A 57,671-nucleotide genomic window follows, 5' to 3' on the forward strand; every position below is an offset into this window, starting at 1 on the left:
AAATACTGCCGTTCATTGAAATTACCTCCTATTTGGTTTGAGTTTGATATTTTTTTAGTTTTTCATGATGCTCTGAATTTAGATTTTCTAAAGTGGTGTATGTAATACCAATGATGAGTCCAAATAAAATTAATGCTGCAACTGCAAGTTTCATAAATTGGACTAAGGAGTTTCCCATTACATCTCTCCTATGGGTTAAAAATATCATGATTTTTTTGATCTTCTACAATACCTTTATATGCATCAGTCTCATCGTCTATCATTTTGTAGCCAACCATAAACAGACAAGCAACAATCACTGTGACAGTAAGGGCAATTTTCATAAAGGTTGCTAATGAAGTAGACAAAGTATCACCCCCCTTAAAGAAACTGGTTTAAATTCTTCCATAAGCTACCAACCTTTCATTTGTAGTGCTAGATGAGGTTTCTATATACTCTGCAACATCGTCGGCTATTTCACCCATCATGGGAGCTAGCTTGTTGTACAATAGAGCCACAATAACCACAGCAACTAAGGCAATCTTCATAAAAACTGATAAACTCTCATTCAATGATTCTCACTCCTTACAACGAAAACCTAGATTCACTCATGATAAAGGAAACCATATACACGATAACAACAACAAAATTTAGCAGGATTAAGAAATGTGTCGTTTTTATAGGTAATTTTCCTAAATCCAGGAATAACTTTCTTCTTCTTCGGTAGTTTTCGATTTGAGAATTAATGAAAGTGTCTTCCATTCCCTTAAGGGAGGTTAATATAGTTTCACGTTGATTTTCGTCAAATGTCTTTAGTATGGTAACCAGGGACTTTGCTTCGTTTGTATCAAGCTCTGAGGCAAATTGATCTAAAGCTAGAGATGGTCCTTGGTCAGAATTCCAATTAATCAATAGCTTGTTTAGATCCTTTTTTATCTCTGAAAAGTATGGGGTGAGCCCCTTCAGCAGATTGTAGACGTTAATTCTTGTTGTATTCATCATCTGTATTTCACTTATGAGCATATCGTACAGAGAAAATAATTCTGCGTTCCGCTTGGCTTTCTTGTACTCCGTCCACCGATTCAAGAAAAATCTTGTTATGGAGAAGGGAAAAGTCGGAGATATCGCGGCCATTACGAAAAAAATCATAAGAATACTAATTAGTGAATAATCACCTTTAAACATTATCGGATAGACTAGATAATTCAAAATTAGAAGAATCAACAGGCTATTTTTAAGCACCATCCATCTGATAGCGGTTATGCCCAATGGGTAACCGGCTTCTCTAAATACCGTTTCTACTTTGCTTTCTACTGCCTTTTCTTTCATTTGAGATTGTTGCTCTTGAATAGCCTGCTTGAATCGTAACCGAAATTGAAGGCGCTCTTTACGAGAAGAGAGTCCAGAATATACAAGTACCCCTGATACCAAAGCAAAGACTACAGCAACTATATAGATCAAGTAAGGTAATACTTTAAACAACATGACTGTATCTTCTATGGATACCGCCTCCTTTACAGGTCATTTTTAGGTTTTCTCAGCAGCAAGGAAACCATGATGGAGAAGATAGTAAAAATCAAAGCAACGATGAAGATAAAGAGTGACCATGTCTGCCCAAACTGCAATTTGAACCAATCCTGGGGACCGGTAACATAGTAAGCTAAAAAGATGGAAGCGGGAAATACAGCAATAGGAAGAAATCCATCATATACCGCATCCATTGAAATTGACTTTTCCTGTTCTATCATTTTTTCTGTATTAAAAATCTGCGCCTGCAGCGTAAGTAAAGTATTGGAGACATTTTCATCAAATACATATGCTTTAAAGATGATGTTTCCCAATCGCTTACTCCAACTGTTACCGCATGTGTATATGAATAGGTCGATGGAAGTCCGAAGCTCTTCATCAGTACGGGCAGTTTGCAAATCATTAATTAAGCGGGAAAATACTCTTTTCAGTTCGGGCTCCTGTATATTTACATGAGTATGATTTAATGCCTCATACATGTTATATCCTGTTGCACTATAGGCATGAACCAATGTTTCTGTAATATTACTAATTTGATTACCTACCGTATTCCGAGTACTTCTAAGTTTAATTTGAAGTAACATATAAGGAATAATACTGACCAAAACACCGAAGATTAAGCCGATTACCAGGTCGTTAAATTTCCATAAGGAAAAGCTTGTAACAACTATCAACTTTAGCAAGGTAATAAAAATGAAGTTATTTACCTGGGTAGAATTATTCTTTTCATTACTTGCTTTTAAAAGAAAATAAATATGTCGGAATAGGGTGTTTCTCTCATCTAACGGCTTCTCTATATGAGTGATTCGTGTCTTCTTTAACTTGGAGCGATATCTGATTTGGGAAAGCTTATCTTTAATCGGAAAATTGATAATGACATATACCGTCCAAATCATGATACCTAAGAGAATGATGTAAAGAATATAATCAAGAAATAAAGTAACATTCATTCTATAGAGGTAATCTTTAAGCTTATCCATTTATACCAACACTTTCGTTAATGAAGTCTTCAACAGACAATTCATTTTCGTAATCACTCATAGGGCTTTCCTTTTCCCTTGCAACTAACAGCCGAAGAAGCGTCTTTGTTTCTTCCAAATCTTCTTCGGCCAGCAGTCGGAGTAAACGTTTAGAGATTTTAGAAGAGTAGTAGTATTTCTTAGAGAGCTTGGAGTACCTTATCAAATCGACTGTTTCGTGTTTACCGGTTTTTGTGTCAAAAACTACTTCTGTTACCCCGGTAACTCTCTTTTTCCTTCTGTCACGATCTGTTTCCATGCTTATGATAATATCTAGATTTTTTGCAATCCGTTGTACTTCTATTTCAAACCTTCTTGTAGGGAATTCATCAAGGGTATGTCTCGCAAGTTGCTCTACTACATCCTGGACTTCTGTTAAGTGATAAGTACCGAACGCTCCCCTTTCTCCTCTCTCTGTAGCGATGTTAAAGGCTTCTATTTCTAGAGAACGAATCTCACCAATAACGATGTAATCATGCTCCATTCTTAGAAGTCGGGGAATGGCTTTATGCAGATCCCCTTCCTTCGCTTGTATTTCAAAGAATAAGCGGTCTGGAAAATGCTTTGATAAAGCTAATTCAAAATGTTTTTCCAGACAAGCCCCCACATAGACCGGATTTCTTTCCCCAATCAAGGTTTTCATAAAAGTGGATTTCGCTGATCGTACACGTCCTGCTACGATTATGTTTGGCATGGTTCTGCTAATCGCGCGGTAAATGGGAATATCCTCATAGGGGATGGTATCGTATTTTGCTTGATCTTCCAGCGTGAATTTATCTACTGTAAAGCGACGAAGCATGATGTAATTTTCCTTACTTCTAGGAGGCTGTATCATGGTAATTCGGCTGCCATCTTCTTTTTCCAGCTCGACTTCAGGGTTTTCCCTGTTCATGACAGTATCCGAGGAGCGTATTTTAAATGCACGCTTGATTCGCTCAACCCGGCTTTCACTTTCAAATTCTTCTTCCTGCTTTACAAACTGTCCGTCTATATCTATCCAGAGTTGGGTTCCTCTTATACAGCACGCTTCGCTCTCCGGGTAGATATCCCACTTAGCAAGTACACTTAAGCCCCATACCTCATGGAATATAGCATTACTTAACGTAGTGAAATAGGAAGGGAAGTCAGTGGAAGTGATATTTTTGTTCCGTAGAACCTTCTCAATTTCAGCTAAAAAGTAACTTACTGAAGCAGCTTCCCCGATGGTAGCTTTATGTTGTCTTTCTAAAAATTCGGGGTCGGACTCACTGGTATTGGATTTGTCCAAAACTTCCTTTACAATTGAACAGATCTGTTTAAAATTTTTCTTTTTCTGATAGTTAAAAGAAGAAAGTTCTTGTGATTCATCCACGCGGTTAAACTCTTGGGATACCCAATGAGATACATCAAAAGGAGATTCAAGACTTGGATTCTTAATAACCCTTGTTTCCTCTTTTATTGCTAATCCATTTGCGGACATAGATTACATCACCTTTTTATCTTTGTTTGGAAAAACGAATCCAAAGATACCTTTTCGTCTGTCGTGAGAATCATAATCTTCTCGTAATTTCAATTTTGCTCTTGCCATTATGCTATCGCTGATAGTGGAAATAGCCTGTCTATACTCTCTGGTTGCAATATTGAATAGAAGGTCTTTTCTTGCAATGGCTTGTACCCCAAGCGTTCCTTCATCTGGTATTGATACTAAATGGAACATATCTAACTCTTCAGCAAGATCCTTTTCCGAAATAACGGACATTTCGGATTCGTATTGGTTAATAATGAGCATGTAATCTTCTGACTTCCCTCCAATTGGTTGAATTAATTGGTGGAAAATATGCGGCCAATAGCCTCTATAGCCTTTCGGCTCTTGGGTAGTAATAAGGAACTTCATTTCGCTTTCTACATAGCTTTGTGCATAACAAGCATTATCAAAGTGAGTTCCAGTATCTATCAACACAACATCAAAGGTCTTCTTCGCAATGCTGATAAGATGATTTACTTCTTGTGGGCTAAAATACCTCTGAAGCTTTATGTCACGGTTTCCTGCAAGCATGTAAAAGCCATTTACATTAGTGGTCGCATCCATCAGTTTTTGTTCTGTAAGGTTCTTTGTCTTTAGATCTACCTTAATATCATCCAGGTATTTGCCTGTATAATCGATAAAGTAATCTGCAGGATCCCAAGGATTAAGCGATAGGACCAATACTTTTTCCTCTGTCTTTTCTGCTAAATTTTTTGCAACGTTTAAAGTAGTGGTCGATACCCCACTTCCAGAGTGAGTGCCACTGAAGCTAATTACTCGTTTTCCTTCATCGTAATCTTCTTCAAACAACACTTTCTTAACTTCATTTACTATCTGATGTCCTACCAGATTCTCTTGTACTGTATGGATGTTATAGGCCGTACAAACCGCATGGATATTCTTCGTCAAAGTCTGATTTGTTACCCGGTTCATTTTGTAGAAAATAGGTACGGTAGGACACTGCTCACGAATATATTTAACATCTTTATAATTGACCAATGATCCATCTAAAAATATTGCGTTATGATTAATGGTCGAATCCATACTCTCTCGCTGGACAACCAATGTAATTTGTTCGATAGAACTCAAGGCTTCTTTTAGTCCAGCATCATGTGAAATGCTTAGAATAACGAAACTAGTTCCTTCCCATTTTTCAGCCATATATTAAACTCCTTTAATGATAGGTGATATAAAGCTTGTATCCCTGCTCAATGAAACGCTTCAAGGAGCGGTATTCATCTTCGGTTAAAATTAGCTCCAGGTCTGAAATAGTACCCGTCGAGGTTAATCTTTGTTCCTGAGAAGAGTTTGTGCCGTTTTCTACTTCGTTTCCGCTCCCATCTTTAGCATAGATGATAGGAACACCCACCAGTAATGGAATATCCCCTGCTTCCACAAGTATCCGGAACTCTTCATCTGTAAATTCTTCCTTAGACTTTTCATTAAGAATTGATTCTCTAACCTTTACTTCTACTCCCTTGTCTTCCGAAACCTCTACTTTATTGTCTTCTGCTATTTCTTTTCTTTCTTCTTCGTACTGCTGACTCTCTTCTTGTTGAGCACGGTGTAACTCTTCCAGCTTTTGTACTTGCTGCGGAGATAAACCGCTGATTTCTACATTCGATTTTGATTCATCAGGTGCTTTTTCTTCTTGAAATAAGTAAAGGTCTATCTTGTCGTTTCTTCTGACAGTTGAAGGTTTCGCATATATCCAATCATTAGGGATGGGCCGAATAGCTTCTCCGTGATATGGGTTAGGCTTTAACCCTTCAAAATCAATGGATCTTGCTGAAATTATGGAATTACCAATAAGGTGGTGCTTTGCATAAGAGCCTATAATACTATCCATTTCATTTGGCATGATGACACCCTCAACAATGGAAGTTCGTTTTCGCTTTTCTATCATTAGGTGATTTTTTGAAATGGTTTCGTTTGCTAAGATTTCCATGCCAGGACGAACAATTACTACCTCTACACTATCTATTTGATCTTTGATTTTCACATCCCATATGATGATAAAACCAATTACGCTAGCCGCTAACGTAATACCAGCAGCTATTTTCATCCATGGTTTCATGAACTATTCTCCTTTTTTTCCAATTCGCGAAGCTCTACGCTTCTCCCACTAAAAATTGATTTAAGAAAGGATTCTTCTTTTCCTTTCTTTTTAAGAAACTCTTTTGGTAATAATGTTTGAATAATGGGATTAAACGCTTGATTTAACTGTTTGATAATTTCTCTTGAATCAGGAAGGAACTGCCCTTTAAATTGCATGGAGAATATTTCATTTGCAGGTATATTTGGGATTAAGTGTACCTGGTTATCAAATAACTCTTTTGCAATGTAAGGGGTCATTCTATTCCCTACAAGATGAACCTTCTCTGCTTTGAGCATGCCCCTCAGCTTTTTAATTCCATGTTCCTCACTCGTCTCGAACCTTTCAATTAATGGAATATCCGGCTCAAGGACTAAATAAATGGAGTCTGCCAAACTATAAAGCTCTCGGTAAAGCTCACGGGACCATTCTGTTCCAACATCTATTATGATGAATGGTGTCTTATGTAAGCTTAGTAGCAGCTTCATAAATGCATGTAACGATATGTCATTTTCAACATAGATACTTTCTTTCATGGGATTTGTGGCTAATAATCTTATATTTTCATGTATCCAACAATTTTCGTTCTGATGGGATTCAGTAGTGGCTGTAGGATACAATGAAGGTTCTTCTGATGTTTCTCTTGCCTCCTTTGCAATTTGAGAAAATAGACTAATATATTCTTGGGCATTTTCATGGCCATAAAATCTATCATAGGTATATCCTTGCTGAAAAGGATTTTCGATGTAAGTAACACCTACTCCGGAGTCCCCTAAATATTTTGAAAGAGTATGAGCGAAAAAAGTACTTCCTGTTCTTCTAAAGGGGCTACCCACTAGAATCAGTTTAGGTTCAATTGTCACACCTATTACTTTTTCTACGTTCTTTGTAACGTTTAACTGATATTGCTTTTTAATAACGTTTTTCTGAACGATCTTTTTTTCTACTACTTTGTTGACAACCTGTTTATTAATGACCTTATTAATTACTGGCCGCTCACGATTAACAGGTACTTCAGGGATTGCTTCCTCTGTCTTTACTGGAGCGGTTTTTTCTTCCTGTTGGACCGGTTTTTCATGCCTTAGCTGACTCTCACTGTTTAACAGACTAGGAGTCGTGTCAAGGTTTAGGAATCCAGCAACCGTTTTAAAACGTGGTTTATCCTGTAGTTGCTCTGTAAAAGTTTGTATGTCTATTGCGGGTGTGTTAAAAATGTCTAATACATTTATACTCACCAACTTTGAAAGGAAAGGATCTCCCTTTTCCCTTTCACATAGGAACACTACACGGATCTCATCTTCATACTGAATACGAATCTTTTGCAGGAGATGAAACAGCTCCTGTTCTTTTTCCTCTTGACTAGTTTTTCGACTTTGTAAATAAAAGTCATGGATGATGAGCATGGTCGGTTTTTCAGTTTCTAATATTTCATCAAGGTAATCCCTGTGAAATACTTCATTTTCATTTAAAAGAAACTGTTCGGGGAATTTCTGCAGAGACTTTCTAACTATTTGACTAAATGGCTTATCCCCGATTGCTAATAATACCTTCTCCAGAAACTGTCACCTCCTAATAAAGACATAAAAAAAACCACAAAATACACGATGATAGTAACTTTTAATAAGCACTTATCATGTATTTTGTGGGTTCTTCCCATCAAATATTAAATTAATAGATTAATTGGAACGTACCTAGCAGCGGTACTAGGTACGCAAAAACCTTTTAGAAAAAGTGTTTCATATAACTTAGAGTTAATAATACCATCTTCCTAAAATATGGTCAATAATCCGTTATAAAGAATTTTTTCTTCTAATGGATAAGCTTTTCAAAATGGTCTTCAGATACATAGCACTTCTCAAGACACGACTCTACCTTTCTAACTTCATAATAATAATCCAAGGACAACAACTCTTCTTTATAACGCAAAATCATTCCAAAATACTTCAAGCAGCCTTTTTTCTTTTCTGGCTTATTAGAATTCATATTAATAGACCGTATTACCTTGTCAAGATCACCTATCATACGTTCCATTAACTCGTAATTCATCTTGTTCTTGTTTTCGATTAAGTCTTTTAATAATAGACTCCCAATTTTGATAATGTCAGATACGAGTAAGCCTAATGCTTCATTCGTTAAGGTATCGAGAAAATATTCATATCTTTTCAAATTTGAGTAATCCTGTTCAAGAGGAACAACATCATTTTCTTGTAGAAATTCCGCCTCTAAGGTCTCGATAGACTTACTCATTTCTTCCAAATTGTTTGAAGCAGCAGATACCAGGATCGAACTAACAAGACTCTTCTTTTTAGATATATAGAATGGGCCTGAGTCATTCAAAATTTCACTTAGATGTAACAAGAGTTCTTTTTTCTTTTTCTTTTTCTTAAGTAAAGCGAATACCATACAACCCCACCCTTATTCATTTACTTTACTTTTTTATAAGTCCGTTCCCCATGAATTTAACAAGGTTGTCTGACTGTCCTTGATTTCAATATAACGTTTTCTTAGCTTGCTTTTATCCACCTTTTCTCTGTTAGCCATTTCCATTGAATCCAGAAACAATTGGTGCTGACTATTCAAATAAACTAGGTAGTCTTTGTGGAATCGGTAGATGTTGTTATGGAAATAATCTTGCTTCTCTACTGATTTAATAATTTGAGTGGATTTTGGAATTAGTTCCTTTACAATCAAACCAAATTGGTTTGCATTCATATTCTCCATATACATCGTATCTATCGCAGTATTATATTGATTTAATAAAACGTTTGTTTCATCCATTGTGTTTGTCAGGAAGGTATTATAAGCTAGAATATCCTCTTTGTACTTCTGTTCGTCTTCTTTACTTTGCCCTCCACCTTCTTTACTTGAACACCCTGCCATCAGTAAGATTAAACAGATCAATAGCAAACTAACCTTTTTCATATTCTTCTCCTTTTTCTTTATCAAAATTAACCCCGATAGAAAGAAATTAACCCTATGTAGATACATAAGGTTAATTTTTCTCCAAGAACTCCAGATATAACCTCTTTAAACTTTCTCCTTGAGGGGCATAAAACGACTTTGCCAATCCATCTGCTTCGAAAAATTCCTCTACGCACGTCCATACCGTAAACGGGAAGGTATCAAGCATGATTTGTTTATGAATGTGCTCTGCCATAGCCAGGGTAGAGGTGTAGATAATAAATACTGGTACATTGTCTGGAACATTCGTTAAAGGAAAAGTGGATTCCTGCTCATATACCTTTTTCCATTGATGCAGCTTATCTCTTAGAAAGCCTACAAAATTCTGAGACATTTGAGCCCGCTCCATAATGAAGTTGACGTTTCCTTTTGTAGTTTCCAGTTCAGCAGTGCCTAGCGGCTTCTTTAATCTCCTGTTATGGGCCACTACGCTGTTCCAGTGCCAATTATTGATAGACTTAGATTCTACGAGTAAGCACCTTAATTCATTCATTGCTACATAGCGTTGTAGTGTTTTAATGTTTTGGTTATCCCAGCTGTTCGGATTCATAAAAGGTGTATGAGGGTAGAAATGATTCATTAGCTTAAAGCCCGCTATCCCAAGGGTAAAAGGAGCGGGAGGACGTATTTCATTGTCCGTATCATTTTCTAACCGGCAATGCCAGCGGTCTACAAATCCATTTCTTCTTAATCTATCTAACCTTTTGGAAGTATCAGATCTTGAAATTTTACTAATAAGATATCTTCTTATCTGGTCTTCATTAGCTGCTATGGCATCCCCCAGAACTTTCATGATGGTAAAGTCCATCTCGTCCAAAAAATTCCGTTGGTAGGCATTTATTGCTTGTTCTACGTTTACATAGGGTCGGTAGTTATCAGGGAGCTTCCGGTAACCATTCATGAGGGGATGATCCCAAAATGGGACATCCCCCTCTTTGGATAGGTAATACTGAACTTGTAGTTCCTGTGATTCTACTGAGGTACTCATTTGTCAAAAAGGAAGGATCCTAAATCTTTTCTTTTCTGCTTCCCGCGCGGATACCCTACAATAATAACTTTACCTCTTCTGTTCTTTGCATCAATCTCTCTGATTCTGCAAGAAACAATCTCCCCAGGTAGAGGTTCCTCTAAGCTACGAGGTTTTGTGGCTTTGAGAACAACCCCTTCTTCTATTTGAACGAAAATACCATGAATTTGGCTAACTTCTGTCACACGACCTACCGTAACTTCCATCTCTTTTAGGTTAGCAATCTTCTCGAATGGGTCTTTCAGTGTATGCCTTCTAGAAACTTTGATAAGACCTTGTTCCTTGTCGAACTTTAAGACCTTAACCTGAATTTTCTGCCCACGGTCTATATCTGTACGAACATTGAACTGGCGGCCCCAATCCCAATCGCTTTTGAGCATAAAGCAGTCGGCACCTTCCACTCGGATATGAATTCTGTCATTACTAGGATTTACACCTGAAATGGTACCTTCGAACACCTCATCCTGCAGAGCATTCTTCTTTTCTAGATATTCTATAGTGTTCCAAAAGCTCTCTCGCTTCATCTGATCCGCTTTTTTAACGGAAACGATAGCCATTTTATGATCTAGGTCTAGCCTTTCAATTAAGATATTTTGGATAGTACCAACAAAACCATTTAAGCTTTTGAAATTCCTTTCGCTGAACTCACTCTCAGGGCAATAAGCCTTTACTCCACCCTGCAAACGGAAAATGGCTACTTCCGTTTCTTTCATCACGGTTTTCCCATTTTCTACAACGGGGAAGTTCATAAAACCTACGGACTGTACTATCCCCTCCTGGATTTCTTGATTACGGTGAATACGTGCAAACTCATCTAACTCTTCTCTGGACAACGTTTGTGTGTCTAACATAAATAATATCCTCCTCTACGTTTTTCACGTAATTTTATTCTGAAAACTTATTAGAGAATGCAAAAAACCCCACAACGAGACTAGTGAATAAAGTTCACTAGATTCATTGTGGGGTTGTCCCATCCGGTTATAGAAGTCGTTTAGTTACGACTTTTGTATAAAGTGATTGTAAACGATAATGTAAAATCATGCAATAGTTTCCATTATTCTTCATTCGCAAATTGTACAATACCCTCAAAAAACTCTTTATTTTTGTCTGTGAATTCAGAATTAGGTAACTTGGATTTCTTCTCCTGCTCCTTCTGTTCATTCTCTTCAGCAGCCGCTTCTTCATTTGATGTAAATTTAAGTGTGGCAGACCAATCCACTACCTCTTCTCTTTGATTTGGTGACGGTCTAACTTTTTCATCCGTATCATGTATTGCTCTCGGCACATGAACTGTAGGAGCGGTCTCTTTTAGTACTACCGTAGATTCAGAGACTGTATCTTCATTTGCAAGGGAGACAATCTTTTCTTCCTCCATAACGTCATCTGAAACAACTACTGGAGATTCTACTTCCTTTGGTTCATGATCAGATTCTACCTTATTCCTCTTACTTCTGAGCCTGGATGTTGGTGGAACGTGATTATATACAACAGAATCCTTTGGCATTTCATCATGTTGCTGAGATATAGATTCCTCCAGATCATTCAAGTCTAATTCGGCTGAAGTTCTTTGCTTTACCTCTTCCTCTTTTTCTAAAACCTCTTCCACTTCTTCAATAGGATCTGCCACCAATTCCATCTCTATTGGACCAATAGCAGCTCTTTCTTCTAACCATATTTTTGCAGCTTCATCATTTACAATAACGGCAGCTCTATTAAAATGCTCTTTCGGTACAAAATTAGCCTTTATCCTTCTTACAGGCATTGGCCTATTATTGACCACTATCTTTACAGCACACTCAAATTCACGTTGAAACATAATATCTGCTTCTGTAAAAGCCACTTCCTTTTTCTTTTGGAAGGATGATCCCGCTCTGGTTTGAGGATTATCCTGGAGCGGCGAAACAGACATCTCGGTTGTACTTTCTTCATACTCCCACTTCTCTCCGAACAATCTTGAGAAATACTCTGCATCAAAGGCAGGCAGATCTCCGTAAACATAGCGATTCCTCAACGTTCCAATCAACGTCTCCATATAGTGCTCCCCATATCTATCCGCAAGCTGTGCGACAGTCTGCATGATAATGGTCACAATTACCTTATATTTACGGGACTGTGCTGGAAATTCCCTAAATGGTTGATATAGATAGTCTGGCGCTTCATCCACAAGGATATGATGAAAGGTACTAACATTTGGCGGTCTTCTAAATACTGCATTTTGTAAACTAAGTAACACAATCTTCCCGAGTACATTGGCTAGGTTGGATAATTCTCCTTTGGCAGTGTTTACAAGCAAGACTCCTCCTTTTTCAAGGTGAAGGTCAAAATCAAAATCACTTTTCCCAAAAAGTACTCTACGGATTAATGGGTTGGCCCCCACATCATTTAAAATGTTACGCAAACCTTGTACATGCTCTGCCTTAGCATCATAGTACTTATCCTCTCCGCGGTACTTACCTTCTTGAATCTTTTCTGGCACTTCTCCTTGTCCCGACCTGACCATTTTAGGTAAAAGGTTTTGATCAAACCACTCATCAATCTGTTGTACAATCTTCCAGTGGTTCCGCTCATCCCTATCCTCCATCAAATCGATATCATTAGGAATCGTTGTCTTTAGGATAACGTGCATCCTTCTAACCAATTGGGAGTTATTGTACATATCAAGTAGCATATCAAAGGTTACCTCTTTTTCAGGTTCATGAAGCTTTAATAGATAGACATAATGCTTCAAATGGTTCCTTTGAGATTGTTCAAAATAAAAGTTTCCTCCATCTCCACTTTCATTCAACCCTTCAATCACCATGGCGAAAGCTTCTGCAACTTTATCAACCGGTCCTTTCATCGGATTAATTGCTGGTGTGTTTTTGTCGAGCGGGTTGATATAGGTAATACTCTCTTCCGGAATGCCATGTGCCTTTACCAGCTGATACGACTTCTGACAGAGATCATTAGAAGGCTCGATAATAGAGATTCCGTTAAGGTACATCCCCTTCACTTCCTCAGAATGATAATTCTCAAGTCGAGATATTTTAGGATACGAGTTAATGAATCTTGTTATATGGTGTAAATCTTGGTTGATAATCGGAAGCCCAAGAGCTGCAGTTTTACCTGTACCGATTGAACCAATTATAATACCGTTCAAGGTACGATCTCGACCAGGCTGGACCACGACTTCGTTATTGTTAACATCAGGACCTAATTCCACATCAGGCCATATTTCTTTCTTCTCAATATTGGATATTCTCTGCAACCATCGTCCAGACCACTGATATTCCATAAACGCAGGCACCAATTCCTTTTGCTCTTTAGTGAATAAGCCTCCCATGTAAAGTGTGATTAGACACATAACCAAATACGGCAGAGAAACCAAAAGCCAAAAGAATTGCTCTGTATTCGTAAAAAGAACGTCCATCATTCCTGCTGTTTCCACTTCCGCTTCCGCTAACCTTTCACTCAGGTACGGAATGACGTACTGATAAGTGTTGGAAGTAACATGCCATAAGAACATGGATACAACCCCCAGTATCATCATAAGGAATTGGGTTATTCTCCATCCCTTCTGTTGGAAAACACTGATCCTTGTTGAGAAGAGCCAGCTTATAATAATGACTATGATAAGAAGTACAGATACAAGCTTACCTGGATACAAAGGATCTCCAAATAAGAAAAAATATAAAAGGTCATTATTCACATGGGCCTCTATGAGTAACACTTGGTTAGTGATGGTTTTAATCACCTGAAATACGGTATGAGCAAATAGTAAAGAACTCAACAGGAGTGGCCATTTTCGTTTAATCCACGCATCTTCAGTTATCATATTTCACTATCTCCTTTTTGTACGGAGAAATCTGTTTGTAGAATAAAGGTTCATTGTCTAAGTCATTCCCCCATTTCTCCATACTGCCTAACAGAACGGAATTATAAGCCTTTCCAATCAAATCTCTCTCCAACTCTTCAGATTTTTTATATACCAATAGCAACCTATCCACTTTTTTCTTAAATCTACCGGAGCGGATGAAATGGTGAGTGAAGTCAAGCCTATTTAAGCTATGAACATTCCCCTCTTCCATCAGTAGTACCGCAAGAGTTTCAAATGTGGTATTACTGCTTCCATGAGAAACCTGATATACCCCATCTACCCGGTAATACTCCTCTACATTTGAAGGGTAATACCGCTCCATATCCATCTTAGAAAACTGATAAGGGAAAAAGGAATTCAATTTGTCTAAAGTGAGGATAGCAAGCTCTGTTTCAATTTTCTTCTGAGCCTTGCTATTAGGCGCCTTGGCAGCAATGATATCCAGCAACAAAGGTTTCGAGCGGGCAAATGGTACAACATATACCTCCAAATTAGGCGCTTTATGTCCTAATAGGTCTTTTAACGTATGTTTTAAGTTTGCTATCCTCTTGGTTCTATGGCCGTAAGAATGCCTAGCCGGAAATGAAGAATCCAATACAGAGAAAAATACAACGAAACTTGAAGCAGGATTGCTTTCACATAACTCCAAATACTTCATAGCTTTTTCTTTGATTAACGCATTTGACTCACTCCCTGTATCCAATTCCAGATAAATAGTTTGTTTAGCACTCTTCACTATCCAATCTGGAATTACTGAAGGAGAATCATTTTCTAATGTTTCTACATTGTCAAATGGCGACAAAGCTTGAATGGGCTCTTCAGCATGAACTAGCGCATGGATGATCAATTCCTGAGTCGATAAAAAGTGATCAATATTTTTCACATGCGAAAATCGAGAAATATCGCGTATGATTTTGCCAGGAGATTTTTGATTATCAATGATTATTTCTAATCCCTTGCTGCCGATGCGGTAGTACTTGTAGTAAAAACCTTTCTGTCCAAGTGAATATTCATGCTCTACCACCAATTCCATATTAGCTAATTTCTTCATACGGTTATAAAAGCTTTTATATGTAGTGGTAGCTCTTTGCTTTACCCATGTATGCAATTGCTTGGTAGTTAGTAACCTATGTTTGTATATGAGGGTAAGCATTTCAATTTCATATTGTTGTAAAATAACACCCTTTCTATTTTCCCCCGCCTTAAAGTAATACATTTTCCATGTTCCACCTCCAAAAATGCAAAAAGCCCACAGCAACAAGACAGCTGCTTATTGAGCTATCTCTTTACTGTGGGCTTATCCCAAAATATTAACTTTTTCCATGTCATTATAGCATATCTTGAAAGTAAATCCATTTAATTTTCAGGAAGTACAGAACGTCTGAAATTAAATAAATAGAAATTTCTATAGGTACATATACAAACTTATTGATTACTGCCAATTATCGAGAATGATTGTAGGTGATTGAAGTTAGCCAGAACGTAAATAGTCGGGGTTAAAATGCTCGATTTTTAATAATCTCATCCCTTGACAGTATTGATTTCCTTTTGAATTTAGACATATGCCTCGAAGCACACAGTCAAGGGCATAGGCTTAATATATGCCCTTGACCCTATGCCCTTGACCCTATGCCCTTGGACTTCCAAAATAAAAATAACGAGATCCAATTTTCAGAAATGATATAAACGGAAATTTCATTGGTATTTAGAGTTCTGTTTTTTCATCTAGAAACAGGCGCTTACAAATATGAGGTACTAATTAACAGGTGGAGGTGGATCAGTAATAACATACAGACCATCAATCATTCAGTTTTACAGAAGGACGTTATAGAGTCTATTAAGAGAGTCTTTATTAAAATTTATTTTAGGGAATTCATTTAACCTTATGGTGTGAATAGGTTTAAGTGTAGACTCTATATTAACACTCTAACAAAAATTATTTGTAAAGATTCATGTGAAAAGAGGATTATATAGGCGCTTTTTTTGCATATTGGCAGTAAAATCACCCAAAATGACCAATTTCACAATGAAAAAAAAATGAAATACAGATTAATCTCTTAGAATAGAGTCTAATATTGGTATCTATAAGTAAACGTTGTTATACCAGGGTTAAACGACTATAAATTTGATATTTATTTTGTGAAAAATAATATAGAGTCTTGTAGCAGAGTCTTATATAAGGTAATATATAGTAAAATATAAAAAGGGAGGTATCAGGTTGAACGAATCACTGCAAGCGAAATATCGTGAGCTTTCTTTTCCTCCAGATGTGGCTATTATGTTTGCTGATATTATCGAAAGTGATGAAGCTGCAAAGAAAGTTTGTTTCTTTATAGGGAAAGCCTTGCAGAAGCAAAAAAACGAAGAGCATTCATTTAGTGGTGTCACCATTAGTGAAATAGTGGAAAATGTAAAGCTCGAAAGAAAAACCCGGTCTGGAAAAGGCAAAAACTATACTTATAACACTACGACCACGAATATACATAGAAAAACAGCAGAAAATATTGTAGACAAATTATTAGACATGTCTCTACTACACTATAAGTCTATTAAACCTTACAAATTTATCTTTTTAACAAGAAGAGGCGTTCAAGTGCTTGAAGAACTGCTAAAACGTTCAAAACAATCTAATACAAGGAGTGTTCAATAAATGATGAGTAAATTTACAAGTAATGCACCGGCAATTGATATGACAATGGTTGGATTTGGCCAAGCTGGTAATAGAATGGTAGATTTATTTGCTAAGCTGAAAAAGAAAGACGGAACACCCGTATATAACTGCCTTGCATTAAACAGTAATGACGGGGATCTTGAGGGCCTTCAACATATTTCAAAGAGCAACATGGTCTCTTTAAACTTAGGAGGACTTGGTAAAAACCCAGAAAAGGCAATAAAAATAATCGAAGAAAAACAAGAGGTAAAAGAGAAACTAAAGACATTTATCACAGAGCGGGTTCGCCCTTCCGACGAATTGGTTTTGTTTTTCGCTGGCCTAGGTGGAGGAACAGGTACATCAACAATAATCAAAGCTATTGAAGAGTTTAATGATTATCATAACAAGCCTATCATTAAGGAAGAACTATTGAAGCTGCAAAAAGAAACTGATCCTAAAGAATTTAAGCAAAACCTTAAGAGGTATATGGTTCGAGCTATGAAGAATGCTGAAAACAGAACTGTTAAAATTGGTGTTGTTGCATCTATCCCTGTTCGTGATGATGGTCCTGACGTTCTTAGGCAAGTAAATGAGTTTAGTCAACGGATCTGGAAGCTGGCCAGAGATAAATCAAAGGGTATCTCCTTTGTAATTTTCCCGGATAATCAGAAATTCTCTGATGAATTTGAATCATTAACCGAAAGTGTTAAATCCGGTCTGAAAATAGATAACTATAGAGACTACGCAAACCTTCAAATTAGGGATATTATTCATGAAATAAATACCGCAACTAGTGGTGGTGGTACTTCTGTTACATTTGATAAAGCAGACTTTAAACGCCTTGTGCTTGAACATAACGGTTGTCTAGTATTGAATAAGATAGAGAAAAATGTAAAAGAAGTAACTAATGAACATAGTATTAAAGAAATGTTCATGGAATCCATTGGTTCTAGCTACCTTCACGACTCTATACAACTCATTGAAGAAGACGAAAATGGAAATAAACAAGCTTCTAAAGTACACCATGTTGGGTTATTAGCGGTATTAGCTAAGGATAAGCCGTTCAGCAGCTCGTTTATTGATTCTTCTAAAAAGGCACTAGTAGAACAGCTTCCTATTAACGGAACTGTCTTTTCTGGATATCTTGTTGGCAACAATGACTACCAGGTTAGCGCTTATACTTTCTATAAAACAGAAGCCCTTCCCTCTAGGCTTGCTAAGGGATTAGTAACTGAGTACGAGGAATTCAGAGCAAGACAGCAACAGTTTATTTTCAAAAATTCTGCGATTGCATCTATAGCAGCTACAAGTGAAGAAGATGAATTTGACAGCATGGACATTGACCTCTCCGATTTTGGTATCTCATTAGACAGTCCTGACGAAGAACCGGTAACCGACTCCGAAGAAGAGTTAGATATAGATAGCCTTGACTTTTCAGATATAGAAGAATAATAACCAAGCCTAGAGCAAATAACGCTCTAGGTTTTTTGTTTAATTGAGACTCCCCCTGGTTAAGCATTTTCAAAGACAAAAGGACTACTACCCTCTATTCTTCTAAGAAAACTGAAAGTCTCTTCTCATAAAAAGCAATATCAAATATTTTATTAATGAAAGACCTTAAACTCCTACATTAAAGCGAAGATACTACCCCCATAACAAAATCACACGAAATATCGAATATGATTTTAAAAAATCAAAGAAAATCATCCGAAATTATTATGCAATCAAAGAAAATCACACAACAACGCCAACAAATCACTAGTTGGTAGTATTTTATCAAGAATAATCACGGTATTTTTATTGACCTTGACCGCTCATTATATATTTATCTTTAATTATTAATCAATCATAAATAATAATTAGTAATTATATACAATTGATTGGAATATAAATCATGATTTTTCAAAATCATTTCCGATAATCGCTCTGATTTTACTCAAATCGCCCTCTAAATGATTGAATTCAAAGGTTTTTAAGAGTAATATTTAGACAGATAGCAATATTTGAGGTGGTGTAGCAATGAAGACTCCCGATCTTAGAGAGTTATTAGAGGAAAAGTTTAGCGATGACCCATTATATAAAACTATTCTACGGATGGATTTAAAAGAGCAACTTTTCAGCGGTGATTTTTATAACAATATACATACAGAAGTATCTTATTCGACTAGAGAGGCTACAAATTTACTAGAGCTTGATGGTAGAGACTATCTACTTAGAAATTACATCAAAAGAAACGATTTGAATGTTTATCTTGCAATTCCACGTATTGGGACGCAACTTAGAATGGATTATAAAATCCTATTTAAATTTAAAATGATATTCCTTTTGGTGGAGCATGGGAAAGCTCCACTAGATATAGCCAATATTGTGGGGACTAAAGTAGAGTCTTACACAAGCTCATACAAGCCTTATAATCAATCAAACACGATAAATCCCAATACCATGCCTTCTCAGGAGCCTGGTATTGCAGAAGAGTTTGAAGACCTTAACGATAAATTGGAGAATTTACAAAAACTATTCATTCTCAATCAGATTAATCAACAAAAGAAGGAGTGGTTAGATAAGATAACAGATGCGACTAGAAGAAGAGAGGTATGGGAAAAGGATATCTCAGAAGTCATAGAGAAAATCGAGATTATTGAATGGACAAATCAGCTTCATACCCAGTCCGCTGCAGCTCCATCTATCTCTAAAGAGGTATTAAAACGTATAGATCAAAATAGACCAAAAGAAAGCTTATGGAGTAAACTCTTTGGAGGGAAGAGTGCGGATCCGTTAGATGTGGATGCTTTATACAAAGAAACAGCTGAAACTGTCTACAACAACCTTAAGGGCTCCATGCCTGAAAGTATTGAAGAGAAATATGAAGAGCTTAAGAAAAAGAGGGAACAGCTGGAGAAGATTAAAGAAAAGGTTTATTTGGAAGAAAAAGAAGCAAAGGAAAAGTTTGGTCCATTAGTCAACAAACTCGAATCCAAGAGCACGAATCTACTCGATGCGCTCGATCCGGAGGATAGTACCTTTAAAACAATGATAGATATAACCGAAAGATAAACATATGATTATTGCTTATTTACATTTATTTCTTTTAATGTTATAATCTTCTAAACTAGAATGATTGAACGGGGTGGTTTCATGTTTCTGGCCATGAAGAAAGAAAATATTAAAAAAGTTGATAGAATAATGCTTGGTGTAATAGTTGTTGGTCTAGTAAATGGCATCCTCTTAACTATATATAACTACTCTTAATGATCCGTCGATTAAATCGGCGGTTTTTTTATGCAATAAAAATGAGCAAGCAAAAAGCCCCCAGCTAGAAGCTGAAGGCTATTTGTTTGGGATTAAGAATAGTGTTGTCACTGTTCTTAAATATTTTATAAGGTTGTATAAGTAATATACCACTTTCCTAAAAGGTTATCAAGAAATAATTCCTCGCTAAATTTCGACTATTTAAAAAAAATATTTACAAACTTTTTCCTCTTGTGCTACCATTGAGTTGGGATTAAGTTAGTGGCTAAAAATATAAATAGATACTTTACTATGCTTTCTATCGCTATGGGACGATTCTGCCTATTCGAAGTAGAATGCAAGACTACATGTAGAGTAATTATTTATGATTTTAGACACTGTTTTTGCTATACCCAAATATAGTAGCAAAATCAATAAAAGGACAAAAAAAGAGTTCCAATAGATCCTATGCCCGAAGCACATTATTCTATCAGAACTACCACCACAAAAACGTTTGAATTCAAAAGTAATTTTAACAAATATAAAGAGAATTAGCAATAAGTATATATAAATATAGAGAAAAACGTGGTGGTTTATTCTTGATCTGGTCCCTGGTGGGATAAGTGTGCAGATTTTTAGAAAAATCAGTGCGTTTTTTTGTATTTTTTCTTGAAAATCCACGGCAGACGGCTAAAATCGCTTAGCTGCCTTTTCTTTTGGAAACCCTCTTTTCCTTGGGTACATTTGTACCGAAGGAATGTCCTTGAAAGAAGAAGGAGGGTTAATAAGTGGAGAGTGTAAAGGAAGTACCTGCAATAAGTAAAGAACTTTCGTTCAACAAAGATAGCGTCAATGGGATAATTATGTCTGTAGACTTTTTATATGAAATGTTTAATGTAGAAAAACAATTTAACAAAAGAGAGAAGTTCTTAGCCTCCTTAATCTCTAGGGACAGGCTCCTTCATCATATAACAAAAGCAGACATACTAACTGCTCTAAGTCTGTTCATTAGTTGTAATGCTTCAGGAGTATTATCTGAAATCACCGTTCATCGTTTATATACCGAAAGAGTGAAGAAACTCTTTCCGCTTTCTTTCCAGGAATTTTATACCTCATTGGAGAAGTTCGACAAATTAACTTTAATCAGCAAGAAAAAGAATGAATACACAAACAGAGTAACAATCACTATTAATCATTACATAAATAAGGAGAAGTCCGAAGATGGGAAGCGGCCTGTCCTCAATAGATTTATTGTAATCCATCCATTTGTTTTTGGAGATGGATTTTTAAGCATGTCTGTATCTTCATGGAAATTATATTTATTGCAACTTTGTAGAAGCACAAAACAATACCGCTCATATAATTTTTTCGAAACAAAATTGGAGCAGGAGCAACCCGTTTATAAGACGGATCTCCAAACATTACTTTTAAAAAAGCAAAACAGTGATGTAAAAAAAGTAGTTATTGAATTACTGAAGACTAAGGTATCTGGTGAAGAAACCACATTTTGTCGACCTCTATCAGTTCCTTTGTTTGAGAAAAAGGGGAATTGTTATGTAAGAGCAAACCTAATAATTAATCCAAATCTAGTATTATATAAACAACCAAAAATAAATTATCGGTTTCCGCTGCAACCAGAGGAAACCTACACTCGCCAAGCAAATTTCATTGAAAAGGAAATGTCTCAAGAAGGAATTGGAGAATTGTCCTCTGCCTTATTAAAAGGAAGATATAATGGGAATTTATTTAGAAATCTTGTCTATATTTTAAAAGACCAATCTAGAAATGCCGTTAGACATGCAATTAAGGAAGTATCAGAGTTATGGAAAGAAACTAAGCGCCTTCCATACAACTTAGAAACTTTTGTAGAAAGATCCATTAGGCATAAGAAAGAAATGGATTTCAAGAGGGTGCTAAGAGAAGAAGATATTTATGACTACTTGGTATATGGCCAAGAGACAGCTGTTAAAAGAGAAGAACGTACATTCACTTTTATTAATCATATGTCACACCTTAATATGAGAGAGTTTAGAGCGGTATGCAGAGCCGGCTATAAAAAATTGGTCTCTTATTACTCTTCAGAGTTTTCTACACCTCAATACACTACGAATCCTGACTTAGATTGGATACCTGGTATTGATCTGGTCCGACAGAAAGCAGAACAATTTAAAATAAGTCCAGCAGCTTATGAAAAGTTAGAGTTTGAATATATTGGAAAAATTATTAAGCACACTACAAAGGAAGATGCCTTAACACTTCCGTCTATCATGATGAGACAAATTGGTTCCTTAGAAAGAAAGAGAGTATCACCTAAACCTCCATATGGATTTAAGCTCGAAAAATTACTGCTTGGAGAATATGAAAAGATGCGTTTTAGCTTAACCACATCCAAGTTGTTACAAAATTAGTGCAAATTTCTTAAAAAAGGGTTGTTGCAATCCTTTCTTTCTCTTTAGATAAACTCGTAAAAAAGCAGTAATATTAATGTTGATACTGTTAATTATGTGAAATTAGTGAATATAATGGGGATAATTTTTAATAACCAAGGCTCATTATGGTATAATATGGTTAATTGCAGTGCCATTAATTGCACTCTAGCAGCCAGAAAATATTGTTAAAAAAGTTCCTATTATTCTTCTAGCGTACATACAGTGGGGTTGCGATTTTAATGTTCTAACCATTTTACTCTTATTTTTTTACGAGTATGATAGAAAAAACACTTATAGAAACTGATCTGACTAGATTCTAATAGATAGATCTTTATTAATAGTTTCTTTTTAGAAGTTGTACTATCAGTTAAATAAGTATAAGCAAGTACATAATCCTTTGGAGGGATAAAGCATGCCATATGATTTTCGTAAATATTTAACTGAACAAGGCTATAAAGAACCGACAATGGTTTCTTATACTTCCACTGTTGAATCGTTCTTTGCTTATTTAACAGCTACTTACAAAAGAAATAAGGAGTTACATGAAATAAATCCCTCTGACATAAAAGGATTTATAAATTCCAAGGTTATAGAGGCTAACAGTATTCACACCATCAATAAACATATCGCCATACTAAAAACATTCTTTGACTACCTTTGGAAAGTAGGAAAACTGCCAATAGATCCAGCGGTTAAAATAAGGAGACTTAAAAACAATGATCCTGGACCAAAGGATATAGAGTATAATCGATTATTAGAAATACGACCACAAATAATAAACGATAACAGATATAACCTCATTACAAAGTCTATATTCGTTTTAGCTCTAAAAGGTCTAAGGTTTTCTGAATTTCATTTCACCAAAAAAGATGTAACATATGCTGCTAATGGCATTATTCAAATTAAAATAGAGACTAGAAATAATAAGAATAGAGTTGTAAACCTTTCTGGAAAAGATGCAGAAATCTTTGATGCATTTTTTACTGATTGTCAGTTTAATCCTGGCGATTACGTTTTCACTACGAAACGACAGCAAACTAATGAATTTGTCCCTATTGAGATAGATAGCATGTACACCTACTTAAAAAACATCCGGAACGATTATGAACTTCCTAGACGCTTTAAATTAGACGACATTAGAATAGCTTACGCATACTATTTGAGAACCAATCAACACTACATGATTGATCAAATTGCAGAGGAATTCGGAATTGAAAAGATGAGAGCAGCGGAACTAAGTAAATTAGCGATTGAAAGATATGGAACCTAATAGTATAATTTAGGTAATTAAATTAAAAGATGGGAAGACCCCAGTTGTTTAGCGAAAATAGGAATGCCTATTTCTATTTGCTATACGGCTGGGGCTTTTTGTTTTTTAAAGAGGAGGTTAATATAATTGCATTACTTTGATCCTTTAGAGAATTTAACAATGGCAGCGCTTCTAGGGAATGGAGAGGTTCACTCAGATCTACATGGAAATAAACTTCACTTTTCATACCAAGCATCTAAGGAGCACTATTTATCTCAATTTATAGATACACACAATCTAAGTTCCGTTGTTCAGCTGAATAGAAAGAAAAAAGAATGTTTGATACATGAAGTGGATAAAAATCTAGATATTTTCAGCTACAGTACAGGAAATATACAAAAGGTCCTCAATTCTAAATATATGTCTAAACAATCCTTACTACTACTGATCATCGTCTTTGGGAAAAGACAACTTGAATCAATAGCAATCCCGTCAACTAATTCATCCGATTTCATCCGATCATTAGGCTACCTGATACAGCAGAATTTAGGGGTTTTAACAATTCCAAGTAGTAACTCTTTAAAAATATTAGATATACCTAAACTTCTAATCAATGTCCTGCAGCTAGATTTAAGCTTGTCAGAATGCGTAGAGCTAGCAGGATACTTAAATGAACAGGAAAAAAGACAAATCATCCATGGTGCCAAAAATTTAGTGAGGAAAACAAATGTATATGAAATGGTATAGAACAGCACTAGTAGTCCTTATTAGCGGAAGCCTTGTTGGTTGTAATGAGCAGATGATGTCAGAAATTGATAGGGTTAAAGATTCCCAACAAGAAATAATAACCCAACATAATGAAAACGAAGAGAAAAAACAAGAAATGATGGAGTCCTATAAAAAAATGGAGAAGTCTCCAGAAGAAGTAGTAGCGAATATGGACAAAGAAAGCTTACATGTTCTAAATAAAATGGATACGCCCATCCTTTTAGAAAATACCACTGATGAAACCGAATTCGCTCGTTCAATTGCAGCTGCTATGTTTAACTTTTTCACTTTTAAATGGTCTCCAGAAGAATATTATTCTTTCTTAAATGTACACGGATCTCGGTACTATAGAAATGATGTTTTAGCAAAAGAGGAAGAAGCAATTCTCTTATTCAAAAATGTACAAGGTCTGTTAAGGGAAAGAACCGAACACATCCCTGCGGAATATGAGATTACAGAGGTTATTCTTAATAAAGGTAAAAGTAGCGGCTATTTCTACAGGAAAGATACCACCAGAAACGGAGCTGAAGCATACTACATTATTTCAATTAAGAAAGAAGATGGTTTCTGGAAACTCGAAGGGGATCGACCATCTCCTCCATATGAAAAAGTAGAAGACAAAATTGAAGTGGATAATGATGAAGACTTAGGGGAGGATTCAAATGCAAGAAACGATGAATAAAAAGTTAACCAAGGTAGCATCAGAGTGCTTACAGACCCACTTTGAAAGGAATAAAGACTTTAGAGACGAATTTATGGGATATATTTATTTTTATTCTCAAAAATTCTTACATATTCTAAAAGAAGAATACCATTCAGAATTTGAAAAAGTCTTCGAAGAAGTAACAAAAAGTCAGTTCTATCAAGGATACTACTTGATGTTAGAAATCATAAATGATAATGAAACAGTGATACAACCGGAATTTTTAACACAACCTATTGGATATTTAACAAACGAAGTACCTGGGATGCTTAATGAAGGTTTTAAGGGGAAATTAAAAGATATTATTAGAACAAGTATCACTCAAAATTTCGTCTTGTGGATGATTACAAAATTTGAAGACGTATTTGATTTATTGAACCAAGTCATTTACGATATCACCTGCTTAGGAGCAAGACAAGCTCTTATTGATGAAAGAAATAAGCTAGAAGAAAATACCTCAGCCCAGAATCAATGCTGGTTAGGAGACGGCTATGACTATAATTTCATTTCTCCTCAAGCTTATATTATTCTTAAGACTAAAACCCCTCAGATTGAGTCCTGGGACATTCAATGGTGGAGTACACTAAATAATAGCAGGAAGATTGGGGAGGTCACAGCGCTTCATGTAGTAACGCCTGAAGAAGAAATAAACGGATACATATTAAATATCCAAATATCGAAGCAAATGGCTGAATCAGAAATTATGAACGCTGCAAGACTTCTCTCAACCATACTATCTACGAGAAATAACATCGAGTTTTCTGATATGTTAATAAACGTTTCAATTGTAGAAGAGTCTTTTCAATTAGTACAAGATAGCAAATAAAAAAAGATACCCCGTCCTAAAAGGATGGGGTATCTTCATGTAATGGTTCACTCTTCATAAACCCTTTGCTGGCATGAAAGACAGTCAGGCTCTTAGAAATAGTTCCACATTCAAATAACTCCGAAAGATAGGAACACATTGCTAGGGCAGCCATCTTGTTTGTCATTAACCTTTGAGGGTCTGAAGCACTTAACTCTTCACAACTAAGAAGAGAAGGCTTTATTTCATCATTATCTTCTAAAATCTCTGTATACCTAGATGCTACCGGCTCTAAAATGACTTTACCACCGATTTTTAAACCCGCACATACTTGGCCAGTCCATCCACTTTCATGGTATGCTCTGACTTCATCTTCCGTCCATTCCTCTTTAGGTCGTGTACGAAAATCAGAAGGGACTACAGCATGCTCGTTCCCACTATCTATGTATAATAGATTAGGAACTTTTTCAAACAACTGGTGACAGATTTTTCTTGTATAGTTGTTGTCCACGCATCCTAATAGGATTGGAAGGACTCTCACTTCACTGCCAGTGTAATTGATGTAATCGGTATTAAAAAGGCTTTTTAATGTATCAACATCCTCTACATATCCTTTCGTATAGGAATGAATTTGGATACCGTAAGCATGACTATAGCGCTTTGCCAAAATATCCGCCTTTTTTTTACCAATATTCGATTCAACAAACAACTGATTTCCTATGTTTTTCTTTTCAATGGTGTCAAAATCGGCCAAACAGTAGATGCTGTTTTTTCCGTACATCATCAGCATTTGGGTTAATTGTTGAGCAACGTTGGATCCCGTCCCCCCAACTCCCAGCTGTACGATTACTGGGTAGAGCGTCTTCCTATTGTAAGGATAGTAATCGGAATTAGGTCGGAGTAAGTCAATAACCTTAGTCATACCACAAAACCTCCACCATACTAGTATCATAGCTTGCAGTTAGTTCAAACGGGCTCTCAAATATAGAAGTAGGTTCTATATTTATATGTGACTCAGAAGATTGCTCAAAAATTCTCAATGTGATCTCTGGGAAAAGTTTATTTACTTTGCCAACAATGGCATACAAAATTCCACTTTGCCGCTCACTCTCATTATCTATGGAAGAGGGGATGGCACTCATTGTATGGTGAGAATGGATTTCCATTACTTTTTTAAATGGAATGTCCATCATCCGCATCGCAAACGACAAAGCATCTTCTACAGGCTCTACAAGATAGGGGCTGGCCATTTGTCCTGGAATATCCAAAAAAAATTCCCTCGTTGATAAATTTAGATAGATATCTCCATGTAACTCAACACCATATTTATCCGAATATTCTTTTGAAAGTGAGATAAAGTCCCGTAGAATGGCGAACGGTATCTTTTGAACAACAAAAGAACTCTCGTTAGAGAGTTCTTTCGTACAATGAATATCAGATAATCCTTTCTTTTTTGCTTTTGGTACTGGAATAACCATATTATTTTTCTTTATATAGGCCATTTCAGTATACGCAGCAACAAGATCAGGATAATCCTTTTCCATTCTCTTTCTGACATCTTCACCAGTGATCTTGTGGTATTTCACTTCCTCTGTACCTTTTTTTGCAGTAGCAATACCGTTTTCCAATTCTTCTGTAGAAAAATACTCGGTAATTGCAATATTATCTCCCAGGTGACGAATAAACGTTTCAAAGTTTACTTCAAATGGTTGAGATTCATCTTTCTTGGCAGGTGTTTTCAAAGCGGAAGCAGGCACATTTTCATTGCTCTTCTTAGCTTCTTCTAAGCGTTTCGCCATTTCTTCCTGCCTTTTCTTTTTTTCTTCTTCCTCTTTTTGCTTTTTAATCGCTACCTCATCCTCAATTCCGAATACAGAAAAAATATCTGTTTGCATTACATTAGTCATTATTAATTCTCCTCACTGTTTTTTATAGTTTCTAGACCTAACAACATGCCCAATGTCTTATCCATTGGAATAAGTACATTATCATCAAAGTCTTTTTCATTGAATATCTCTGTGAACAGTTCCCATAATTTCTTCTTTAATGTTGTTTTTGCACCATAGTCGCCTGTAAAAGGGGAATGTATGAAAAGAGAATGCAACGATTCTAAATCACTTATGCAAGTGATATTAGGAAACGCATTCGTGCCCATGCATACTGACCCATCGTCATAAACATTAGAATACGGAAATTTATAAAGCATGGTATTCTCTCTGATTTTCTTGTTACCCTTAACAGCGAATATTTTTTTAAGTTCCACTTGATAAAAACTCTTTTTGTCTGAAGTGCAACTTCTTAGTGAATACTGAAATACTAGTCTTGGGAATCCGACCTTCAACTTTGTGTTCGCATATTCGATTTCCCATTGTTGTTTAGGGATATCCAAATACACTTCATAGCCGAATCCTCTAGAAACGTATTTAATACAGTTCCTCGGTAGCCATGGGCTTTCTTGGCCAGCTTCACTAGATTTGGCGACAATTTTTAAGAAGTTGTCTAAACTCATTTCGTATTCTGAAGTACGGCCATTATCTACCTGTACAACTTGGACAAAATCTGTTAGGTTACGCAATTTCTCTGAGTCTATTGATACTGTGAACTTCATGATCCTGTTCCTCCTTCGATAATTGAATACTCTCGAAGTTTCAACAAAAGCAGGACCAGTTCGTGAAAATTACTACCTGCAAATCCAAAAACAAATTCTATACCTGAATTGTCTTTTAAGATTTCTACGGCAACGTCATGAGAATGTAATGTTTTTGCTTCTAACTCCGAAATATAATTTTCCATACTTTCTCTATGACCAGGAAAAACTTTGCTAAACACCGGATCATGGATAATTAGAATGGAGTCCGGAATATCATCTTTGTCGCGTGATCCATATCTTTTGATAAAATCTTCTGAATTTATTTCGTCATAACCATAATGGTTCACTTCTCCAAAAATCTCTTGAAGGCCTTCTAATAGAATGTCAAACCCATTATTAGAGTCATAGTTAACATGTACCATTGGAGATGAATAACCACTAACATTTACTCCGCAGTCATGAAACAACTTAAGCATCCATATGTTACTAAGGGACATATTGTAGCTATCGAAATCATAGACATCCATTTCCATTATTCTCTCTCCTTTATTAGAGGAAAATATCTTCTTCCTCTATCACGTATCGTTTCTCTTGTGAATCTACTAAAGCGTAAATTACATTTGTTACATGTTCATACATCACCAATTTATTATAAGGATCACAAATGAAACTTTCGTGTCCTTCATCCCAGATAAAAGGCAAATTTTCCATTTCGTCCATAGCATCACTCACATCCTCTACTGAAAAAGAATCAAAATCTATCTCTGCGGTAGGAGTATGTGTCCAAAGATAATGAATAACCTTAATCATCTTTGAGTAATCCTTCTGATTTTTTTTCTCTTTCACTTCAAATGGTTTAAGTTCATTCGCAAATGTTTCAAAGTTTAATTTCAACTTCCTCTCACTCCTATACAAAAAAGAAGGGGGATCCCTTCTTTTAAATGATTACACTGTTCTCACTGGTAAGATAAGTTGTAATTCCTCCGTTACTTCGGTCGGTTGAATAACGAAAGGACGTAATTGACCTTGAAAGAAAATATCAACCTTCTCCTTGTCAATGCTCTTTAGCGCTTCTTGTGCATATTTAATGCTAAAGGAGATGGTGAAATCTTCTTCTCCTTCATAAGAAGTGTAAGGAACATCAACTTTTCCTTTCCCTCTTTGCGTTTGGTTGGTCGATAGATTAGCTGCTCCGTTAATATGAAGCTTCACAATCCCGCCCTTGTTATCATCTGCTGATAAGGACAACCCTTTAAGCATCTCTAAGCCATCAATGAATTCCTTACGGTCGATGGTCAATTTGTTTTGGTAATCAGTAGGAATCAACCTGCTTGTATCCGGGTAGTTCCCATCTAAAAGTCTGGAAAGATACAAAGTTGAACCGTTTCTTAGCAAGAGTTGTTGGGGTGACAAGTACATATCCACATCACTATCGGAAAATATCTTACTTGCGGTTTCAAGGCTCCTAGCTGGAACTACCACCTTAAAGTCCTGATTAACCTTTGCTCGTTTAGATATTTTGGATAGCCGGTGAGAATCTGTACAAACCAAGGTACAATCTTCCTGGACAACTTCGATACAAACACCGGTTAATATCGGTCTAATTTCAGAATCAGCAGCTGAAAAAGCTGTTTTCCGAACCAAATCGCGAAATTCTGGACCTTTGTAGGTCACAGTAGGGGAGTTTAAATCAAAGCTCTGGAATTTAGGATATTCCTCCGCATCCAGTGTGATAATTTGAAATTCCGACTTTCCGCTAATAATGGTTGCATTATAGCCATCTTGGGAAAATGCAATCTCTTTATTAAGTTTCTTCGTAATTTCAACGATGTTCTTCGGAAAGACCATATTTCCTTCGCTTTCGATTAGTAAACCATCTCCATCTGCATCAATAATATGTCGAATGGTCTCTGTAGAATCAGATCCAGTAATGGTAAGTTTATCGGCTGTAAGCTCAAAGAGAATTCCTTGTAAGATAGGAATGCTGTGCTTCTGATTAACAACCTTTATAACCCTGTTTAATCCTTCCATCAATAAGTCGCGTTTAATAGAAAATTTCATATTAACTCCTCCTAATTTTTTATAAAAAAAGCATGCAGTAGCAATAAAATTGCTAATACATGCTTTGTCTCTTTAAGCGGTTCTTTGCCCTTGTGCTTCTTGGCGAATCATCGCAATAATTTGTTCTACATCCTCTTTTTTAACCTTAAAGAATAAGCTTGGAATATCCTTAAGCTGCACTTTCAGAACAATTTGACAGTAATTCAGTAATTGCTCTGGATTAAGGTTATAAAGTTTCGCACTAGACACTAATGCCGCTACAGGTTTCAATACACCAAAATAATTTTGGAGTTCTTTTTCTGTACCATTAATTATGGCTGGTGTCTTTGTATTCTGGTTAGCCTTTTTAAAAAGAGGTAACTTCATTTCATTAGGCAATCCAATAATGTTCTCTTGGTCGTAAATTGCTCGCAAAGCTTGCTTGGGATCAAATGGTTTAGGACCTGTTGAATTGTTCTTTCCATTTGATGTTTGATTGTTGTTGGTTTTCTGTCCTTTGTTTTGACCAGATGAGGAAGTCGAACGGGACTGATTCCCATGATTATAACTTTGATTCCCTTCAACTGAATGGTCTTTTCCACCAGGTAGTGCCCATGCAGGAAGTTGAGGATTTTTCCAATATCCCGTTACGTTGTTCTTCTTATCATTGATGTAGTTTTCATCTTTTTGATTAGAACGAATGGAATAAACATCAACCCAAACTTCTGTTAGGTTATACAAATAACGGCCAATCCCAAATTGAACAGCTGCTCTTTTCATAGAACCACTGATTGCACCTTTAGTAGCTTCTATGTTTGTTAGATCCGCGCCATCCCATTTCGTGATTTTTTGACCATTAACCCAAATAGAAATTCCGCATAATACTCCGGAATGAATCTCTTTAAAATCATTTTCCCAACCGAAAGGACCAAAGATATCATCTAAACGTTGCATGATTGCTCGGTTTTGGACGTATGGGACCACGATTGCTTTCATAGAATTATTGTTTTTGAAACTTCTTTGTACTCGCCATTCAATGTCTTGAGCGGAAAAGGGCTCCTTCAATTTTTCAGTTACTTCATAGATTGATAGAAGTGGCCCCTCCGTACAATTTAATCCTTGCTTTTCTGTCATGTGATACACTCCTTCTTAAGGTTTTTTATATTCATAGAACTACTTTTCTTGCGACAAACACAAAAAAGCCCCTGGATTGTTTGGTAACATACTCGAAAAAGTACGGATCAAACAGCCCAAAGGCTTCTAATGTATTGTTAAATAAATATACCGCTGACTAAAAAGTCGCAAAAAATGCAAAAAGTTAAATGAATATGTTTCCATTATACCAAAAAATATGTAAAGTAAAACAATATTTTCTGGTGTCAGTTCAATGTTTAAAAATATTATGGTATGATTAAAAAAATAATAATAACCTTAAGCAATTACTGCTCATACCTCTCCTAGGAGAAGTGTGAGCTTTTTTGCGTTTACTGGATACTTTACATACAAAATACAAAACGGAGGAGTGGTGTTTTTGTTACCTCATAGATTAGAAGAGATTGAGTTTGCTAGTGATGTGGAAAAACTTATGGTATTAAGAAAGAGACTTGGATTAAAACAGTATGAATTTGCAAAGATGGTTGGAATCAGCACTAATTATCTAGTGGCGGTAGAAAACTATAGGCAGCCCTTTTCGAGAAAGTTGAAAAAGAAGGTGGATGACTACTTAAAACGTGTAGAAATGGAGCATATCATACATGCGGAAAACAGCACTTGTCTATTTAGATAACCCTGTAGATAGTAAAAGGGTTATAGATTCATTTGAAAAATTGAAAGACTTAGATGAAGGTTATAAAGTAGAGTTTTCTATTGAAATAACTTCTTCTGAAAAGGAATTCTATAACCTTATAAATAAGGACTTTGATTTGTATGTAATTGAAAAGGAGCCCTTGGTAACTCCTTTAAAGGGGAGGGAGGGTGTGGTAGTCCTCATTGCTGATGGAGGAAAACAGTTCCCGCCTGAAGAAAACGCTCATAGAGTAGCAAATATTCAGGAGTTCGCTGGATGGCTTTTTATCGAAAACCTTTCTAACTATAAATCCGTTACGAATTCTCAGAATAAGAGTGAGCCTAGAAAGCAGGATCGAAAGCCAACCAACATTTTCCATTCTGATAATGGTTCAGAGTCCGAAAAGGATAAAGCAAGCAAGAAGCAGGATAAAGAAAATACCACTACGGTAAAGCCGTCCGTGGACACTAAAAAAATTGCACCTTCCTTAGTTGAAGAAGAGCAGAGAGATAAAGTAAACCTTACGCCGAATAACGATACAGATACAGATACAGAATCTATCGTGCACCAGGTAAAGCAAGAAGGTTCCGAACTCGAAGATGAAGTAGCATTAAGAGCGCGCGAAATAAGAAAGAAAACATTTCACCGTACCTCCCTGGACAATAATAAGACCATTGGCGTATGGGCCCCGCTCCACCGAGCAGGGGTAACCACCTTTATATTAAATTATGCCCTGTATTTAGGTTCACAGAAGTTTCAGTGCTGTGTCATAGAGGGGCTGAATGAGAACCAGCTGCTTAAAAATTTTCTTAAGCGGTATAACCCTGAACCCGAACACTGGACATCTTATGCAAGAGCTTTACATACAAATGGTCTAAATTCGGATCATATCATGTGGTCCTATAAAAGTGTGCTATGGTTTCCATTAGACGATAGAGACATTCATTTAGAATGGGATTATCACCGGTTGTACCACTACATTAACAGCGTAAAATATTTTGATATCGTACTCGTGGATCTGCCGACAGGAAAAATGGAGGATTTCACCTTGCACACCTTAGAACATTTAGATGAACTATGGGTGATAGGAGATGACTCATTTCATCAAAATGTAGCATGGAAGAAATATATTCATCAGATAGCAGAGGAAAACAATTTGAATGTATCTTTGATTTTCAACAAAAAATATAGCTTCAGTCAGGAAAAAATACTAGCTGAAAAGTTAGAACTTCCGCTGCTTGCTTCTCTGCCTCCTTTACATGAAGTCCTGCAGAGAAATTCATACGAAAGTAAACCAATTACCGAGAACAAAGAGGTTCTTGAAAGCTTGCTCGTACCTTTTGAGGACCTTACAAAGCACCTTGTAGGGAGTGATTTTGTTCATAATAACAACAAGCGGAACTTCCTGATAAATAGTCTTACTAGCTTACAGAAGGCGTTGCAAGGGAAAAAGAAGCATGGTATTATTTAGGTAATCTTTATTGCATTTAATTTTTTTTAGCAACCATTTTGGTTAGCAGTATAACTACACAACAAAAACGGTCTATGGATCTAGTTTTAGAAAACTTCCCTGTTTTCTACCAAACTATTTGCCATTGGCCGTTTTTTTTATCTAGGAAGGTGGTGAGTAAGTTGATTCATGTACAAAAAATGAGAGAAATTAAAAAGTACTTAATGAGCGGGCTAAGCTTTATTCGTATTGGTATTCACACTAAAGGGAGGCTCATTAAGAGAGGATACACAAAAAAGGACATTATTTCCTGCATTTGCAACGGCTCTATCACTGAAATTCAACATGGTTATAATCATCAAGTTCAAAAGGTCTGTCCTACTTATGTTATAGAAGGAAAGGACGCTTTTGCAAATCCAATCGTGGTTGTTATTTCAGAAGAAAGCAAGAGAGAATTTTCAGTGGTCACGGTCATGCCCCCGATTGATAAAAAGCGGTTTAAAGAGACTATTTAATAAAAAACCTTTTGGAAAGAGTGGAGAGATTTCATGCCTGTAAATTACAAAACCTACACCTTAAGGAAAACAAGAGTGCCAGGATGGTTTGAGTATTACCGTGAACCATGTCCAATCTGTAATCATGCAGGCGGTTGTATGATTAACAAAGAGGGGGAAGCGGTAGCTTGTATTAGGAAAGAAAGTAAAATCGCTTTCTCGAAAAATAGCGCTTGTCCATCCTGGTTGCATTTCCTCAAAGGGAAGAAAAAGAGAAAACTGGATGTAGCGGATACAACAGATTATGAACAAAATGAAAAACTAGAGAGTTCCATTTTGAATAGGGTTTATCGCGCTCTTATTGATTGTACAACCTTAGAGGAAAGTCACTATGAGCATCTTACTTCAAGCAAAAGAGGACTCACCGATCAGCAAGTTCACATTCGTGAATACCGTTCTTTCCCTTCAAAGCCATGGGAAATTGTTCGTCAAGTCGAAGAACAAACTGGTATAAGTGATTTTACTGGGATACCTGGCTTTTATAAAGCAAAAGGAAAATACGGTGAATATTGGTCGATTAATGGGTCTGAGGGAATTCTAATTCCGTTTCGTAATACCAAAAATGAAATTGAAGGTTTTCAAATGAGGGTAGATAATCCACCTAACGACGTGGAAATAAAACGTATCAAAGAAGGGATAAAAGCAAGAGTGCTGGAACAGCCCAATTTGGTTCAAGTATTGTATGACGGGGAGATTATTCAAGAAATTACCCTAGAACTAAATAAAGAAACAGCTATTCATTATGAGGAAAAGTTAATTGGTTGGGTGAAACTTAAGAAGGGGAAGCGTTATTTCTGGTTAAGCAGTGCCAATAAACAAAACGGAACTGGCCCAGGTAATCCCGCTCCCGTTCACATTTCCGTTCCAACCTCTCAATTAACGAATTGGCAGTCAGGTCATGCACTGAAGACACGTACCGCCTGGTTAGGAGAAGGACCTTTAAAGGGTGATATTGCTGCCGACTTAATTCTGGAACTATATGATGAATTAGAACATGAGGATATCGGGACCACCATTTTAAGCTTACCTGGTGTAGGCTCGTGGAGATTGGCTATTCCCATATTAGAAGAAATGGGAGTAGAACAAGTGAACATCTGCTTTGATATGGATGCCATATCCAATCCTTATGTGAAGAAGCATTTGATGGAAGCGGCCAAAGAGTTAAAAGAAAGAGGTTTTAAAGGAAACCTTGTTATATGGTCAGAAAAGGAAGAGGCACCTGGGATAGACGATCTGTTATTAAAAAAGACGATTCTTCCTAACATCAAAAGACTTTTCTAGTTGAATAAAAATGGGAAGAGTGGAGGTTATAAACCGCCACTCTTTTTTATTTACTACTCTTCTTTTTTACTGGAAGTCCAAACTTTTTAGCATGATCCAAACACTTTTTCGCTAAATCATTCTCCGCACTATTCTTTACTTTACCGCTCATTTTATACACCTTCCCATTTTCAATATTTACCTATTAATCTCTCCAAAATTCTCAAATTTTATACTCGAATAAATCCCCCACCCCTCTCATATAGATAAAAACAAGACTAGAACACAAAGACAGTGTCCTAAAGATAAGGATGAAGAAAAGGGGAGATTTATTTGAGGGAAGTACTAAGAGAGAGGAAGGTCAGGTCGGATAAGAAGATAGATGTTCGCCCGACTATTTCTATAAAGCTCTACCATACTATAGACAGAGTTTCCTATATTACAAGAATGCCAGTTAAGGATGTTGGGGAGCATTTATGTAAAATAGGGATTGATAAAAGCAATGTCATAGACTATATTTCCGAATTCTTTCAACGTTCCTATTGGCACCGCTCCACCTTATATAAAGGCGATTTAGAGAATAAGGTATTTTTGGGAGCGAAAGCGATAAAGGGGCCAAAAAAGAGAATTACAACTAGATTTCACCAAAATTTTCATGAAAGGCTCTACCACTTAGCCTATGCACTTGACACTAGCGTATCAAGTGCCACAGGCTTCTTGCTTTATGCAGCATGTAAAGATGTGGAGATTGTAAATGAATTAGTGGAGGAGAGCATGGAACAGCAACTAGATGAAACTCGTATTAAAGAATTAAAAGAGGTAGTCCGATATATTAATAAGAACAACCCATACCGGGAGGAAGTTTCTTTTATGCACTTAATCTCTTACTTGATGGAAGAAGTAAGGAAGAATGCAGAGGATACCTTTAAAAAGACAGTGGATCATTTCTTGGAATCAAGGAAAAAATAAGTCTTCTGATTTAGTTATATTTTACAAAAACATGTTGATTTTCCCATTGTAATTAGTTATGATAAATCTGTGTTTACAACAACAACTTAATTAAAAATGGGAAGACCCCACTTAGCATATGAAGGATGCAGATACCTGCATTTCTTTATTCGTATGCCAAGTGGGGTTTTTTTTGTTCCCTAAAAAATGGAGGTGTACATAGTAATGAAAGGTAAAGCTCTTATTCTATTGGCCATGACATGTTTTCTCACGATCTTAGCATTTGCACCTGAAGCATCTGCAAGTGTAAATGATGCACTTAGTCGAGCTGGAATTAATCCAAATGGCGACTTTGAAGATTCAGGGGTATTCGAAGACTTAAACAAGTTCGTATATTTCATTATGGCCATCGGTGGTTTTTGGATCATTATCTGTTTGATTTGGGGCGGTATGACACTTGCTGGTAGCGGTGGGAATCCTCAAAAAAGAACTGAAGGCTTTATGAAACTTGCTCTTGTGGCAGTCGGGGCTTTTATCATAATTAAGGCTTACGATATAGCTGGATGGGTTGCGGGCCTAGGTACTGCATTTATACAGTTTTAAAACGAAGCAAGAAATTACTCGTTCCCCTCTACTCTTAGAGGGGATTTATTTTAATGAAAGAAGGTAAAAACGTGAGGAAAGCTACAGTACCGGTAGATATGAGTTCAGAACAAAAAGAAATACTTGGAATCATCTCTAAACGACAACTCATCTATTTTATTATTGGTGGTTCTATCATTTATATGTACACTCCGTTTGTTTTTAAGTTAACATCTAATGTTCTCGTCTCCATCATTTTATGTATGATAGCGGCGGCCCCTACCGCAGCAGCAGCCATCTTCTTAGCCTTATATAAAGTGGAGAAATATCATATGAATCTAGATAAATATTTTCTTGTAAAAGCACAATATCGAACGCAATTAGGAAATTGGAGAAAAGGAAGGTAATTTTATGTTTGATATTTTAATCATGGCAGGAATCATGGTAGGACTTTATGTATTTTCAAGAATCATGCTTAAGGAACCTATCATTCCTGGGAAACAGAAAAAACAATCAGTTAATCAAGTCAGCTCTTCAAACAAAGGTAGAAAAAAGACATCTACAGATATGGATGATTCTATAACTTTCCGAGAATTATTTAGTGACGTTGTGGTAATTCAAGATCACATGTTTAGGAAAATAAATAATCAGTTTGTTTTAATTGCTGAAGTGGAACCGGTAAACTATTTCCTTTTAAGTCAAGATGAACAGGAAGGAATAGATATTACGTTTGAAACTTGGCTGGCGCAAATTAACTATGATGTTAAATGCTACTTACAAAATAGATACATTGACTTAAGTGAACCAATTGCAGAAATGAAGAAAAATATGGCAGAAGCAGAAAACTTGGATTCCAACGCATATGAATACGGAAAATCTTTGATTGAAGATCTAATGACTTGGCAAGCAGTCTCACCGAGATACGAAACAAAAAGATTCCTAGTGTTCCAATACAAGATAGATACAAGTGATACTAAAGCAGATAGTAACGAAGAATTAGAAGGGAAAATCCTAGAAAAAGCTTTTGCTGAACTTTACCGAAGATTTAATACTGCAAAAGGCGCCCTTAGAAAAGCAGGAATGGATTTAGAACTTCTAACAAATGAAGATTTAGGTGAATTACTCTATTACGCGTTTAACAGAAGGAAAGCTATTAAAAACAAATATAAAGATGTCGCCATTCAGGAGCAACTTTCTCTATATGTTACTGCCGATCAGGATGACAGTCGAATCGAGACTATAAAGGAGCGAATTGAAAATGAAAAAAGTGAAGAAACAGAACAAGAAAGAGAAGCAAGTTAAATCCGGAGAAGCAATCTCAAGTCAAATGGATATGAAGGGGGATTTCTGGGATGTAATAGCACCAGAAGGTATGGCCATTAGACAAGAAGATTATGATTTTGGTGTGATTAAACAGTCTCTTGGAACAAAGACTTATTTCCGACCTTTTTACATCCCAAGGGATGGTTACCCCCGAAAATTACAGACAAATTGGCTTTATACACTTACTTCAAGTGGTGAATGTGATGTCATGATTGATATCCATAAAATCCCTAAATCCGATGCTATTCAAATGTTACAGAAGCAAATTACGATGTTAAAATCCAACTTGAATTTCCAAACTAAAAGAGGAAATATCGATCAAGTAAATGATTTGCAAACGAAAATTTTTGACACCGAGCAGCTAATGGCCGAAACGCAATTCTCAGAAAATGATTCGTACCATGTTGGAGTTGTCGGGAACTTATATGCTCAAAGCGAAAAAGAGCTAAATAATTACAGTGAATACGTGGAAGACGAACTAAGTGCCATGTTCTTTAAGGTAGCATCAACCTGGAGTCGTGTTAAAAAGGGATTTCGTTCGGTATTACCGCTAGGAATCAATGAGATCCCTGATTCATTACGAAATATTGACCGAAGAGCATTGAGTACTTTTACTCCTTTTATAAGTGGTAGTGGCCGTTTTAATGGTGGTATTCCAATCGGGATGAATAAAATCACCGGTCAAAAGGAATTTTATAATGCGTTCGGAACAAAAGAGAATCGTCCAGATAATTACAATATGTTTGTGAGTGGTACTTCCGGTAGCGGAAAGTCTTTAGGGATTAAGCTCCTATTATCACGTGAAACTACTGCAATGGGAGTTTATACAAGGTTAATAGATGTAGAGGGTGAGTTCGTTAGAATCGTTAAGAGGCTAGGCGGGGTTAACCTTAACATTTCAGAAGAATCCGATATAAGAATCAATCCTCTTGCATTAAATGTAACGAATATTCCCTTAGAGGAAGACGATGAAGAACTGGAATTACTTGAAGATGGCGATGAAAAAGAAATTATCGAGAAGGATGGGAAAAAGTATGTCTCCTTCGTTCCACTAAGAGAAAAACTAAATGAAGCTCTAGGTTTCTTTGATATTATCTGCCGAGGTAAAAATGGTGAAGAAGGCGGCTTAACTGTTTTTGAGCGAAATTATTTAGAAGAGACGATGTATTTAATTTATGACAAATTCGGTTTTACAACTCATCCATCGTCTCTCTATGAAAATAGCGTTAAAGAAGTAGAAGGACAAATCTTCCAGTCTCGAGCAAGAAAGCCGGAACCAACAGTATCAGATATTTACAAAATTCTATTAGAAAAATACGGAAATGAGACAAAAGCAGAAAGGCTCATAGCGGCAATCCGCCCGTTCCTGAGAGATGGCTCTAAACCTATTTTTGATGGGCAGACATATCTAGGGAAAAATATAACCCAAGCCTTACATAATGCTAGATTAGTAAACTTCAATATTAGTGGAATGGAAGAAGGGTTTCTGAGACCAATTGCTTATCACGTTATTCTAAACTATGTCTGGGAATACTTTGTTAAAAATGTTGATAATGCTGCAAAGAAAAAAATTGTACTAGCGGATGAAGCGTGGACACTATTAGACTCCGACCAAACCGTGTCATTTTTGGAGAAAGTTGCTCGACGGGCAAGAAAAAGAAACTGTGGTTTACGTTTAGCATCACAGGATTTTGTACGATTTTTAGAAAATAGCAAGGCCCGGGGGATACTTCAAAACACCTATTCTTTCTTTTTCTTAAAACAGAACAAAATCGATTTAAAGAGTATTAAAGAAAACTTTGACTTATCAAATGGGGAACTAGGTATTTTGTTTGCCAATCCTGACAAAGGTGAGGGGATTTTAAGATACGGGAAATCATCTACCTGGTTAAGAACGGATCCTAGTGAAGATGAATTAGCGTTTGTAGAATCGAATTCGGCGGTTCTAGATGAACTGTTAGTTAAAAAGAGAAAGCAAAGACAAATGTAAAACAGAATGGGGGTGAGGGATTGAGTTTTCTAGGAGATAAGTTCCTTGGTATGATGGAAGCTTTGTTCACTTGGATGTGGCAAGTTTTCATTGAACCTTTCTTGGGATTAAAAACATTGAAGGACTTAATTTTTGGGAAAGATACTCTATTTGGTGAAGAGTTAGTATGGAAAACATTTACCGAAAATGAATTGTTGAATGCATATATACCTGGTAACTATCTCATGATGATTGTTGCAGGCTTTATGTTACTGATTGCAATTTTGATGGCAGGTATGAGGATCTCAGGAGCCACCATTAACCCAGCAAATAGAACAGCATTAATGGAGTTCTTGAAAGATGCCCTAATTGTAGGAATCGCTTTATCACAATTAGGTGTTATCTACTCTATTATTTTCCAAATAAATGGCGCAATTGTAGGGTTGTTTGAGGCTGCGACAGATAATATGAGTACTGAAGTTTTTAGTGAAGAGTTTACGCTTAACCCTGCAGCGGAAGCAGCTGGAGCGATAATAGGATGGATCGTCATACAATTAGCTCTGTTAGGACTAGCTATTTGGGCCAATTTTTATTATATGATGCGAAAGTTAACATTAATGCTACTAATGATTTTAGGTCCTGTGATGCTAGTGTTATATCTTTTTCCAAAAACAAAGGCAATTACTGCAGGTTGGTTTAAAGAACTAATAGCTGGTGTTTTGGTACAAAGTATTCATGCGGCAACCTTTTGGCTAATAGCTGTCTTATCAATGAGTCAGTCAGAAGGTGCAGCATTTTCAGTAGGAACAGTTATTCTTTATATCATCTTCATTCCTGTCTCAGAAGCTCTAAGGAACTTATTTGGCCTTGGTGGTGGAATGCAAGGTGGTCTTGCAAAAACGGGAGCCATGTTCGGTATGGCTGGTCTTGCGGGAATGTACGGCGCGGTCAAAGGGGCCCTAGATGGTAAGAGTGTTGGACAAGTGCTGAAGGACGCATATAAAGGTACAAAAGATAAAGTAGGAGGTACCGACGGAACTGATAGTGACGTTAAAGGTACTCTTGGTGCTAATACAGGTACAGATACGGGAACCACTAGTAAAGCCGAAAAAATGTTGAAAGCAGGAAATATTTTAGGGAAATCCGGAAAGTTACTTGCTGGGATGGGAGGATCCATTGCAGGTTCTGTTATGGGACCAGTAGGGGCTGTTGCGTTAGGTACTCTCGGCGGTGAATTAGGAGAAAAAGTCGGTGGAGTTACTGGCCGAGCCGGAGCAGCTGGTGTTCATGCAGTTGGAGATAGATTGAAAAAAGGAAAAAAAGGCTTTGATGATACTTTAGAAAAAAATCAAGAAAAAGATAACGAAGAAGCGATGCTCGATGCTCTTACCCAGGATGAATCTGTTAAATGGGCAAATGACAACAAAGAGGACTTCATGAAAGACATGAAAGAGCGCTTCCCAGATGCTAGACCAGAAGATTTAGAAGCAAAATGGAACGATAAGCTTAAAGGTGAAGGTGCAAATTTCAGAGATCGAGCACAAGAAAAGTGGAACAAGGTTAAAGAATCTAATGGGCAGTATGCTGATGCTGGAGACATGAGTGAAAAAATGTCTAAGGATATGACAAGTGCCTGGGCTAACGATAACCGAGATAGCTTCATGAAAGATTATCAAAAGAACAATCCACCAGCTAAGCCTTTTGAAGAAATGTCAGAAGCTGAAAAATTAGCTTATGAGAATCAAAAAATTTCTGCTTGGAATGATAAGTTGAATCAAAAGGAAGGACAATTCAAAAAAGCAGGAGAAGAAACAGCTGCAGCGTTAGTTAAGGATAAAGATCATAATCTGGTTAATAAACAGGATTTTGCTAATGCAATGGTTGATAAGGCAATTGGAATAGAAAAAGACGAATTGAAGAAACAAACTGATTTAGGAACGGTAACATCTCAGCAGGAATATGAGCTTTTGAAAGGTGAGCGGAAGCAAGCATTAGTCAAAATAGCCGCTAGTTCTCTTAACTCAGTCCCAACAGTAAAGAATACTGAAAATGCTAAAGCTGGCGAATTAGGAGATGCAATTTCTAAAGATATGACAAAGGCTTGGGCTGAAAAGAACAAAGAAGCATTCCAGAAACAATATGATGCACAACATATGAAATCGGAACCAATGTCCCAAGAGGAAACCACTGCTTATCAAAAACAACGAGAAAAGGCTTGGAATAGTACGGTTTCAGGAAAAAAATCAGAATTCGATAAGCTTGCAAACCAAACAATAAATGAAGTAGCGGACGGTAATACACAATCCGTAGTAGGTAAAGGCGAATTTACATCTAAAATGGTAGATAATCTGTTAAGTAATGAAAAAGCCAGTTTCATTGCCAATAATGCAGACCGACTAGGTGGTGTTGATAAAGCGGAAAGTGCTTTTAATGCGTCTGTAGGAGATCGAAAGCAGGCACTTACAAAAGTAGCTTCGACGGCAGCTAGCAATCTTACTAATCAAACTGAAGGCACGGCTATAGTAGAAGGTGCAAAAGGAGCCACATTAGCAAATGCAGTCTCTATGGATATAACCAAAGCTTGGGAATCACAAAACAAAGACCATTTTATGAAAAATTATGAAACAGTTAATCCCCCAAGTCAGGAAATGTCCCCTGCAGAAACAAAAGTCTACCAAGCTCAAAAAGATAAGGCTTGGAGAAATGTAGTTCAAGGCAAGCAACAACAGTTTTCTCAAGCTGCAACCGAAGTGGTATCAACACTTTCTAATGGAAATCCAAACGCAGTTATAGATAAATCTCAATTCGCAAATGCGATGGTAGATAAAGCAATGAATATTGAAAAAGCAGGAGTAAGTGATATTAGCTCTGGCTCCATTGCATTCGATATTGATTATGCAAAGGGTGAGACTGAAAGGAAGAAAGTCTATGCAAGCGCAGCTACTAGTTCCGCTAATGGTGTGGAAGGTATTCAAATATTCAACAAAGGTGGTTCTGTAAATAAAAACTTCCTTGCCAGCCAATTGGCCAGTGTGGAGACTGCAAGTGTAGGACGTGCCTTTATCAAGAGCGCTGAAAAAAATGGGGCATCATTTGAGGAAGCGACCTCCCAGTGGAAACAGCAGGAGTCAGGAGTATTCAACCAAAATTATCAACGTGTATTGGATAATATCCCACCATATATTAGTTCAAATAAAAATATTGTCCCATCTGTTGTAAAGGCAGGAGTAAGTTTTGCTGGTCACGCTACAGGGATAAGCACTGTTCTAAACACGGCAAAAGGTATCGGCCAAGGGGCGCTTAGTGGCTATTCTGCTTTCCAAATGAACTCTAACCTGGAATCTCAAGGTTCTGCACCAATCCGATTCTTTGAAGGGATAGGTTCAGCTATTAAGGGAGGATATAACGGAGGTTTATCACAATTAGTAGAAGGAGCCTCAGTGGTTGAAAAACAGCAAAATTTAAGAAATGGTGTCTCTTATATCTCTGGAGTAATTGGAGGGGTTGGAGGTTACACGATAGGCTCAAAAGTAGCAACCAAATTAACCCCATTCTCCAAACAACTTAATCAAGAAATATATGAACCAGCAGAAGTTATGCAAATGGCTCAGACAACCGATGACGATATGGGGAATACTAGAGTCGCAAATGGAGCCATTAGAATGGTTACAAGTAGTGAGGGCACTCACATCGAGGTCCGGACAAAAACAGGTGAATCAAAGATTGTTTCTCGTATGGGGTCAGGGCATAGCGGACTAAAGAAAGGCGAAACTATTTTCCAAGATCTCGATGTGCAAAACGACTCCCTTGTTCCTGTGAAAGTGAATGGAAAATCTTCGGTATATAAAGTCGATAGTGGAGGAGCAAAAATACCATTAAATTCTGTTGAATTGAAATCGGATCCTAATCGATTACTGGCAACTCGTCAACCTGTATCTGTTTCTTCTAAACAGATGCCTGTATATAGCCAACAAGTAGACATGGGTAATTTTCATACCGATGATGCCTCGAAATACGGTATGAAAAACATACAGGTCGTTGTCGAACGGGGGCAAAGTTATGTATCAGGAGAAAAAGACGGTCAATCATATCGTTTATCCCCTATTTACTCAGGAGATACTCGTGTCCCACAAGGGAAAAAATATCATGTGAAGTGTGAAGTGAAAAATCAAAAATTAACATCATCTAATAGAGTAGTAGAATATATCGAGAATAATGAAGTAGATGTAGACTATCACTCTTCACTTGACCTAACTACTATGTTACCACCAAAAGCAAACAAGCGACTACAAGATCGAAATAGAAATGAGCCGTTCAGAAGAAAACAAGGGTTACTGGGGTGATTGAATGCAGCATAGAAACCAGGAGGAACAACCTCAGTCTAATCCTATAAAAGATGCAGTTGCCGGCCAAGTTAAAAAGAAAATTAAAAAAATGGCTTCCAAAGCTGCCAAGAAACTCGCAAAACTAGCAATTAAAGCTGTAAAAAGCGCACTCATAGCACTTGGAAAAGCTATCCTAGGGTTATTGGGTACGGTAGGGTTACCTGCCATACTCATAGCTATAGGAGTAGTTATTCTGATAGTAGTTTTAATGATGGTTTCAAGTATGGCTTTTGGTGGGGACGGTAATGACTTAGATGGTGATATAAAAGAAATACACAGTAAGATAGTCGAACAGGCAAACAACAGTGTTGATATGTCAAAGTCTGAACAGGCCAGATACCGTGTTCCGGAAGGCTTAATCGGTGCAGTTATACAAATTGATAGTTTGCAGAAAGAAGAGAGTGATTACGAGGCATTAATCACTGATATGGCGACTGCTCTCCGTCCGGAGTTTACTTATGAGGAATTTAACGAGTATGAAAATATTGAAACTACTGTTTGTGAGGATGATGTGTGTGGAGCGCCAAGATTAGAAACCATTGATCACTGGGTGAGTAAGTTAACAGCTGTTGATTTTTGGAACGGTTATACTACGATAGTCTATCAACCATACCTAACAGAATGGCGTACCACCACAGACATTAAGTACCGCACTGAAACCCGGACTGAAATGCAAACAGTTAAAAAGACAATAATAGAAAAAAGAATAGAATGGGTCCTCCAATTAGTTGAAAAGACCAAACAAGAAGCATATGATGTATGGGTTTATGAAACTTATTTAGATGATCAAGGGAACCTAGCGTGTTGTATTTCCAAAAAAGTAACAAAGTATAGAACTGTCGTTTATTATGAGGAAGAGTTAGTACCACGGGAAGTAGAATATGAAAAGGAAATTGAGGAAGAAGTAGAAGTTGAAGTAGAATACACCATTGAAATAAAAACAATCACTAGAAAACGAAGGCAACTATTTAACGCAAATGAAAGTACCAATGAGGACTATGCTAAATTTGATAACATATTAAATTCCTATAATATGGGGAAACAAGATAAATTACTGATTGATGCACTATTTGAAGCTTCTGGCGGTGTTAGCAACTACACCGCTTGGCTTGATTCATTTGGTGGTGGGAGTTTTGGGTCCGGTTTCAATGGCACCATTGTTCCTGGTGAGAACGTTCCACCTCAATTCATGCCTATCTATTTAGAAGTAGAAGAGAAATATGGGGTTGATTGGTATGTCATTGCTGCCCTTCACTTTACTGAGACGGGTTATTCTACACACCCAACAATGCTTAGTTCTGCAGGAGCAGTTGGCCATTTCCAATTCCTTCCGAAAACTTGGGTGGGCTGGGGGTACCCCGGAACCATTACAAATGATATTTTAGTAAACTTAAATTTAATTAATCGTTACAAAGGATATGGGGTAGATGCTAAAAATAGTGGGAAGGCAGATCCTTGGGTGATAGATGATGCCGCTTATGCTGCAGGCAAGTATCTAAGCCAACACGGGTATAGCTCAGATCCTAGAAAAGCTGTTTATGCATACAATCACGCTGAATGGTATGTCGATAAGGTTTTAACAAAAGCAGAAGAGATTCGTACTCAAGCAATCTATGAGCCTATTTCGGGAATGCCTCCTGTTACACCTGGACTATATATGGCTCCCACTACAGGAGCTATCACTTCTGGTTTTGGTCCAAGATGGGGAACTAGACATAATGGAATAGATATAGGGCTAGCTGGCCGCTCTAACGTTCCAGTTGTATCAATTGCTGATGGAGTGGTATCTAATTCTTATTACTCCAAAACCTATGGCAATTGCGTAATAATAAGGCATGTATTAGACGGAGTTCAGTATGAATCACTTTACGCTCATTTAGCTAACAGGACAGTGCAAACAGGGCAAATTGTAGCAAAGGGGCAATTCATCGGTTATATGGGAAACACGGGAAGATCAACAGGTCCCCATCTGCATTTTGAGCTCCACCAGCCGGAATGGAATAACGCAAAATCGAATGCTTTTAATCCCCTTGCGAATAATAAAGGCATTGTCATACAAATACCAGGTTCATAGGAAGTGAGAATTTATGAACAAGAATCAGTTCATTTTAATATCTATTTTTCTAATAGGGACGTTTGCAATGTTGGTGGGATATACGATTTTCAAACCTCAAAAAATGACTGAAACTAAGATTGATAGTAAGGATGCGGTGGACTTCATAAATGAGCAAGTTGAGGCGACAGAGAACCATACAGAAGCACTGCACTGGGTCAATGGGATGGATGAAAAATCTGATATAGGCTATTTAACAGAGCTGGATGAAAATATTATCAAGGAAAACATAAAACCAGAAGATGCGATTAACTATCTTATAGGTAGCTTGCAATTAAATGATCCAGATCTCTTCTCTCAAGCATTTGAGCCAAACGTATTTTCTGATAGCCTTATAAACCACCCGAATCCCGATAAATACGAAGCGTTAATTGATATAATGGATGGGATTTCAAGAGAGAATAGCCTTGAAACCATTGATGTGCGAATTAGCGAAGTTGCTTTTGGTTCTAAAAATTCAGAAGAAGCAACACTTGTTTTCCATTACCAAGACGGAAAAAAAGCTGATGTGGATGTAACATTTACGTTTTTGGAATATAATCACGGTAATGCTTTGAAAGGGATTATTTTTATCATCACATCGCCTAACCAAATTATAGAACAAATTAATGCAAATATCTTTTAGCAAAAAGCGACAAGGAGCCCCTTTGTCGCTTTTCTATGTGTCTTTTTAGATATTCTATTGATCATCCTTTCCTACAATTCCTTCAAATTCTTCAAAGGTTAAGTACTTTCGTATCGTCTTGTATGTTGGAAGGTTTTTAGATTTTGCGTATTGATTCCAAGTTACCTGGTTTTCATAAGTAGCAGAATGTTCCTTTAACAGAGATACTATTTTATCTTTATTATAAGAAACAGGAACATAGTTGGGTGTCGGTTCTAAATCTGCCTTCTCTTTTACCTTATTCCATGTTTTAAAGTGATTTATTAATGTTCTACTGGAAGGAAGGACGTGTTCCTTGCTATATTCATCCCATTCTCTTGTTGTAGTAAGATGCTTTTTTTGTTCCTGGATGATAGATAATAATGCAGCATGATCTACCGTCACTCTTCTTCTTGTAGTCACCCCATAATGCTCTTTAACCTTTTTCCAACTACCATGCTCTTGAATTAAAAAGTAGGAGGAAGGGAGGGAGTTGCCCTTTGCATATTTATCCCATTCCATTCTTGATGTCAAATGTAATAAATCCTTGTCAGAAGCGTTTTTCATTAACAATCCCTATCCCGCTCCTTTCGTTTTCTAAATCAGAATAGATTAGATTAGCAATTTGATAATTACGAGCGGAGTACAAATTTATTACATCTAAGGGCTCTTTTCCTAATAGAGGCATTTTTTCCTCTCCAGCTATATGCTGAATCAATTCATTATATTCAGTTAGATATACTAGTGTATCATGCAACAATTTGCTTCTCATTCTAGAATTTGAGGATAGTCTTTCGAAATATGACTTCAAATCTGTCTCAATCTCGTAATCTTTTTCCACAATTAATGATAATTGATGATTGAAAACAACTTTAGTGGTTTCACCTACGATTTTCAAGTCATCTTTTCCAGGTGTTATAAAGTCGACTTCTAAAGCTGTAAAACCATAAACATCTTTATATCCCTCCACCGACCATAGAGGTTGATAATATTCTAAGTTGCATGTTCCATTTCCTTGCCATCCGTACAATCGGTCATAGGAAGATTTTTTAAAATAAAGTGGGGAAGGTAAAAGAATATACAGTTTATCTTCTTCTTCTATATAACCCAGCAAGAAAGAACTATCTCCTGTGATAAATAACCGGTTTAAATAAGTTTTCGCTGCCTCTGGAGTAAGTGTTTTGTTTACGTTTTTATTAATATAGAGCTTCTTTTGATCCTTAATGTATTTTTTCATTGTGTTATATTGAGATTGGATAGAGACTTGCTCTTTAATAAATTTACTTGGATTCATTAAAAACATAATAGGAAGAACGATGAACAAACTTAGCGACCACAAGAAAAAATATGTGTAAACGAACTTAATTACCTTTTGAAGGAAGCCGCCCTCTTCTTCGAAATATCGTACAATGGCAAACAAGGTGAAAAGGGCTACTAGTCCTATAAGTAAGAATAATATCACCAACAAAAAGAAGTATCCTATCCCAATAACCACAAGCAAGGGAGTCCATTCTCCTTTTATCAGTCCAAGCCTATCAGCCAGGTCAATAACTCCTATATACTCCAATGCCACATATAATTTATCTCTATAATAGACTCCGATGAATACAAAAATAAGACCAATCACACCAGCTAATCCAGCTTCTTTTCCACGTTCATAATTCAATTTAGCATCCCATAGCCATATCAATTCCCTAAGCATTTTTAGTCACCTCTTTTTTTAAATAATTCAATATGCATTACTTTTATTTTATTCTAAATATTTTGTGAGGTCAATTGTTTTTGTGAATAATTTCCTATATAATTATTAAATAAAAAAACTATCAAACTAATAAAAATTCAAATGGGAAAACCCCAGTTATCGAAGCCTCTCACAGATGAAAGGCTTCGATTTACTGGGGTTTTTTCTGTAGATAGGGGAATCTATTTGAAATTACATGTTAAACTCTCTACCATACTTTCAATATCCATTATATTAATCGTATCCATAAGTTATATCTTTAACTATGCCACGATTTATAATAGGGAATATCATTCTCGTGATATCGTAATCATGGTTGCAATAAGTGTAATCAGTATTTTGGCAATAATCATCACGAATACGCTAATAATAAAGGAATTGACTTCCCGAATAACCACTTTGTTAGAGCAAGTCCATTGGATTTCTAAAGGGAATTTCGGATCTACCATTCATATTGAGAAAACCGACGAAATTTCCAAATTAGGGAGAAGTATAAATCAGTTGTCATTATTTTTATTGCAACTTAAAATATCGCATGTTGAAAAAGAGAACAAACTTCATTATCAGTCCTCACATGATCATTTAACTGGATTGGCCAATCGGACTTATTTGTATCATCACCTAATGGAAATAAAAGAAGCAGGGCAGCAAGCTACCATCATTATCTATGATATAGATGGTTTTAAAGGGTTAAATGATCTGTTAGGAGAGAAAGCTGGAGACAGCTTACTATCAGCGGTTGGTAAGAAGATACAGAAGATAGCCGCTTCCCATTTTGTTGCAAGAATTAGTGGAGATGAATTTGCAGTTGTTGTAAAAGATTTAATTGCTAATGAAAATATTAACCAATTGGTAGAAGAGATAAAATGGCATACCCAAAAGCCTATAACCTTAGAAGGTGAAGAAATTAGAGTAAGTTTATCCGGTGGAATTAGTAAGTATGATGCAATCGAACAAGATATTGAAAGTTGTTTAACCCATGCAGCATTAGCGCTAATGGAAGCTAAGAGGAAAGGGAGAGGGGAAGTCGTAAATTATGACCGCTCCATGAGCCTTTTAAGCTCTGAACAGATTGAAATAGAAAATAGGCTTTATCAGGCTGTAAAGAATAAAGAAATTTACCTAGAATATCAACCAAAAGTATCAGTGAATAGCGGAGAAATTGTTGGGGTCGAAGCTTTAGCAAGATGGAAGGATGCAAAACTAGGAATTATTCCTCCAAACCGTTTTATTCCGATAGCAGAAGAGAAGGGCCTGAATTTAGAAATAACCAAGCAAATTTTATTTGAAGCTTGTAAGCAAGCGAAAATATGGAATACTCAGGAGCTATTTATCCCCGTTTCCGTTAAGGCACTTACTTTTTTACTAAACAACAACAGGAGTTTAAGAATGTTATATTAAATAGTTCCGCAAAATTTACAATTATAGAGGGTATACCAGGAACGGGAAAAACATTATTGCTCTACGATTTTGCAAAAGAATATAATTGGACTCATGATATTGCAATTATTCACACAGGAACCTTAAATACGGGCATTTGGTATTGAAACAACAATTTAAATGGAACATCATTCCTATTAAAGAGTGTAAAAAGGAAGGATCACAGCAATGGTCAAACTTTAAATTCCAAAGCAACTATAAAATCCGATAGTTCCCTAACGTAGGGAAATTCGGCTTTCTTTATGTCGAAATTTGCTTAGCGTATATTTTGCGCTTTTTGTTGGTAGGACCCCAAGTAGGGGTGAATAGTTTAACTAACGGGATCGAATCCCACGGGTTCGACGTTCTACCCCACCTTCCGTACTGATAAGACCATATTTAAAAAGGTCAACCAAAAATACCTGGCTAACCGTGTATTACGAACAAGTCCAAGAGATAACTCATCAGGTTGCTACGGCAGCCTTTTTCTTATTCGTTTAACGGTTATACTTTTAACGAATACTTATGAACCAAATAGGGTAAAAGTTCGTCTTTAAAAAGTAGGAAAAAATTGGAGGAGATAAATTTATTATTGTAGTAACGAGCAGCATTACTGTAATGAATAAAAATACTCTTTGAAAAAAATGACCCTCTTGATAGAGTGAAAAAATCTTAAAGTTGGATCAAAGACATGAAGAAAATAATGTTATAGCTCCTGCGAAACATGTTTCTTATGTCAAAAAGAGACATTGTATTTTATTTTGTTCTAAAATTTTGTAATTTTGGCATTTTTAGTATTTAATAGAAAAGAGAGAAAATAGATTCTGTTCTTTGAGAAATATCTACAAGAACAGTAAATTTTAGGGGGACATTTAAGTGAAAAAGAAGGCATGGATTTGGATCGCCTCTATCGTGGTGCTACTCTTAATTGCAGGAGGCATTACGTATTTTGTCAATGGAGAAAGTACAAGGGTAGTTAGTGATGTAATGGAACAAGTGCCAGTAACTGTTCAAAAAGCATCAGAGAGGGAATTAGTGGAAAGCATCCTTGTAACAGGGGAAATTGTGCCAGAGAGCGAACAAAAGGTCTTTCTAGAAGCTGATAAAGGATCGATAAACGAGTATAAAGTTGTAGAAAATCAGGCAGTAAAGGCGGGCGAACCGCTATTTCTATATGATTCTTCTAAAATAGATACGGAGTTTAGTAGAGCAGTGCGGCACCGAGACTTAACACAGAAAAGAGGGGAAATTGAACAAAATCAAATTGCGGAAGTAAATAAGCGTATAGCTGAAGCAAAAAAGAATGTTGCGAGTGAGGAAGGTACTCAGGATGAGGTGAATCAGCTGAATAACGAGAAAATTCAGCTAGAGATTCAATATGAGGCAACAAAAGCAGAGATTGCCTCCGCACAGGATGAAATCAATGAAATTGATACTCGTAAAAAAGAAATGACGGTCGTTAGTAAAATTGATGGAATTGTAGTAAAGATAAATCAAAATGTAGCGCAAACCGAAACCAGCACACCTGAACCAATCGTTCATATCATTTCAAGTCAGCCATATAAAGTTATCGGAACGATGAGTGAGTTTGATGCAGTGAAAATAAAACAGGCACAACCAGTAATTATTCGACCAAAGGTATACAAGGATCGCGAATGGAAAGGTGCAGTGGAGACTGTTTCACAATTCCCGAATGAAGATGGAGCCAACGGAGGGGAATATGCTGGTGGTGGGAACGTAACGATGTACCCTTTCAAGGTGGCTATTACAGATGATACGTCTGAGCTTCGACAAGGCTTCCATGTGTCGTTAGAGATTCAAGTTAAATTGAATGATTCGGAAAAATCACTTGTCATTCCACATACGGCTTTGGTGAACGAAGGTGGAGTAGACGTGGCGTATGTATTAGTGGATGGAATGCTTTCTAGACGTGAAGTTCAAACGGGGGGAATGAGCGATGAATGGATGGAGGTTGTAGAAGGAGTGCAGTTAGGTGAACAAGTCGTAATCACTCCTTACGAGGGCATGTATGATGGAATGGAAGTGGTCTCATATGATGAGGTTGAGTGAGATTATGAAGGTATATAGTACTGGCGCTCTTGAGGTGCCCGTCCTACACGGAATTGATTTAACGATTGAAGATGGGGAATTTGTAGCAATCATGGGACCCTCGGGATCAGGTAAATCGACACTGATGAATATCATTGGATTTTTGGACCGACCGACCTCTGGTGCGTTTGAGCTGAATGGGGAAGAAGTGGGACTAGTAAAGGAGAAGAAGCTAGCAAAATTGAGAAATGAGCACGTGGGATTTATATTTCAACAATTTTTCTTGCTTCCTAGAGTAAATGCCTTGAAAAATGTCGAGTCTCCCTTGATTTACGCTGGGGTTCCGAAGCGTGAAAGGAATGAGAGATCGAGAGAAATGCTCGAAAAGGTTGGATTAGTGGATCGAATAAAGCACTTACCAAGTCAACTATCCGGAGGGCAAAAGCAAAGGGTAGCTATTGCACGAGCACTTGTGAACCATCCTTCTATTATTCTAGCAGATGAACCAACTGGTGCCCTTGATTCCGTGACAAGTAAACAAATCATGGAGCTCCTCGCCCAATTAAATGAGGAGGGCAGAACAGTCATCATTGTTACTCATGAAGAAGAAGTTGCTGCTTATACAAAAAGGGTCATCACGCTGAAGGATGGTAGGATTACAGACGACCGGAGGAGAATGTCATGAGTATTTGGGAAAGCTTCAAGATTGCTTTATCCTCCATTTGGAACCATAAAATTAGGTCCATATTAACGATGCTTGGAATTATTATCGGTGTGGCAGCCGTGATAATTATCGTAGCTATTGGACAAGGGGCTCGAAAGCAAATGACGGAAGATCTCTTTAGTACAGATAAAAATGCAATTGAGTTATTTTATGAACCGATTCCTGTTGAAGGAGAAACCGATGCGGACATGTATTGGATGCCACCTCAACTAAACTCTGAAGATTTGGAGATACTTGCTGAAGTGCCAGGTGTAAAAGCTGTATTAGGGACCAATCAAGGCTGGGGCACGATGGTCCACGGTGATCAGCAAGGAGAAATGCAAATCACTGGTGTGGGTGCTGACTATTTTTCTGCTAAAAATGTTCAGATTGAGGAAGGCCGTGCCTTTTTTGCGAGAGATGTTGACGGGTTAAATCGTGTTGTCATGATTGACACAGTTGCAAGAGAGAAATTCTTTCAGCCGTCTGAAGGGGCTATTGGAGAAATCGTTGATTTTAACGGGAATCCATATAAAGTCGTTGGAGTGTATGAATCATCCATTCCTGAGCAATATCGTCAGGAGGGAATGGGAGAAATCCTTATGCCACGAACGGTCATTTCGATGATGTTTGGAAATATGGAGATAGAAAGCTTATCTGTTATAGCGAGTGACGCTGAAAAAATCTCGGAAACAGGGCGTTTAGCTGCTGATACGCTTACTGAAAAAAAGAAGCTTGAAAATGGAATGTACAATATTTATGATCAATCTCAATATGAACAAGAAGTAAACACGGTCATCACCATTATGACACTAGTGATTGGAAGTATCGCCGGCATTTCACTCTTAGTTGGTGGGATTGGAGTAATGAATATAATGCTCGTCTCTGTAACGGAAAGAACGAGAGAAATCGGCCTTCGAAAAGCACTAGGAGCCACAAGGGGAAAAATCCTCCTGCAGTTCTTAATTGAGTCAGCCACTCTTACTTCTTTAGGTGGGATGCTAGGAATTGGTCTCGCTGCTGTTGGAACAATCATTGTCACTAATTTTGCTCCTATCAGTGCTTCAGTTAGTCCATTAGTGGCGTTAATCGGTGTTGGTTTCTCCGCATTTATAGGTGTTATATTCGGAATTCTTCCTGCGAACAAAGCCTCGAAGCTAAGTCCAATCGATGCCTTAAGATATGAATAATATAAGTTTTGAATGTGTGTCTTTTTTCAGGTAATTAACGTTAAAAGAGGTTAACGTAGTCGGGGCAAATTCAACAAAATAAATGAATTTCCCTGGCTATTTGTTAAGTGGCTCAAAAAAGAAGTAATTCTTGTCGTATCCTCACTACGGTGTGTTAGGGAAATTCACCACTTTGTCCGATGCGCTGCCTAACAAACAAAAGAATCACAATTAATTTATAGCGGTTACTTTTAATAGAATCAATATTTTGTTGGTTTACTGCGTTTTCATACTGAGTTAACAAAGTACTTAATCTTTCAATCAAATCTTCCTCTGGCTCTAGCACTCTCTAACCCTTCTTTTGTCCGCTGAGCAATTAAATCTCGTTCGAATTGGCTAACGCTTGAAAGACAGTCAGCATCATTTTCCCTTGTGGTGTATTTGTAGCGAAATTCTCTATTATGCTAATCAATTTAACATTTCTACTTTCAAAGTAATCAACTAACTCTATCAGATTTTTTGTACTTCGTCCTAGTTATCAGGAATTACAAGCATCGTGAAAAAATTATGTTTATATGTGTTAATATTGAAAATAATGTTAAATATTTTAAAAAAGAATTTATTTAGGTATGGGAGGTCACTCGTGTTGTATTAAGGTAGATTAAATCATAAAAAAACAACTATTCCTAAATAGTTGATTTTTTATGATCAAAACACAGGTATTAAGTTTAGTGGAAATAAAAGTTGAAAATGGAGATGGATAAATGAAGATTACATTAGAAAATAAACAGCAGAATCTTCCCTTTATGGCAACAATTCTTTTTTATTTAACTGAACTTTATTTATTTCTCACTGGTTTAATTTCAGGTATCTTCTTTGTAAATTCCCTGTTATTAATGATTGTAATATTCCTTATAATTTTGTTTATTATACGGAAAACCAAAGTATCAAAACGCGCATTGGTGTTTTCAACAATTTTATGCTTTCTCTTACTGATATATGAAGCACCACTTATATTATTTAATGAAAATCAATATTTAGTTACTAGTTACAAAGAACCAGAGGAGTTAGTTAAAGAAACGGGAATATATATTTTATCTGTAAATATTGATCACTTAGTTAATGTAGAAAACGAAAAAAAAATACGAGCTATGTATAATTATAGTCAAAGAGTTTATGAAATTATCCCTATAACAAATTTGAAATTTTATATAGACAAAAATACAGTAATCTTTGAATATATAGGTTTACGTAAGAGTGAATTTGAGCACTCATTCGAAAATGTTACGGCCTATTTAAGTAAAAGTAACTCTTCTATTGAGGAATTTTTTAATCGAGATAACAATATTGGTGGAAGTGCTGGTTTAGCTTTAGTACTATCTAGTTTTATCGAACAGGGAACGTTTCAGAATAATATACCAATTACGGTGACAGGAGCCATCAGTAAAACCGGGGCAGTAAAAAAGGTTGGAGGTATAAAAGAAAAAACACAGATTGCAAATGAAAGCAACTTCTCTTATATGATAGTCCCAAAAGAAAATCTTACTGAAGCCAATGAAGTTAAAGAAACATTAAATCTTTCAATAAAAATATTTGGAGTCAGGAATGTTGATGAGGCTATTCAAATTATTAACACTCTAAATAATAGCAAAAAAAAGGGGATATCTTATCATCAAAAATTGTAAAATTCACATGATGTTTGATGATATTACTGAATAAGACCACTTCAATGTTAAACCATCCTCTTACCCTTTTATGATTTTGAGCAAGTATTAAAACTTTTATTTAAGTATTCGATTAATTTTTTCGTGTCTCTTTTTGAGGGTGAAGCCAAGTAATGTTTCAGAATCAATTGTTTCACTTCTTCTTCTAACTTCTTTATTTCAATTTCATTATGTAGTATCGGACACATATATTAATTGCTCCTTTCCTGTAAGTATTATGATAATTGAAATGTGTAAAGAAGAACAATGTGAACAAATTATTTGTAATAAATATGATTCTGAAACAGAGTATTCTAGAGAATTACAGAAGGGTATGTATGTAAGAATACTAAAAGGGGCTGTGTTCAATGAATCCATCCCTAAACTAGTAGCATTTTTTTGTGCGCTTTATTTTTAGGAAAAAGGAGAGCCTGGCGAAATTTATAATTAAAAATCTTCTGGACAGTCCTCCTTTTGAAATAATCAGTCAATCAATTTCCCAATTAGTTTAATGTAATCTTTTGCTCCGTTATAAACATTCTTTGCTTTTACAACAAAAGTTTGTCCTATGGCATTTAGATCTAGGTCGAATTGAATTTCACCGTTGCAGTAGCACGTTTTCTGGGCTTTTATATTACCTGAAGTATCTGTAACAATATACTGTACTCCACTGTTACCAGTAGAATACACAAGATATTGAGTACCTATTAATTCTGCATCTGCCCAAATAGCTTCAGTAGCAATGGTTTTTGTTTGACCTGGGTTGAGAGTAGTATTATAAGCAGTATCAGCAGAAGCTGCATTAGGAACGGCAATACTGGTTGCTACGACTCCAGCTAAAATTAGCATTTTTATTTTTTGTAGTTTCAATACTATGACCTCGTTTTCATATTAGTATGTTTGTATGAAAATTGAAAAAGCCATATATCGATATTAAATCGTTATATGGCTTTAAATTATTAGTCAAATAGATTCCCAACTAATTTAATGAAATCTTTTGCGCCGTTATAAACATTTTTTGCTTTTACAGCAAAAGTTTGTCCTATGGCATTTAAGTCTAAGTAAAAGTTAACCTGACCTTCAACGTATGAGGTTTTTTGTGCTTTTACATTGCCAGAACTATCTACAACAATATACTGTACTCCACAGTTTCCAGTTGAATATACAGGATATTGAGTACCTATTAATTCTGCATCTGCCCAAATAGCTTCAGTAGCAATGGTTTTTGTTTGACCTGGGTTGAGAGTAGTATTATAAGCAGTATCAGCAGAAGCTGCATTAGGAACGGCAATACTGGTTGCTACGACTCCAGCTAAAATTAGCATTTTCATTTTTTGTAGTTTCAAAATCAACACCTCCTTCTCTACTATTAGATTATTATATTTATCAGAAAATTCAAATAGACAAAAATTAAGACATATCTTATTTTTTGTTAATATTG

General features: G+C 36.5%; 53 protein-coding genes and 1 pseudogene (1 of these 54 only partly in view). 25 read left to right on the top strand and 29 right to left on the bottom strand.

Annotation, left to right across the window (positions count from 1 at the left end; all coding sequences use genetic code 11):
• Positions 1 to 28 precede the first annotated feature (28 nt).
• From ACFVAD_RS18775 to ACFVAD_RS18845, 15 genes are all read right to left on the bottom strand, one after another.
• Positions 29 to 178, bottom strand: a complete 150-nt coding sequence (locus tag ACFVAD_RS18775; protein WP_386643591.1) for a hypothetical protein — start codon at positions 176 to 178, stop codon at positions 29 to 31.
• Positions 179 to 188: 10 nt separating this feature from the next.
• Positions 189 to 347 (bottom strand): hypothetical protein, encoded by a 159-nt coding sequence (locus ACFVAD_RS18780; protein ID WP_386643594.1) that lies wholly within the window; start codon positions 345 to 347, stop codon positions 189 to 191.
• Between the two features lie 27 nt (positions 348 to 374).
• Complete coding sequence (locus ACFVAD_RS18785) at positions 375 to 551, bottom strand: hypothetical protein (RefSeq protein WP_386643597.1); 177 nt, start codon at positions 549 to 551, stop codon at positions 375 to 377.
• 13 nt (positions 552 to 564) lie between these two features.
• The gene (locus ACFVAD_RS18790; RefSeq protein WP_386643599.1) at positions 565 to 1,464 is read right to left on the bottom strand and encodes a hypothetical protein; all 900 of its coding nucleotides are present in this window, start codon (positions 1,462 to 1,464) and stop codon (positions 565 to 567) included.
• Positions 1,465 to 1,493: 29 nt separating this feature from the next.
• A complete protein-coding gene (locus ACFVAD_RS18795) occupies positions 1,494 to 2,486 on the bottom strand; it encodes a hypothetical protein (RefSeq protein ID WP_386643602.1) in 993 nt (330 codons plus the stop codon).
• Complete coding sequence (locus ACFVAD_RS18800; RefSeq protein ID WP_386643605.1) at positions 2,479 to 3,984, bottom strand: ATPase, T2SS/T4P/T4SS family; 1,506 nt, start codon at positions 3,982 to 3,984, stop codon at positions 2,479 to 2,481. Before ACFVAD_RS18800 ends, ACFVAD_RS18795 begins: the two co-directional genes overlap by 8 nt.
• Before the next feature lie 3 nt (positions 3,985 to 3,987).
• On the bottom strand, positions 3,988 to 5,190 hold the full coding sequence (locus ACFVAD_RS18805) for a CpaE/TadZ family protein (RefSeq protein WP_386643608.1): 1,203 nt from the start codon (positions 5,188 to 5,190) through the stop codon (positions 3,988 to 3,990).
• Positions 5,191 to 5,203: 13 nt separating this feature from the next.
• The gene (locus tag ACFVAD_RS18810; RefSeq protein ID WP_386643611.1) at positions 5,204 to 6,106 is read right to left on the bottom strand and encodes a hypothetical protein; all 903 of its coding nucleotides are present in this window, start codon (positions 6,104 to 6,106) and stop codon (positions 5,204 to 5,206) included.
• Positions 6,103 to 7,407, bottom strand: coding sequence for a hypothetical protein (locus tag ACFVAD_RS18815; RefSeq protein WP_386643613.1), 1,305 nt, complete (start codon positions 7,405 to 7,407; stop codon positions 6,103 to 6,105). Before ACFVAD_RS18815 ends, ACFVAD_RS18810 begins: the two co-directional genes overlap by 4 nt.
• Before the next feature lie 526 nt (positions 7,408 to 7,933).
• Complete coding sequence (locus tag ACFVAD_RS18820) at positions 7,934 to 8,527, bottom strand: hypothetical protein (RefSeq protein ID WP_386643615.1); 594 nt, start codon at positions 8,525 to 8,527, stop codon at positions 7,934 to 7,936.
• Between the two features lie 33 nt (positions 8,528 to 8,560).
• Positions 8,561 to 9,046 carry a hypothetical protein gene (locus ACFVAD_RS18825; RefSeq protein WP_386643617.1) on the bottom strand — a complete coding sequence of 162 codons (486 nt, stop codon included), beginning with the start codon at positions 9,044 to 9,046 and terminating at the stop codon, positions 8,561 to 8,563.
• 70 nt (positions 9,047 to 9,116) lie between these two features.
• Complete coding sequence (locus ACFVAD_RS18830) at positions 9,117 to 9,986, bottom strand: hypothetical protein (RefSeq protein ID WP_386643620.1); 870 nt, start codon at positions 9,984 to 9,986, stop codon at positions 9,117 to 9,119.
• Between the two features lie 83 nt (positions 9,987 to 10,069).
• The gene (locus ACFVAD_RS18835; RefSeq protein ID WP_386643623.1) at positions 10,070 to 10,963 is read right to left on the bottom strand and encodes a S1 RNA-binding domain-containing protein; all 894 of its coding nucleotides are present in this window, start codon (positions 10,961 to 10,963) and stop codon (positions 10,070 to 10,072) included.
• A 203-nt stretch (positions 10,964 to 11,166) separates the two neighbouring features.
• On the bottom strand, positions 11,167 to 13,926 hold the full coding sequence (locus tag ACFVAD_RS18840; RefSeq protein ID WP_386643626.1) for a type IV secretory system conjugative DNA transfer family protein: 2,760 nt from the start codon (positions 13,924 to 13,926) through the stop codon (positions 11,167 to 11,169).
• Complete coding sequence (locus ACFVAD_RS18845) at positions 13,916 to 15,184, bottom strand: replication-relaxation family protein (protein WP_386643628.1); 1,269 nt, start codon at positions 15,182 to 15,184, stop codon at positions 13,916 to 13,918. The genes ACFVAD_RS18840 and ACFVAD_RS18845 overlap by 11 nt, the downstream gene beginning before the upstream one ends.
• 1,002 nt (positions 15,185 to 16,186) lie before the next feature.
• Between ACFVAD_RS18845 and ACFVAD_RS18850 the strand changes: the two genes are divergently transcribed.
• From ACFVAD_RS18850 to ACFVAD_RS18885, 8 genes are all read left to right on the top strand, one after another.
• Positions 16,187 to 16,618, top strand: a complete 432-nt coding sequence (locus ACFVAD_RS18850; RefSeq protein WP_386643631.1) for a hypothetical protein — start codon at positions 16,187 to 16,189, stop codon at positions 16,616 to 16,618.
• Positions 16,619 to 18,073, top strand: a complete 1,455-nt coding sequence (locus ACFVAD_RS18855; RefSeq protein WP_386643634.1) for a cell division protein FtsZ — start codon at positions 16,619 to 16,621, stop codon at positions 18,071 to 18,073. It abuts the gene before it with no gap.
• Positions 18,074 to 18,640: 567 nt separating this feature from the next.
• The gene (locus ACFVAD_RS18860; RefSeq protein WP_386643637.1) at positions 18,641 to 19,675 is read left to right on the top strand and encodes a hypothetical protein; all 1,035 of its coding nucleotides are present in this window, start codon (positions 18,641 to 18,643) and stop codon (positions 19,673 to 19,675) included.
• Positions 19,676 to 20,637: 962 nt separating this feature from the next.
• Entirely contained in the window at positions 20,638 to 22,257 is a 1,620-nt protein-coding gene (locus tag ACFVAD_RS18865) for a hypothetical protein (RefSeq protein ID WP_386643639.1), read from the top strand.
• Between the two features lie 433 nt (positions 22,258 to 22,690).
• The gene (locus ACFVAD_RS18870) at positions 22,691 to 23,548 is read left to right on the top strand and encodes a tyrosine-type recombinase/integrase (protein WP_386643642.1); all 858 of its coding nucleotides are present in this window, start codon (positions 22,691 to 22,693) and stop codon (positions 23,546 to 23,548) included.
• 126 nt (positions 23,549 to 23,674) lie between these two features.
• On the top strand, positions 23,675 to 24,274 hold the full coding sequence (locus ACFVAD_RS18875) for a hypothetical protein (RefSeq protein WP_386643645.1): 600 nt from the start codon (positions 23,675 to 23,677) through the stop codon (positions 24,272 to 24,274).
• Entirely contained in the window at positions 24,255 to 24,977 is a 723-nt protein-coding gene (locus ACFVAD_RS18880; RefSeq protein ID WP_386643648.1) for a hypothetical protein, read from the top strand. The genes ACFVAD_RS18875 and ACFVAD_RS18880 overlap by 20 nt, the downstream gene beginning before the upstream one ends.
• Positions 24,958 to 25,824, top strand: a complete 867-nt coding sequence (locus ACFVAD_RS18885; protein ID WP_386643651.1) for a hypothetical protein — start codon at positions 24,958 to 24,960, stop codon at positions 25,822 to 25,824. The genes ACFVAD_RS18880 and ACFVAD_RS18885 overlap by 20 nt, the downstream gene beginning before the upstream one ends.
• Positions 25,825 to 25,840: 16 nt before the next feature.
• Here ACFVAD_RS18885 and ACFVAD_RS18890 read toward each other — a convergent pair whose 3' ends face one another.
• The 7 genes from ACFVAD_RS18890 to ACFVAD_RS18920 form a co-directional block, all read right to left on the bottom strand.
• Positions 25,841 to 26,725: a ThiF family adenylyltransferase gene (locus tag ACFVAD_RS18890; RefSeq protein ID WP_386643654.1), complete on the bottom strand. Its 885-nt coding sequence runs from the start codon at positions 26,723 to 26,725 to the stop codon at positions 25,841 to 25,843.
• Positions 26,718 to 27,710, bottom strand: a complete 993-nt coding sequence (locus tag ACFVAD_RS18895; protein WP_386643657.1) for a hypothetical protein — start codon at positions 27,708 to 27,710, stop codon at positions 26,718 to 26,720. Before ACFVAD_RS18895 ends, ACFVAD_RS18890 begins: the two co-directional genes overlap by 8 nt.
• A 2-nt stretch (positions 27,711 to 27,712) precedes the next feature.
• A complete protein-coding gene (locus ACFVAD_RS18900) occupies positions 27,713 to 28,411 on the bottom strand; it encodes a hypothetical protein (RefSeq protein ID WP_386643660.1) in 699 nt (232 codons plus the stop codon).
• Positions 28,408 to 28,926 (bottom strand): hypothetical protein, encoded by a 519-nt coding sequence (locus ACFVAD_RS18905; RefSeq protein ID WP_386643662.1) that lies wholly within the window; start codon positions 28,924 to 28,926, stop codon positions 28,408 to 28,410. Before ACFVAD_RS18905 ends, ACFVAD_RS18900 begins: the two co-directional genes overlap by 4 nt.
• Before the next feature lie 16 nt (positions 28,927 to 28,942).
• Complete coding sequence (locus tag ACFVAD_RS18910) at positions 28,943 to 29,287, bottom strand: hypothetical protein (RefSeq protein ID WP_386643665.1); 345 nt, start codon at positions 29,285 to 29,287, stop codon at positions 28,943 to 28,945.
• 51 nt (positions 29,288 to 29,338) lie between these two features.
• Complete coding sequence (gene dnaN / locus ACFVAD_RS18915; protein ID WP_386643668.1) at positions 29,339 to 30,454, bottom strand: DNA polymerase III subunit beta; 1,116 nt, start codon at positions 30,452 to 30,454, stop codon at positions 29,339 to 29,341.
• Between the two features lie 72 nt (positions 30,455 to 30,526).
• On the bottom strand, positions 30,527 to 31,567 hold the full coding sequence (locus tag ACFVAD_RS18920) for a Rad52/Rad22 family DNA repair protein (RefSeq protein WP_386643671.1): 1,041 nt from the start codon (positions 31,565 to 31,567) through the stop codon (positions 30,527 to 30,529).
• A gap of 397 nt (positions 31,568 to 31,964) precedes the next feature.
• On the opposite strand from ACFVAD_RS18920, the gene ACFVAD_RS18925 reads away from it, so the two are divergent.
• The 12 genes from ACFVAD_RS18925 (at position 31,965) to ACFVAD_RS18980 (ending at position 47,428) form a co-directional block, all read left to right on the top strand.
• Positions 31,965 to 32,219, top strand: a complete 255-nt coding sequence (locus ACFVAD_RS18925) for a helix-turn-helix transcriptional regulator (RefSeq protein ID WP_386643674.1) — start codon at positions 31,965 to 31,967, stop codon at positions 32,217 to 32,219.
• Positions 32,188 to 33,690 (top strand): hypothetical protein, encoded by a 1,503-nt coding sequence (locus tag ACFVAD_RS18930; RefSeq protein ID WP_386643677.1) that lies wholly within the window; start codon positions 32,188 to 32,190, stop codon positions 33,688 to 33,690. The genes ACFVAD_RS18925 and ACFVAD_RS18930 overlap by 32 nt, the downstream gene beginning before the upstream one ends.
• 161 nt (positions 33,691 to 33,851) lie before the next feature.
• Complete coding sequence (locus ACFVAD_RS18935) at positions 33,852 to 34,184, top strand: DUF4258 domain-containing protein (RefSeq protein ID WP_386643680.1); 333 nt, start codon at positions 33,852 to 33,854, stop codon at positions 34,182 to 34,184.
• A gap of 33 nt (positions 34,185 to 34,217) precedes the next feature.
• Positions 34,218 to 35,504 (top strand): DUF3854 domain-containing protein, encoded by a 1,287-nt coding sequence (locus tag ACFVAD_RS18940; RefSeq protein ID WP_386643683.1) that lies wholly within the window; start codon positions 34,218 to 34,220, stop codon positions 35,502 to 35,504.
• A 312-nt stretch (positions 35,505 to 35,816) separates the two neighbouring features.
• On the top strand, positions 35,817 to 36,452 hold the full coding sequence (locus ACFVAD_RS18945; RefSeq protein WP_386643686.1) for a hypothetical protein: 636 nt from the start codon (positions 35,817 to 35,819) through the stop codon (positions 36,450 to 36,452).
• Positions 36,453 to 36,656: 204 nt separating this feature from the next.
• Positions 36,657 to 37,034: a hypothetical protein gene (locus tag ACFVAD_RS18950; protein WP_386643689.1), complete on the top strand. Its 378-nt coding sequence runs from the start codon at positions 36,657 to 36,659 to the stop codon at positions 37,032 to 37,034.
• Positions 37,035 to 37,087: 53 nt separating this feature from the next.
• Positions 37,088 to 37,420 (top strand): PrgI family protein, encoded by a 333-nt coding sequence (locus ACFVAD_RS18955; protein WP_386643692.1) that lies wholly within the window; start codon positions 37,088 to 37,090, stop codon positions 37,418 to 37,420.
• A gap of 4 nt (positions 37,421 to 37,424) precedes the next feature.
• Entirely contained in the window at positions 37,425 to 38,315 is an 891-nt protein-coding gene (locus tag ACFVAD_RS18960; RefSeq protein WP_386643695.1) for a hypothetical protein, read from the top strand.
• On the top strand, positions 38,266 to 40,326 hold the full coding sequence (locus tag ACFVAD_RS18965) for a VirB4 family type IV secretion system protein (RefSeq protein WP_386643698.1): 2,061 nt from the start codon (positions 38,266 to 38,268) through the stop codon (positions 40,324 to 40,326). Before ACFVAD_RS18960 ends, ACFVAD_RS18965 begins: the two co-directional genes overlap by 50 nt.
• Positions 40,327 to 40,346: 20 nt before the next feature.
• Entirely contained in the window at positions 40,347 to 44,648 is a 4,302-nt protein-coding gene (locus ACFVAD_RS18970) for a hypothetical protein (protein WP_386643701.1), read from the top strand.
• 4 nt (positions 44,649 to 44,652) lie between these two features.
• Entirely contained in the window at positions 44,653 to 46,764 is a 2,112-nt protein-coding gene (locus ACFVAD_RS18975) for a peptidoglycan DD-metalloendopeptidase family protein (RefSeq protein ID WP_386643704.1), read from the top strand.
• 13 nt (positions 46,765 to 46,777) lie between these two features.
• Positions 46,778 to 47,428 carry a hypothetical protein gene (locus ACFVAD_RS18980; RefSeq protein WP_386643707.1) on the top strand — a complete coding sequence of 217 codons (651 nt, stop codon included), beginning with the start codon at positions 46,778 to 46,780 and terminating at the stop codon, positions 47,426 to 47,428.
• A 54-nt stretch (positions 47,429 to 47,482) separates the two neighbouring features.
• Here ACFVAD_RS18980 and ACFVAD_RS18985 read toward each other — a convergent pair whose 3' ends face one another.
• Both ACFVAD_RS18985 and ACFVAD_RS18990 read right to left on the bottom strand, forming a co-directional pair.
• On the bottom strand, positions 47,483 to 48,013 hold the full coding sequence (locus tag ACFVAD_RS18985; protein ID WP_386643789.1) for a homing endonuclease associated repeat-containing protein: 531 nt from the start codon (positions 48,011 to 48,013) through the stop codon (positions 47,483 to 47,485).
• On the bottom strand, positions 47,997 to 49,148 hold the full coding sequence (locus ACFVAD_RS18990; RefSeq protein WP_386643710.1) for a hypothetical protein: 1,152 nt from the start codon (positions 49,146 to 49,148) through the stop codon (positions 47,997 to 47,999). The genes ACFVAD_RS18985 and ACFVAD_RS18990 overlap by 17 nt, the downstream gene beginning before the upstream one ends.
• Before the next feature lie 225 nt (positions 49,149 to 49,373).
• On the opposite strand from ACFVAD_RS18990, the gene ACFVAD_RS18995 reads away from it, so the two are divergent.
• The 4 genes from ACFVAD_RS18995 to ACFVAD_RS19010 all read left to right on the top strand — a co-directional run bounded on the left by ACFVAD_RS18995 (position 49,374) and on the right by ACFVAD_RS19010 (position 54,548).
• Positions 49,374 to 50,588: a diguanylate cyclase domain-containing protein gene (locus tag ACFVAD_RS18995; protein WP_386643713.1), complete on the top strand. Its 1,215-nt coding sequence runs from the start codon at positions 49,374 to 49,376 to the stop codon at positions 50,586 to 50,588.
• An 894-nt stretch (positions 50,589 to 51,482) separates the two neighbouring features.
• Positions 51,483 to 52,676 (top strand): efflux RND transporter periplasmic adaptor subunit, encoded by a 1,194-nt coding sequence (locus ACFVAD_RS19000; RefSeq protein WP_386643716.1) that lies wholly within the window; start codon positions 51,483 to 51,485, stop codon positions 52,674 to 52,676.
• On the top strand, positions 52,660 to 53,340 hold the full coding sequence (locus ACFVAD_RS19005; RefSeq protein WP_386643792.1) for an ABC transporter ATP-binding protein: 681 nt from the start codon (positions 52,660 to 52,662) through the stop codon (positions 53,338 to 53,340). The genes ACFVAD_RS19000 and ACFVAD_RS19005 overlap by 17 nt, the downstream gene beginning before the upstream one ends.
• Positions 53,337 to 54,548 carry an ABC transporter permease gene (locus tag ACFVAD_RS19010; protein WP_386643719.1) on the top strand — a complete coding sequence of 404 codons (1,212 nt, stop codon included), beginning with the start codon at positions 53,337 to 53,339 and terminating at the stop codon, positions 54,546 to 54,548. The genes ACFVAD_RS19005 and ACFVAD_RS19010 overlap by 4 nt, the downstream gene beginning before the upstream one ends.
• A 154-nt stretch (positions 54,549 to 54,702) precedes the next feature.
• Here ACFVAD_RS19010 and ACFVAD_RS19015 read toward each other — a convergent pair whose 3' ends face one another.
• Positions 54,703 to 54,873 carry a hypothetical protein gene (locus ACFVAD_RS19015; protein WP_386643722.1) on the bottom strand — a complete coding sequence of 57 codons (171 nt, stop codon included), beginning with the start codon at positions 54,871 to 54,873 and terminating at the stop codon, positions 54,703 to 54,705.
• A pseudogene (locus ACFVAD_RS19020) lies at positions 54,854 to 55,062 on the bottom strand (recombinase family protein); the annotation flags it as partial. The pseudogene ACFVAD_RS19020 and the gene ACFVAD_RS19015, both read right to left, overlap by 20 nt.
• A gap of 229 nt (positions 55,063 to 55,291) precedes the next feature.
• On the opposite strand from ACFVAD_RS19020, the gene ACFVAD_RS19025 reads away from it, so the two are divergent.
• Positions 55,292 to 56,212: a S16 family serine protease gene (locus tag ACFVAD_RS19025; protein ID WP_386643725.1), complete on the top strand. Its 921-nt coding sequence runs from the start codon at positions 55,292 to 55,294 to the stop codon at positions 56,210 to 56,212.
• A gap of 501 nt (positions 56,213 to 56,713) precedes the next feature.
• Here ACFVAD_RS19025 and ACFVAD_RS19030 read toward each other — a convergent pair.
• From ACFVAD_RS19030 to ACFVAD_RS19040, 3 genes are all read right to left on the bottom strand, one after another.
• Positions 56,714 to 57,100, bottom strand: coding sequence for a hypothetical protein (locus ACFVAD_RS19030; RefSeq protein WP_386643728.1), 387 nt, complete (start codon positions 57,098 to 57,100; stop codon positions 56,714 to 56,716).
• 89 nt (positions 57,101 to 57,189) lie between these two features.
• A complete protein-coding gene (locus ACFVAD_RS19035) occupies positions 57,190 to 57,576 on the bottom strand; it encodes a hypothetical protein (RefSeq protein WP_386643730.1) in 387 nt (128 codons plus the stop codon).
• A 76-nt stretch (positions 57,577 to 57,652) separates the two neighbouring features.
• On the bottom strand, positions 57,653 to 57,671 hold the 3' end of the coding sequence (locus tag ACFVAD_RS19040) for a winged helix-turn-helix domain-containing protein (protein WP_386643733.1). 584 nt of this gene lie beyond the right edge of the window; only the last 19 of its 603 coding nucleotides appear in the window; its start codon lies off the right edge, out of view; the stop codon is at positions 57,653 to 57,655.

It is taken from the genome of Sutcliffiella sp. NPDC057660 (assembly GCF_042800035.1).
Lineage (GTDB): Bacteria > Bacillota > Bacilli > Bacillales > Bacillaceae_I > Sutcliffiella_A.

Coding starts and splice junctions, on each gene's coding strand:
- ACFVAD_RS18800 (WP_386643605.1), bottom strand. CDS start 3,984: ATGTCCGCAAATGGATTAGCAATAAAAGAGGAAACAAGGGTTATTAAG.
- ACFVAD_RS18900 (WP_386643660.1), bottom strand. CDS start 28,411: ATGAAGTTCACAGTATCAATAGACTCAGAGAAATTGCGTAACCTAACA.
- ACFVAD_RS18950 (WP_386643689.1), top strand. CDS start 36,657: ATGAAAGGTAAAGCTCTTATTCTATTGGCCATGACATGTTTTCTCACG.
- ACFVAD_RS18895 (WP_386643657.1), bottom strand. CDS start 27,710: ATGACTAATGTAATGCAAACAGATATTTTTTCTGTATTCGGAATTGAG.
- dnaN (WP_386643668.1), bottom strand. CDS start 30,454: ATGAAATTTTCTATTAAACGCGACTTATTGATGGAAGGATTAAACAGG.
- ACFVAD_RS19010 (WP_386643719.1), top strand. CDS start 53,337: ATGAGTATTTGGGAAAGCTTCAAGATTGCTTTATCCTCCATTTGGAAC.
- ACFVAD_RS18905 (WP_386643662.1), bottom strand. CDS start 28,926: ATGGAAATGGATGTCTATGATTTCGATAGCTACAATATGTCCCTTAGT.
- ACFVAD_RS18825 (WP_386643617.1), bottom strand. CDS start 9,046: ATGAAAAAGGTTAGTTTGCTATTGATCTGTTTAATCTTACTGATGGCA.
- ACFVAD_RS18790 (WP_386643599.1), bottom strand. CDS start 1,464: ATGTTGTTTAAAGTATTACCTTACTTGATCTATATAGTTGCTGTAGTC.
- ACFVAD_RS18810 (WP_386643611.1), bottom strand. CDS start 6,106: ATGAAACCATGGATGAAAATAGCTGCTGGTATTACGTTAGCGGCTAGC.
- ACFVAD_RS18930 (WP_386643677.1), top strand. CDS start 32,188: ATGCGGAAAACAGCACTTGTCTATTTAGATAACCCTGTAGATAGTAAA.
- ACFVAD_RS18835 (WP_386643623.1), bottom strand. CDS start 10,963: ATGTTAGACACACAAACGTTGTCCAGAGAAGAGTTAGATGAGTTTGCA.
- ACFVAD_RS18795 (WP_386643602.1), bottom strand. CDS start 2,486: ATGGATAAGCTTAAAGATTACCTCTATAGAATGAATGTTACTTTATTT.
- ACFVAD_RS18820 (WP_386643615.1), bottom strand. CDS start 8,527: ATGGTATTCGCTTTACTTAAGAAAAAGAAAAAGAAAAAAGAACTCTTG.
- ACFVAD_RS18940 (WP_386643683.1), top strand. CDS start 34,218: ATGCCTGTAAATTACAAAACCTACACCTTAAGGAAAACAAGAGTGCCA.
- ACFVAD_RS18870 (WP_386643642.1), top strand. CDS start 22,691: ATGCCATATGATTTTCGTAAATATTTAACTGAACAAGGCTATAAAGAA.
- ACFVAD_RS18880 (WP_386643648.1), top strand. CDS start 24,255: ATGTATATGAAATGGTATAGAACAGCACTAGTAGTCCTTATTAGCGGA.
- ACFVAD_RS18775 (WP_386643591.1), bottom strand. CDS start 178: ATGGGAAACTCCTTAGTCCAATTTATGAAACTTGCAGTTGCAGCATTA.
- ACFVAD_RS18975 (WP_386643704.1), top strand. CDS start 44,653: ATGCAGCATAGAAACCAGGAGGAACAACCTCAGTCTAATCCTATAAAA.
- ACFVAD_RS18980 (WP_386643707.1), top strand. CDS start 46,778: ATGAACAAGAATCAGTTCATTTTAATATCTATTTTTCTAATAGGGACG.
- ACFVAD_RS18985 (WP_386643789.1), bottom strand. CDS start 48,013: ATGAAAAACGCTTCTGACAAGGATTTATTACATTTGACATCAAGAATG.
- ACFVAD_RS18860 (WP_386643637.1), top strand. CDS start 18,641: ATGAAGACTCCCGATCTTAGAGAGTTATTAGAGGAAAAGTTTAGCGAT.
- ACFVAD_RS18960 (WP_386643695.1), top strand. CDS start 37,425: ATGTTTGATATTTTAATCATGGCAGGAATCATGGTAGGACTTTATGTA.
- ACFVAD_RS19005 (WP_386643792.1), top strand. CDS start 52,660: ATGATGAGGTTGAGTGAGATTATGAAGGTATATAGTACTGGCGCTCTT.
- ACFVAD_RS18990 (WP_386643710.1), bottom strand. CDS start 49,148: ATGCTTAGGGAATTGATATGGCTATGGGATGCTAAATTGAATTATGAA.
- ACFVAD_RS18830 (WP_386643620.1), bottom strand. CDS start 9,986: ATGAATGGTTACCGGAAGCTCCCTGATAACTACCGACCCTATGTAAAC.
- ACFVAD_RS18840 (WP_386643626.1), bottom strand. CDS start 13,926: ATGATAACTGAAGATGCGTGGATTAAACGAAAATGGCCACTCCTGTTG.
- ACFVAD_RS18845 (WP_386643628.1), bottom strand. CDS start 15,184: ATGTATTACTTTAAGGCGGGGGAAAATAGAAAGGGTGTTATTTTACAA.
- ACFVAD_RS18890 (WP_386643654.1), bottom strand. CDS start 26,725: ATGACTAAGGTTATTGACTTACTCCGACCTAATTCCGATTACTATCCT.
- ACFVAD_RS18805 (WP_386643608.1), bottom strand. CDS start 5,190: ATGGCTGAAAAATGGGAAGGAACTAGTTTCGTTATTCTAAGCATTTCA.
- ACFVAD_RS18855 (WP_386643634.1), top strand. CDS start 16,619: ATGATGAGTAAATTTACAAGTAATGCACCGGCAATTGATATGACAATG.
- ACFVAD_RS18885 (WP_386643651.1), top strand. CDS start 24,958: ATGCAAGAAACGATGAATAAAAAGTTAACCAAGGTAGCATCAGAGTGC.
- ACFVAD_RS19025 (WP_386643725.1), top strand. CDS start 55,292: ATGAAGATTACATTAGAAAATAAACAGCAGAATCTTCCCTTTATGGCA.
- ACFVAD_RS18920 (WP_386643671.1), bottom strand. CDS start 31,567: ATGACAGAAAAGCAAGGATTAAATTGTACGGAGGGGCCACTTCTATCA.
- ACFVAD_RS18955 (WP_386643692.1), top strand. CDS start 37,088: ATGAAAGAAGGTAAAAACGTGAGGAAAGCTACAGTACCGGTAGATATG.